Below are 43,628 nucleotides of genomic sequence, written 5' to 3'. Positions count from 1 at the left end.
TGCGTCACCGGCGGCGCCCAGCCGGTACAGCCGGCGAGCGTGCGCAACTTCGTGGACCTGAAGGCGCTGCGCGCCAAAGCGCTCTACGACGCGGATGAGAATATGCCGATGCGCAAATCCCACGAGAACCCCTCGCTGCTCAAGATCTACGAGGAATATTTTGGGGAGTTCGGTTCGCATACCGCGCACGAAGTGCTGCATACCTCCTATGTCCCGAAGGACAGATTCTAAAAAACAAAACGGCGTCCGCAAACATGCGGGCGCCGCTGTTTTTTTGTAAAAAGGGCTTTTAGTATCCAAAACGCCTGCTATAATGGAATTACGGCGCCGTAAATAAACCGGAAAGAAGGCTTTATTTATGGAAACAAAAGAACTGTATCCCATTGGCAGGGTTGTGACCCATGCGGACGGAATGGAAGTTTTGCTGGATGAAATGTATCGTCCGGCGATGGAGGGACTGGAGGGCTTCAGCCATATCCAGGTGCTCTGGTGGTTCGACCAGTGCGAAGGTCCGGACGCGCGCGCGACCCTTTTGGAACGCGCCCCATACCGGGCTGGTCCGGACCGGCTGGGCGTATTTGCCACCCGTTCCCCACGCCGGCCGAATCCGGTGGCCTTGTCCTGCGCCGCAATTACCTGTCTGGATCTGAAGGCAGGCAGGATTGGGCTGGACTATATCGATGCGCAGGATGGCAGCCCGGTGCTGGATCTGAAACCCTATACGCCCAGCATTGACCGGGTGGAATGCCCGCGCGTCCCCGCTTGGTGCGCTGACTGGCCGGTGAGCCGGGACGTTTCCGGTGATTTTGACTGGGAGCGCGTCTTTTCTGGCTGAAACGTAAAAAAGGCGGGCGGCTTCAAGCCGCCCGCCTTTTTTAATATTTTGCGATGACGTCCGCGATTTCCAAAAGAAGCTGGCGCTGGTGAGGGCCCAGCCTGTGACAGGCATTTTCGATCTCTTCGTGCAGATAGTTATCTTCCCGCAGGGAAACCCCGCTGATGAGCTCAGTGATATCACAATCCAGCGCTACGGCAATCCGCGACAGCGTTTCCAAGCTGATTTTGGTGACGCCGCGCTCCATCTGGCTGATATACCCCACTGAAACGGAAAGCTTCTCCGCAAGGTTATCCTGTGTCATTCCCGCCTGTTTGCGCTTTTGTTTCATCCGTCGGCCGATGGCGGAATAATCAACACCCATAACTATCACCCGGCTTTATTTTAAGAGCGATAACTAAATATATACAGATACTTATAGATTTATTTATAGTTATTATTGTTGATTTTTGGCGAAATATATGATACACTTTCTACAGTAGTGATGAAAATGTGAGGTGAACCGGTATGGGGCTCCTTGAGCACCTGACAAACCTGCTGGGATGCCAGTATCTGTCGGATCTTCCAATGGCGGCCATCACCCCGAAACAGGCGGATCAGATTCTGTCGCTTTCCGAAGAACAGTTTACTGTGCAGGACTTCCGGGAAGCGGCTCAGTATATCACCCGAAGCAAAGAGGACTTTTTAACAGCGGCGCTGGCCAAGGAGGCCATTGTTCGTCACCTGTTGGAAAACGCGTCGCGGGAATGAAAAAACGATATGCCGGGCAGGATGGGAAAGCATCCTGCTTTTTTTATTGCGTCAAGCCTTTGGGTCGGACTCCCGGCTGTCCGTGTTCGGAGTTTCGGGTGGTTCCTGTGCCGTTTCATCCGATTCGGAGCTGTCCGGATTTTTGGGCGGCCGGATCGAAAGGTTGATCCCGATCGCGACCAGGATTCCGATGGCGTTATCCACCGCGCGCGACAGCGAATAGAGCCAGACGCTGCCTTCTGCCGGGGAAAGCACAATCACCAGGTAGGTGACGCAGCCCATGACAATTGCCCCGCGCTTGCCGATCAGGTTCAAAAGGAAGATGAGGACGGTGACACCGGCCGAAATGGCCACAATCCGCCAAAACGGCAGTCGGGCGGCAATCTGCAGCGAAGCGAAGGCCGCGCCAAAGATTCCGCCGATAAACGTCCCGAGCAGGCGGTTGCGCCCCTGGGACCAGGATTCTTCAAGCGTTGACTGCATGGCGATGAGCGCGGCGATACATGCATAGGACGCATTGCCCGGGACAAACTGATAAAGCAGCAGGCAGACAAAAATCGCCAGCGCGGTTTTGACGTTACGCATCCCGACGCGCAGGGTGTTTTTTTCCATGTTCCTGTCCTCCAAATGTCTGAACGTAATTATGGGGCGGCCAGTCGGGCAGCCGCTTTTGCGCCGGCAGCGCGCAAAAGCCCCCTTTATAGAAAAATTATACCCGGGAATGCGGATATTTACAAATTATATTTGATATGCCTGTCTCTTTATGATAAACTCAAATTGTAAGAAGCTTGTTCATCGCGGCATTGACGGAGGTGTTTTCAATGTTGGCAATCAAAAGTTTTGTTGGCTGGGGAATGGACCGCTGGAAACGCTTCACCGTATCGGATGTGGCTGTATTCAAGATTTGCCTGCTTTCAATCGGTGCTCTGATCGGCATGTACTGGGCGAAAGCCTGCAGAAAGCTGGCGCCTTTCATCTGGGCCGCCGCCGTGGCGTCTTACGTTTATCTCATTTGGCGGATGGTTTTCTGCGATGAGGACTGAGCGCAGCGGCGCCGATCGTGACCGTGACCCCAACATCATTGATTTTCATAAGGCGCGTGACAAAGCGCGCCAGCATAGGCGCAGGACAAGACGGACCATCCTGGCGGCGGCCGCGGCAGCGCTTGTGCTGGCGGGGCTTGTGCTGTTCACCCAGTTGGGTGAGATCCTCGATCAGAAGGATTTCTGGAACAATTTTTCCTCCAGCCAGGCATGATGGCTGTAAATTTTCAGGCGGAATGGGATTAGATCCTTCATGAAGAAACAACAGTTCTATATCCTGCTGGCGCTGATCACCATCTTCTTTTGGGGAACGACCTTTGTCTCTACCAAGGTGCTTTTGGAAAGCCTGTCCCCGGTTCAGATCATGGTGCTGCGATATCTGATTGCATACGCGGGGCTTTTGCTTATCTACCCGCGTATCCATCCGTCAGAGGGCTGGCGGATGGAACTTCTTTGCTTGGGTGCGGCGCTTTGCGGGAGCACCCTCTATTTTTTAGCAGAAAATTTTGCGCTTTCCTTCACCCAGGCTTCAAACGTCAGCCTGCTTGTTTCGGCCGCGCCAATCCTCACGGCGCTGGTGGCGCATCTTTTTACCCGGGATGAAAAATTTTCCCGCAGCCAGCTTCTGGGATTTCTTTGCGCCATGTGTGGAATTTTCCTGGTGGTAGGCAATGGCCATTTCATTCTGAAGCTCTCCCCCGCCGGTGATCTGCTGGCGGTTGGGGCCGCGCTTTCCTGGGCGTTTTACACAGTGCTGCTTCGGAAGATACATACCCGGTATCCGCCGGTCCACCTCACCCGCAGGATCTTTTTTTATTCGATCCTTACGATGCTCCCCTGTCTAGCCGCCGACCCGCGGCCGTTTGAACCCACGGTGCTGCGCGAACCGGTGGTCTGGGGAAACCTGTTGTTCCTGGGACTGGTGGCGTCGTCGCTCTGCTATGTGTTGTGGTACCATGTGGTACGCGGCCTTGGAGCGGTCAGGGCCAACAATTTTGTCTATCTTAACCCGATGGTCACGATGATCGCTTCGGTCATTGTTCTGCGGGAACGGATTACCATTCTGATGCTGCTTGGCGCGGCATTGATTCTGGCGGGCGTCATGATCGCGGACGGCACTGTCCGGCCTGGGCCGCAGTTGGAAGAAAATGAACATGGACAGGAGTGAAACGAATTTGGACTCCCAGAAAATCAAGGGCTATTGCATGGTATCGGCATTCACGGTGGTGCTTTACCTGGGGCTGAGCAACCTGCACCGGCTTTCCGGCCTGCTCAGCACAGTGATCGGGCTGCTTACGCCGTTTATCATTGGGCTGGTGATTGCCTTCATTCTGGACGGCGTGGTGATGACCTTTGAAAAGCTCTTTAAGGGTTTTGCCCATCATCAAAATAAAAAGCTGCGCGGGCTTGCGCGCCCGCTTTCGATCCTCTGTACCTACCTCCTGATGGCAGCAGGCATTTCGGTGCTTGTCACCGTTGTGGTGCCGCAGCTGGCAACGAGCCTCACCCAGCTGGGCAACAGCATTCCGGGGTACCTCATTTCACTGCAGCAGATTGCGGAGCGGCTGTCGCTTGAGTTGAACCTTGACCAGGCGGTCTGGGATGAAATTTCCCAGTGGTTCAATACCCTGGTTGGCCAGATGCTGGCTTTCATTCCGCAGCTGCTCAAGATGGTCCCGCAAATGCTTGATCTGCTCGCCTCGGTGGGCGGGGGCGTCTTCAATTTCGTCATCGGGCTGATCGTTTCGATCTACCTGCTGCTCAGCAAGGAAAAGCTGCTCTCCCAGCTTTCCCGCCTGAACCGCGCCTTCCTGCCGGAAAAAGCGTCCGGTACGGTCGCGGAGACTGCTAAGATCGCTTCGCAGACCTTTTCAAATTATGTCACCGGCCAGCTGCTTGACGCGCTGATTGTCGGTGTGGTGAGCGTCATCGGCCTGACCATCTTCCGTTTTCCGTACGCAATGCTGATCGGTGTGGTCATGGGAATCACGAATGTGATCCCCTTTTTCGGGCCGTTCATCGGCGCGGTGCCCGGCGTGATCATCATCTTCATGGTCAGCCCGGTGCGGGCGCTCTGGTACATCCTGTTTGTGGTGGTTGTCCAGCAGATCGACGGGAACATTCTCGCGCCGCGGATTATTGGCAATTCGGTGGGATTGTCCCCCATCTGGGTACTGTTCGCGGTGACGGTCGGCGGCGGGCTCTTTGGGGTCCCGGGCATGGTGCTTGGCACGCCGGTCTTTGCCATCGTTTATATCCTCATTGGCCGCGCCACCCGCAAACGCGAAGCGCAGCGGGCACACGGCGAAGCCCCGTCCGCGCCGGAAGAAGGTTCATGATGTGCAGCCGGCCCGCCGATTTTTGGGCGGGCCGCTTTTTATGGGGAAAGGGGAAATCTTTCGGGAAAGTTCCCGCGGATGCCTTGACCAGGGGGCTTTGAGCCGATATAATAGGGTCTTAGGATACCTTAATGATGAGAGGATGTTTCCGATATGAATAACAGTGAAAAGACGATGGAAAAAATCGTAAATCTCTGTAAGAGCCGCGGCTTTACCTATCCCGGTTCGGAGATTTACGGCGGGCTTGCCAACGCGTGGGATTTCGGCCCGCTCGGCGTTGAGCTCAAAAACAATGTCAAAAAGGCTTGGTGGAAAAAATTTGTGCAGGAATCGCCCTACAATGTGGGCCTCGATTCCGCCATCCTGATGAATCCGCAGGTGTGGGTCGCGTCCGGCCATGTGGGCGGCTTTTCCGACCCGCTGATCGACTGTAAGGACTGCAAGACCCGCCACCGCGCGGATAAGCTTATCGAGGACGCGACCGGCGAATTGGCCGACGGCTGGACGAATGAGCAGATCATGGATTTTATTCATGAGAAGGGCATCAAATGCCCCGAGTGCGGCAGCGGAAACTTTACAGATATCCGAAAATTCAACCTGATGTTCAAGACCTTTGTGGGTGTCACCGAGGACAGCAAAAGTGAGATCTATCTGCGCCCGGAAACCGCGCAGGGCATCTTTGTAAACTTCCAGAATGTTCAGCGAACCAGCCGTAAAAAGGTTCCGTTTGGAATCGCGCAGGTCGGAAAGTCCTTCCGCAACGAGATCACCCCAAAGAACTTTATCTTCCGCGTACGTGAATTCGAACAGATGGAGCTCGAATTCTTCTGCAAGCCGGACACCGATCTTGAGTGGTTCCAGTACTGGCGCAGTTACTGCGAGAACTGGCTGCTGAATCTTGGACTGGACAAAGAGGGCATGCGCCTGCGCGACCATTCGCCCGAGGAGCTGTCCTTCTACTCCAAAGCGACCACCGACATTGAGTTCCTGTTCCCGTTCGGCTGGGGAGAACTGTGGGGCATCGCGGACCGTACCAACTATGACCTTGGCCGTCACAGCGAGGTTTCCGGCAAGACGCTCGATTACTTCGACCAGGAAGCGAACGAGCGGTACATCCCCTATGTGGTCGAGCCGTCGCTCGGGGTCGAACGCGTTACGCTGGCTTTTCTGTGCAGTGCCTATGACGAGGAGGTCGTTGGCACCGACGACAAGGGCAAGGAGGATGTGCGCGTTGTCATGCGTCTGCATCCTGCGTTGGCGCCGTTTAAAGCGTGCGTTCTGCCGCTTTCCAAAAAACTGGCTGAGGGAGCCGGAAAGATCTATGCCCAGCTTGCAAAGGATTATATGGTGGATTACGACGACGCCGGTTCGATCGGCAAGCGTTACCGCCGTCAGGATGAGATCGGTACGCCGGTCTGTATCACCTATGATTTTGACAGCGAAACCGACGGCTGTGTGACGGTTCGTGATCGTGACACCATGCAGCAAGAGCGCATCAAGATTGAAGCGCTCAGCGATTATATTAAAGCAAAACTTGAATTTTAATTCTTAGCGGAAAGCCGCCCTTATGGGCGGCTTTCCAGGTTCTGCAGGGTGGAAAAGCTTGACAGTCCCCGGGCAATATGCTATCATAAACGTTGCAGCTGCAGGGATTTCCCTTAGCTGCTGGAAATATCGAGGTGTAGCGCAGTTGGTAGCGCGCTTGGTTTGGGACCAAGATGCCGCGGGTTCGAATCCTGTCACCTCGACCATAACTGGATCCCCGTTTTGATACAATGAGTATTGACGCGGGGGTTCAGTTTTTTAAGCCCTATTTGCAAGAGCTTTCATTTCCCTTATAACGAAAACAGGCCCTACGGTACTAAAATTGGTCACCATGGAGCCTGTTTGTGTTTTGTGTGTGGCCTTTTTAATGAAAGGTTAGAGGGGGAAATTTACAATTTATACATTGACATAAGTATGAAATCATACTATAATTTCAATATGATTTCATACTGGAGGATGGACGAATATGAAATACAAAAAGCATCCAGTCTTACAAGAATTTGACCGACTGAACAATATGATTGTTGAATTCTACCACGAAATTGCTATGAAGCAAGGTTTGTCTGATAGTGCATATGCTATTTTACAGGCGCTGCTTGTGTTGGGAAATGGTTGCACACAAACGGATATCTATAAATATACACTTTTGAATAAGCAGACTGTAAATTCCTCCGTGAAAAAGTTACAGTATGATGGATTTCTTGATTTCCAGCCCGGCAGTGGGAGAGAGCTGAGGATCTATCTTACTAACAAAGGGGAGGCGATTGTGAGAGAAAAAATACTTCCTATTGAACAAGCTGAAAATGAGGTTTTTGAGGAAATGACTGCTGAGGAGCATAAACAAATCCTCCGTCTAATTTCTGGCTATCTGGAATCATTTAAGTGTAAAATCGAAAAACTGTAAGGGGCGTCATGATACATAAATTACTCAGTACTTTTGGATTAGGGGTTCTCGGGGTAGACCCATTTACGGCGGTCTACCTTTTGTTGATGGGACTACGGCGCGAGAAGAAAACAAAAATCACGCTATTCTTTTTATCTTTTGCGGGATTCTCCGTTGGCATCGGTGCATCTATAGCTGCGATTTTTGGAGCCGCTGCCGCAGATATTTTTAAAAGCATAATGCCTGGAGACGAAAGTCCATTCTGGGCTGTTTTGAATTTTGTTATTTCCATATTCATCCTGATTTGGGTGCTTCGGAAACGCTTTGCCGCACCAAAGGGAAAAGAGAAGGAAGAAAAGCAATCCATCAATGGGAGTTGGCTGAAATATATTGCTACAGGGTTTATATTTGCTCTGACGTGCTTTACTGACCCTACTTTTTATGCTGTGATTCTAATAGGCGGTGAATCCGGGAGCTTGCTTTTGGCAGCGGCGCTTTTGTCCCTGTGGTTTTTGGTTAGCCAATTTATGGCTGTGATCGTTTATGTCGCCAACGAGATGAATCTGCTCGAAAAACTGGTTCATTTTGTTGAAAAGTTCAAGCAAAGGAACGGGAAAGTTTTCGCATATTTGTTTTATGGAGTTCTTATCCTCGTTGCGGTCATGCTTTTGGTGGATAGCGGATATTACCTGTTCGCAGGGAACTATCTATTGTAAAAATATCGTTGGAATACCATCCAAAACAAAATTGCTACAGTTTACGAGGGACAATCAAAAGATGCACACCCTTTAGGCGAAAAGTCCAAGGGGTGTGCATTTTGGTATTAAAATAAATACACGCATAAAACTGCATTTGCGCAGGTTCCAGGAGCTCCGCATGGAGCGCGACACCAGTGAAGCGATCAAATGGTATGAGGAAAAATTATTTCTATCCACGCGCTCCGCATGGAGCGCGACCAGAAGGGAAAATATATACTTCTCCACTACGGTATTTCTATCCACGCGCTCCGCATGGAGCGCGACGAGCCATCGCCAGAACCGCCATCTTCATCCGGTAAAATTTCTATCCACGCGCTCCGCATGGAGCGCGACCGAGCGGCACGTCGATCAAATCAGTTGCATACTGATTTCTATCCACGCGCTCCGCATGGAGCGCGACAGACCCGCAGCCGGTCAGCGCGTTCGAGATTGTGATTTCTATCCACGCGCTCCGCATGGAGCGCGACCAGGCGTTGGTTTGTTGATTGTCTGATGCTTTTTATTTCTATCCACGCGCTCCGCATGGAGCGCGACCAATCTCTCGGGCTGCCGGGAAGTCAGGACAGACGATTTCTATCCACGCGCTCCGCATGGAGCGCGACGACAATACTTGGATGCGGGAGAACCACAAAGATTTATTTCTATCCACGCGCTCCGCATGGAGCGCGACGGGGTCTTTCGCGTAAAGACGCTCAATCATCTTGATATTTCTATCCACGCGCTCCGCATGGAGCGCGACTGGCGGAATAGGTAGACGCTAGTTTATGGGTGTAGATTTCTATCCACGCGCTCCGCATGGAGCGCGACTTCCCATAAAAACTAATATTACAAGTACGCATAATTTCTATCCACGCGCTCCGCATGGAGCGCGACGCCCGTGCCGTCCATGACGGAACTAAAAAAGGAATTTCTATCCACGCGCTCCGCATGGAGCGCGACCTGCATACAGAGGCGGAACAGCAGGTGACGGCATTGATTTCTATCCACGCGCTCCGCATGGAGCGCGACTTTAACCATGACAATCTTAGCAGAGAGTTTAAGCATTTCTATCCACGCGCTCCGCATGGAGCGCGACCAGATTGGGGGGAATCTTCCCTGCGGCTGGAACTATTTCTATCCACGCGCTCCGCATGGAGCGCGACGAAACTCGTCTATCCCACCAACGAATCCCAAGCCCTATTTCTATCCACGCGCTCCGCATGGAGCGCGACATTATACCGCAGATCCTTGTAAAAAGCATCCCGATTTCTATCCACGCGCTCCGCATGGAGCGCGACAGGAGAGGAGGCGGTAATTTTGGGCAAAGCAAGAAATTTCTATCCACGCGCTCCGCATGGAGCGCGACGTCCGCATTGTGGGGCGCGATGGACCTTTAAGTTTATTTCTATCCACGCGCTCCGCATGGAGCGCGACAGGAAGAATCCAAAACAGAGCAACAACCCGAAAAGATTTCTATCCACGCGCTCCGCATGGAGCGCGACCGGTTTCCAGGTCGTATTTGTCAGGGAGGTCACAATTTCTATCCACGCGCTCCGCATGGAGCGCGACCGTTCTTGAGCAGGTCGGCAACCAAAGAATCCGGATTTCTATCCACGCGCTCCGCATGGAGCGCGACAATCAATAATGCATATAGCATGCCAACCGCCGCGATTTCTATCCACGCGCTCCGCATGGAGCGCGACGATGAGGACCAACGAGAGAATGAAAATCAGATGATTTCTATCCACGCGCTCCGCATGGAGCGCGACGACCCGCGCGCAGTTGTTGGAGGGCCTAAAATGGGATTTCTATCCACGCGCTCCGCATGGAGCGCGACCAGCGACAGTTTATTGTTTCTTGCGTACCGTCCGTAATTTCTATCCACGCGCTCCGCATGGAGCGCGACAAATATCAATAGAGAAAGAGGTCAAAGCTATGAAATTTCTATCCACGCGCTCCGCATGGAGCGCGACCATTTCCGAATCCTGTATGGTATCATCAGGCGAAATTTCTATCCACGCGCTCCGCATGGAGCGCGACTTTTAATGCGCTGAAAGTCGGGAATAGGCATGTCCATTTCTATCCACGCGCTCCGCATGGAGCGCGACGTTTGACTGTAATGTGCGTATGGTGCACTACGTGATATTTCTATCCACGCGCTCCGCATGGAGCGCGACGCGCGCTCTATCCACGTGCGGGAGATATTTGGTTCATTTCTATCCACGCGCTCCGCATGGAGCGCGACTCGGAAGCCCGTGCCAAGATCTTTCAGTCGCGGGATTTCTATCCACGCGCTCCGCATGGAGCGCGACAATCATATGGGGCGCAAACAATTTTAAATTACCAATTTCTATCCACGCGCTCCGCATGGAGCGCGACCTGCCCGAGATATAGCCACTCAGAAGTGATTCCAGTATTTCTATCCACGCGCTCCGCATGGAGCGCGACGCGGTATTCCTATCGTTCCGACGAACTTCACAGTATTTCTATCCACGCGCTCCGCATGGAGCGCGACAAATTTCCAAACGATTTTCTCACAAGGCTTTTTGAGATTTCTATCCACGCGCTCCGCATGGAGCGCGACGCGAAGCGGTCAAGTGATGCAAACCGATACTTTTGATTTCTATCCACGCGCTCCGCATGGAGCGCGACATGAAACCAATGAGCTTATTGGCAATGGCTGAATCGATTTCTATCCACGCGCTCCGCATGGAGCGCGACTTGCGGTAGACGGTATATTCCCATCCATCGCTTTATTTCTATCCACGCGCTCCGCATGGAGCGCGACTCGAAGTCGCCCAGAAGCATTTCAAGTTTCTTGCGATTTCTATCCACGCGCTCCGCATGGAGCGCGACGACCCATGATACGAGATTCGTCATTTATAAATTTATTATTTCTATCCACGCGCTCCGCATGGAGCGCGACTTCAAGCCCTAGTTCCTCTTCCCACCTGGAAAGCATTTCTATCCACGCGCTCCGCATGGAGCGCGACTTCGGGGTTAAAGAGCATATTTCTATTTAATGAAAATTTCTATCCACGCGCTCCGCATGGAGCGCGACACTAATTTATCTGCCTGCATTTCCCGCACGTATTATTTCTATCCACGCGCTCCGCATGGAGCGCGACGTTGAAAGAGCGCGAGGATGGGGAAGTAGCGTTAATTTCTATCCACGCGCTCCGCATGGAGCGCGACAATCGAGGCTCTAAGACCGTCGTCGTCCATCCCCAATTTCTATCCACGCGCTCCGCATGGAGCGCGACAAAAACATGTTATTCTGTAAGTGCCAACCAACTATTTCTATCCACGCGCTCCGCATGGAGCGCGACAGCGCATTGGTTGCTTGCCTTTTGAGAGTGGTCGATTTCTATCCACGCGCTCCGCATGGAGCGCGACTTGATCGCTTTCGCAGTCTTGTCCTTCTTCAGCGCTATTTCTATCCACGCGCTCCGCATGGAGCGCGACGTTGCCTCAATAGCTTAGTTATATTATAGTTCGATTTCTATCCACGCGCTCCGCATGGAGCGCGACGATCAAGACGGTGGACGAATACCACGCACAGACAATTTCTATCCACGCGCTCCGCATGGAGCGCGACGTGATGAGTGCGGTGCCAGGATGGACGGAGGCAAAATTTCTATCCACGCGCTCCGCATGGAGCGCGACCCGCCTGTTTCTACTGTTGGGGTGCTGCTTGAGAGATTTCTATCCACGCGCTCCGCATGGAGCGCGACCTCTGGCGGGACAGATACCGGCTGGTGATGTCGTTATTTCTATCCACGCGCTCCGCATGGAGCGCGACGGCGATCCGGCACCTGGGGCAAGACCATCAACCGATTTCTATCCACGCGCTCCGCATGGAGCGCGACCGACGCACAGGTGAGAGCCTGTCAAGACTATGCAATTTCTATCCACGCGCTCCGCATGGAGCGCGACGCGAAACCTTATTGATCTTTTCCGTCTTCTTCCAATTTCTATCCACGCGCTCCGCATGGAGCGCGACTACCACCATCTTATTTGGAAAGCGGGTAAAAGACATTTCTATCCACGCGCTCCGCATGGAGCGCGACTGCCGAGAAAGGTCTTTACACTCCAGTTATCCCCTATTTCTATCCACGCGCTCCGCATGGAGCGCGACTTTAAAATTGCAAAGCTGTCCCCACGCGCTGAAATATTTCTATCCACGCGCTCCGCATGGAGCGCGACCACTGATCTTTTTTACAAAGTGCAAAACAAGAAAAATTTCTATCCACGCGCTCCGCATGGAGCGCGACCGTAGCAGGGAGAAAGAAAAGGACATGAAATACATTTCTATCCACGCGCTCCGCATGGAGCGCGACCCCCGATCCACGCAGCATATTGATATCGGCAGGGATTTCTATCCACGCGCTCCGCATGGAGCGCGACCCGTTATTGACAAACACGGCATAGGCAACATTATTTATTTCTATCCACGCGCTCCGCATGGAGCGCGACTTCCGACCCAGCAATCAAGCTGGTGGGCGAAGTCATATTTCTATCCACGCGCTCCGCATGGAGCGCGACATTTTGCGCCGAAGGAGGTGAGAAAACTGGAGAAAAATTTCTATCCACGCGCTCCGCATGGAGCGCGACTTACGCGGGAAAAACCAATGCGCCGCTGCTGCTATTTCTATCCACGCGCTCCGCATGGAGCGCGACGCGCTTTTTTACTCAATACGGATCCGGGCCAGAGGATTTCTATCCACGCGCTCCGCATGGAGCGCGACAGCAAAGTTGTATAAATTAAGAAAATTTTTTTGGGACATACATCTAAAAAACAAAAGAAAATCATATCCATAATCGGATACGAGACGGCAGTTATGACAAATCGACAGGGATCTGAAAGAGAAAAACGGTGCGAACCTATCGAGGGTATGGTGACAGCTTGCTATTCGCACCACTACACCATTAGCAGGCCCTCTGGTTCGTAGGTGAATTTTGAACCGAAATGTTCGATTTTGTCCTGATATTGGTTTCCCAGTTGGTAGAAACGCAGACTGTCCTTTTCCTTGTCTATGATAGCTACTAATCGGGACTGAAGTAAACGATATTGCGCGGGATCAAGCAAACATTCGAATACGGAGTTCTGCACACGCTGCCCGTAGTTGACGCATTGCTTAGCGACCTGCCGGAGCCGTTTGCGTCCGGCGGTATCGGCTGTATTGACATCATAAGTGATTAAGACCAGCATTTTATCCCCTCATTTCCATAAAAACGGCGGATAAGCATCCAGATCGCCGCGCAGACAACGGGCAAGCAGAAGCGCCTGTACATAAGGCACCAATCCCCAAACCAGCTTTTCTTTTAAATAAGGGTGGGTGAGCGGCTCTGCCAGGCGTTTCTGCCAGGCAGCCAGAAAGATTTTGCGTCCCTCGTCGGTCAACAGCACTGCACCACTCGGCTGGCACTCAAAGTGTTCAGCACGCATGACGCGATTATTAATCAGCGTGGCGACAAACCGGTCAGCGAGCAGTGGCCGCAGTTCCTCCATCAAATCGAGGGCAAGCGACGACCTGCCAGGGCGGTCGCGATGCAAAAAGCCAACATAAGCGTCTAATCCGACGCTCTCCAATGCACCCGCGCAGGCATTTGCCAACAGGCTGTATGCAAATGAAAGCATGGCATTGGTTGGGTCAAGCGGCGGACGGCGCGAACGTCCGGTAAAAGAAAAGGTTTCACGTTGATTGAGCAGCAGCGCGTCAAATGTGCCGAAATATATAGCCGCCGACTGGCCTTCCAAGCCACGCAACGCGTCAAGATTGGTTTCCTGCAGAATGGCGGGCAGGCTGTCGGCCAACAGCGCTGAAGCATGCCCAAGCGCTTCATTGTCAACACGCAGCAAGTGATCACGCAGGGTGCGCTCGATACTCCATCGTCCATTGTACACCTTGCCGAACACAAAACTGCGGGCGTAGTGGCAGCTTTGCCCTTCGTCGTCGGATAAACGGTACTGTGCCTTTCGCAGCAGCACGTTTCCGGGATTTTCTCCGCTGACACGCGCGAGGAAGCGTCCGCGTGGTGTGAGGAAAGCCAGATTTATCCCGTCGCGCACACATTTTCCCATCAGGGCGGGGCTTGCGCCTTTGTAGGAAAAGCAAAGGATGCTTTCCAGTGTGTGCAGCGGGAACTGTCCGCGTTTTTGCTCGTCCGCCACAACCAATACGGTCTCGCCCTCAAGCGCGAGATAGCTGTCCTCACTCAGGACGAACAATGTGTTGAGGAATTTTCTCATAAGCTTTCCTCCTCCCTCGGCAGGTGCATCCGCAGATAAGCGGATGCCGGGGGTGCTTTCGCGAGCCTCGGCAGGCAGACCTCTTTGAGCGAGCAGGCATTGCACCCTTTGGATGGAGTGGCTTTTGGGGTATACCCGCGTGCATACAGGGCATGCATTTCCCCAAGCATGTCTTCCACCCGCTGACGCAGCGGCGCATCCAGATTGACTCGGGTGCGCCGCCGCGGCTCGCCATAAAAGAGACTGCCCTCGGCAATACTGCATAGCAGCATCTCCTCCAGGCAGATCGCCTGTGCGCAGAGCTGCAATTCATCCGCGCCGTAAGCGTTTGGCCGGCCTTTCTTATATTCCACCGGATAAGGCTGCCAGGTCCCGTCTTGTCCGGCCAGCGTGATTCCTGCCGGGTCCTGATGAAATTCGACCACGTCGCACACTCCCTGCGCGCGCAGCCGGTGGGATACGACCCGCAGGCTGCGCGCGGTCAGCAGGTTTCCGCGGCGTTCCATCTGCTTTTCATCATGGGCGCGTTGGTGAAGGAGCTGTCCCTCAACCGTGCGCAAATTTTCCGCCCACTGCCGTTCGATATGGATTAGCGCCCACTGCCGGCGGCAGAAAGCGAAATGCTGTAGGCCGGATAGCGGGAGATAATCTTCTTCCTGCCGGCTGGTCACACCATCTGCGTGCAGGACACGCCTTCGGGCAGTGCGGCGGTATCGACCGTCACGGTATAGTCGCTGTAAGCGCGCGGACTGACCACATCTTCTTTTCGGGAAACGCTGACCGTGTCAAACAGCCGGTAGGCGGGCGTGTTTCCCAGTTCGCTGTCATGCCGGAATACAATCAGCTGGCGGACGGCCATCTTGCCGCGCGCGGCCGAATGGTCAACTTCGAACATATTGAGGATCGCCTGCCACAGAAGGGCAAGATCCTCCTCTGAAAAACCGGTGGTCTTGCGGGCAAGGTTGGCTGAAATATAACCCTCGCAGCGGTAGAGCGCATAGGGGACAATGTGCTTGCGCCCCATTTCGGTGCCTTTTTTCTCGGCGTCTGTCTCGGTGGTGATGGCAACACGGGTGATCGTGACCTCCTGCGGGACAATTGGGTCGATGGAACGGGCGAAGCCCAATTGCACCGGTCCGCGTACCTGCCCGCAGTTCAGATTGTTTTTCACGAAGGTGGTCATAACCGCTCCGAAGGTGCGGATATCGTAAAAGTTTTGGCACATGAAGTCCCGGATCTTCTCGTCGAGCTGGGGGTTCCTCTTTTTGACTTCCTTGATGGTCTTTTCATCGATTTCCCAATGTGCGAACGCTTCGGCGTCCGAACGGTTGAGCGGAACGCCGTCCTTGATGTAGATGCGGTACCCCGCGGCGTCCTCCTTTACCGTTTCGACGTAGTTGCGGATTTTGCGCTTGAGACAGACGTCGGTCACCAGCCCGTAGCCGGTCTCCGGATCGAGCCGGGGCATGTTGCCCGCGTCAGGGTCGCCGTTGGGGTTGCCGTTTTCCACATCGAACAGGATGACAAATTCATAACGGTTCTTGATGGGTTCGCTCATTTCACATTTCCTCCTTCGGTTTGCCGGCAAACTGTTTTTGTACCTGGTGGTAATAGCCCAGATGGAAGGCGCCCTGTTCGGGCAGGGACATCCGCGCGGGCAGCGTTTGGCGGATGCGGCCTTCGATATCGCAGATCTGCTTCTCATAGTGAATGCGCAGGCCGGTGCTCAATTTGCGCAGATGGCTTTGCGAGAGCTTGGTCAGCAGCGGGAAGATGGTTGCGGGGGTGGCGGACGCACTGTTGAAGTACTTGTCCTTGATGGTCGATTTGATGCCCGGATTGGCGTCCGCCTGTACCCGTTCGAGCACCGCGAACAGCCTGCCGAGCAGATAGGGCAGATAGGTGCTCTGTTCGTTCAGTTCCACGGTCAAAACCTCCTCTGGAATATGAAAGTGGGTGTTTTGCAGGAAAAAGGCTTTCAAAACAGCGGCGCGCCCATAGGTGACCGCCTGTTCGGCGCGGATGCGCAGCATGGTCTGCGCAAACAGGGAGGCCGGATAATTCCCATCGGACAGCACAGCGCGGATGGTCGCGCCCATCATCAGCGAGACCGCCTTTTTGTCACGGCTGTTGGGATTGGCGATCTCCGTTTGCAGTTTCCACATTGGCAGCGCGCCGTTTTCAAGGTAAGCGGGTTTGGCAATGCGCAGCCGTTTGTGATGCTCCTGCACATGGATGAGCAGATTCCCGAAGGTGTCCTGCAGAAAGAATCGCACCGACAGCCGCGCGGCGTTTGGCGCGAGCCCGAGCACGAAAAAATGGTTTTCCGGATGCACGGGGATGCCGTCCACATCGACCAGCCCTCCGTCCGCGAGCGCGGCCACCACGCCCCACAGATCCTCCTGTGTGATGCGATCCTCCGCGCCGCCGAACAGCGCCCCGCAGAAGATGTCCTGGTAGAGGGGTTCGGCATCTTCCGCCCAGCAGACGATTGCCGTATCACCCAGGTACTGCACATGTCTGCGGTCGCTGAGCAGCTGGTTGAGCGCGGCGCCGTAGGCGGAGGCGGCCGCCTCTGAGACCGGTGAATTGAGCCCCTGACCGGTGTTGTCCACAGTTTCGTGGCCGTAGGACTCAAACGCGGGCGCGTTGAAGGATACCAGCGACGCGCCGCTCGACTGCGCGCCCTGCACGCCCTTGACCGAAGGGTGCAGGCGGGCAACCGCGCCGGTTCTGCCGGTGACCAGGCAGCGCCCCGCAGCCGCGCCCGCTGATCGGTTCATGGAATGGGCCTGCCAGGCGGCGCGGATGGCAGGGTCCTGCTGTGGATACAGGCCGTTCACCGAGAAGACCAGATTTGCGCCCTTTATGATTTCGTCAATGCAGGATGCGAGAGCGGGATGGGAGAGGGCGGTTTCGGGCTGCCATTGGGCAAAAAAGGCAAGTACCGCGCGTGCAGCCGGACTGTCCGTCTCTGAAAGGATCTCCTCATGCAGCTTTTTTGCGGCGGCAAAGCACTGGAGCGAACGTTCCGGCTTTCCCTTGCCGTCCACGCCGAAAAAGTAAGAGCTGTTGTCGCACAAAAAGTTGGCGCACACGCCGGAAGCCCTTTTCGCCTGCGCGGGAACTTCGATCACTTGAGGAAGTTCTTTCTTGCCGTCCGAAGAGGACACCTTGAGGGGGATCACGCCGCGCAGGGCGCCCTGTTCATCAATGGAGAGTGCGAAGGAGACTTTTACGCCGCACCAGCCGGGCTGTGAAATGGCGCCGCGCGCGGCCAGCGCGTCATAATAACGGCAAAGCGCTTGCAGAATCATCGCAGCACCTCCTGTCCGGCAACCTCCAGCACGCCGTTTTCCAATCGTGCACGGAAGAACATGGGCTGGATATCGCGCGGGTTGCTGTAGTCCATATCGTAGAGCATCAGTCCCAGATCACGCGTTTCATGGATGGCTGGGATGGGGCCGCCTTCCCATGCGCGGAAGCTGGCGGGAAATTCTCGGCAGCCGAAGCAGGGCTGATGATAGCACTGCCCACGGGCCAGGCGCCTCCTGGCGATGTCGATGAACTTGCCTTCGTTGTCCGAAGGATTGGCCTTGTCGCTCATTGTGAAATGGGCGTCAATTACATAATGCACATCCGTCAGCACCATGGATGCGCGCTGCTGAATGCTCTCGCCGGTATAGATGGCCAGCGGCTTATCGGCGCCCGACATGACCGAACGCACATTGCTGGCCAGGATCTTGTCTTTGACCTCGTTGCGGCGGATGTTGGTAAAGGCAATGGGGTTCAGCACATGGATGCGGTCAATCACCCACTTCAGTCCGGGGTGCCAGGATATTGCTTCGATCAGCCCGCGCGCCGCCGAGGGGGTCATCACGTCGTAGCTGACGCGCTCCACCTTCAGTTCCGGTCGGGTGAAAAGCGCATACGGCCCCCAGACCTCCACCTGGATACCTTGACTCATAAAATTCTCACCTCGCCTGTTAAAATTTTTAAAAGGGGCGGCGGCCGATGAAACCGGCCGCCGATTTTCCATGACTCCACCACAGAATTTTCCTCCTTTCCCGTGGATTACTTAAATGATATCGCAAAGTTTTATTCTAAGATAGTATAATATAATATAAATATTAAAAGAATTATTTGATTATTCTTACAAAAATGGGTATACTGAGTACGTCATTTGCGATTTCGTAGCGGAAATCAAAAATGGGGATTGAAATTGAGAGAGTATTCTATACTGGACAAAACCGGGAGGGCGGATGCGAGGACATCCGCCCTCCCGGTTTTGCTACAGAAAGATCCCCATACCCGTATCTGCCAGCAGCGCCAGACCGGTATTTTCATCATATAATGACAGGTCGGTCAGGATGGCGGCGCTTTCGTCGGGCACCTCAAGCGCACCACGCGCAAGCAGGGCCTCAAAATGTTTCTGATAGATATTGACCGAATCCTGTCCGACTTGGCGGAACAGGTCTCGGCTGCGCTGTCCAGCGCGCAGCTGGGCGGCCAGCGCAGCTGCCTCTTTGCTGCGCGGGATGAGCACCGCGCGCGTGTCGTTTTCGATAAGGTGAAACGCATCCGCCACAGTGCGGAACGGGAAGCTGGCGGTGCGTGCGCCCGCCTCCAGCGCGGGTACGATCTCTTTCGCGTCGAGTTCGCTGCCGCTGTACCGATAAAGCGCGGTGAAATACTGCTCGATGGTTTCGGGCGCGTCCAACGCGTGCCTGCCGCGCGTAACTTCCTGCGCCAGCCGGAGCGGCCGTTGGAGGCTGTGCGGCAGATGTGCGGTATAGGCGCTGTCAGGGGTAAATAGGTAGACCATGCTTGCCTCGGCCGGCCGGCGCCCTTCGCGGTTGCAGCGGCCGGCAGCCTGAATTTCAGAGTCCAATCCGGCTTCGGCACGGTAGACCACCGGGAAATCCACGTCCACGCCTGCTTCAATCAGGCTGGTGGAAACGACCCGGCAGGGCAGGTTTTCTTTGAGCCGTGCGCGGATATTTTTCAGTACCGCGCGGCGGTGGCTGGGGGTCATCAGGGTGGAGAGATGGAAACTGCCTTCCGGCGTGAGCAGATGGAACACGGCCTGCGCCTGTTTGCGGGTGCCCACAATGCACAGCGCCTGTTCGTGTCCGTTCAGCCGCGCGGCCAGCGCGTCGTCGGACAGCTGGCCCAGATGCTGAAAGGTTACGCGATGGAAAACGGCAGGATCGAGAGGAGGCGCGATCTCGCGCGGCCGCAGCGCGGGCGAGATTGCCTCAAACAGCGGGGACAGCGCAGGCTGAGTCGCGGTGCAGAGGACACAGGACGCGCCATAGTTGGCCGTCAGTTCAGCGACGGCGCGCACGCAGGGATGCAGGTATGGGAGCGGCAGGGTCTGCGCCTCATCAAAGATGATGACGCTGTCGGTGAGGTTATGCAGCTTGCGGCAGCGCGACGGCCGGTTGGAGAACAGAGACTCAAAGAACTGCACCGCGGTGGTCACCACGATCCCCATGTCCCAGTTTTCAGCCGCCAGCTTTTTAAGCGTGCTGGCAGGGTCGTTTTCATCATCGTCGAAATCGACGTTGGAATGATGCTCAAGCACATTTTCATTGCCGAGAATCTCGCGGAACTTGCCCGCCGTCTGTTCTATGATAGAAGTGAAGGGGATCACATAAATGATGCGTGTTTTTCCGTACTTTTTGGCGTGCTCCAGCGCGAATGCCAGCGTGGCGACCGTTTTGCCGCCGCCGGTGGGGACGGTCAGAGTGAACAGGCCGGGGGCTTGGGAACGGCCCGCCTCCAGGCAGGCGCGCAGGATTTCGCAGCGCGCGCAGTTGAGCGGTGTTTTGGGTTTTTGAAATCGTTCCATGTAAGCGTTCAGCTTGTCCGCCAGCAGGTCTGCGTCCATCGGCTGGCCGCGCGGCGGCGCGCCCCCCTGCATGAACGCCTCGGTGTCGAGAAAGTCGGCGTCCACCAGGCAGGAAAAGAGCATACGCGCCCAGAAGGACACGGTGAATCCCCCCTGTCCGAGGATACGCGGCGCTGTGAATACCGGCTTTTGCAGCGTTACCTCCGCGGCAAACGCATCGTAAGGCGCGACATGCTTTTTGAGCCGGCCGGACAGGGTGGACTGGTCATTGGTATCTCCCCGGGCGCCGCCGTCCGGCAGGCCCCCGTGATGTCCGGCGGCGCAGTAGGCCGGGAGCGCGCCGCATAGGCGGTTCACCTCCTGCGCGCCCGCGGTCGCGTGGTCGGTCGTCAGGTTGGAGCCTCGGATGCGCTTTTGGAAGGCGTCCGAATACTTCCCAATATCATGCGCCATGCCAAGCAGGTAGGCCAGTCTGTCCGCGCCAAAAGGAGCGGCGAAGGCCGCGGCGCGCTCAGCTGTGCCGCGCAGATGGCTGCGGAGGGATTGTTCGCGGCCATCCTCAGTGCGGTGAGCAATGAATAACACGATTTTACCTCCAGGTATTTATTTCATTTTTATTATACAATATTTGCCAAAAAATAACAACAATTTATAAAAAATATAGGAAAAATGATATAAATGGGAGAAAGATTTAAGATTATGATAAATTATATTTTATCGTACACAGAGGGACAATGGCTCTGCGGCATTTTCTCCCCAAAAGCCGCAAAAGGCTGCCCGCTTCCCGGCTGGCGGCCTTTTTTTACGTTTTCCTGTTTTCATCTGTCGAAAGAGATGGTATAATCATTACATATAGAATGAAGAGGGTGATCGTTTGAGAATTCCGAAACATATCGGCATTATCCCGGATGGGAACCGGCGCTGGGCTTCTGGACAGGGCCGGGAAAAAGACGAGGGGTATGCCTTTGGGCTGAAGCCTGGCCTGGAGCTTCTGCGGCTTGCAAAGGAGGCCGGGGTAGAAGAGATTACCTATTATGGATTTACCACCGACAACTGCAAACGTCCGGCCAAACAATTTGCCGCGTTTTCCAAGGCCTGTGTGGACGCGGTGCAACTGATTGCGCAGGAGGGCGTTTCGCTGCTGGTCTGCGGCAACACCGAATCTCAGAACTTCCCACCCATACTGCGTAAATATACCACCCGCACCGAAATCGCCGGCGGTGGGATCAAGCTGAACTTCCTGGTGAATTATGGCTGGGAATGGGATCTTTCAGCGCTTTATGACGGGAAAAAGAACGGGAAACTCATCGAAAACCTGCATAGCAGCGACATATCCCGGATTGACCTGGTGATCCGCTGGGGCGGGATGCGCAGACTTTCGGGCTTTTTGCCGGTACAGGCGGTCTATGCGGACTTTTATGTGGTGGACAGCCTCTGGCCGGATTTCACGGCGCAGGATTTTTATGATGCGCTCAATTGGTATCAGAAGCAGGATGTAACGCTGGGCGGCTAAAGACGGCCTTCCCGGAACGCCGCCCAGCCTGCGCTGCGCGGCGTTCTCAGGAGCGCGCTGATGGCGCGGGGCCGTTCGAATGGGATTACATACCCCCTTCGCATCCCCCGTGGGGAGCCATCTGCGATGGCCCGCCGCCTTTGGCGGCGGATTTGGGATAAGGAGTGCTTCGCACGATTAAAAACAGGGGACAGGCAACCGCCTGTCCCCTGTTTTGTCGATTTTACACAAGAGAAATTTTGAAAAGAAGGCAAGTTTCACAAACATTTGATAAAAAAGAATGAAAGAATGAAAATCGGCGATTTAGGAGGATTTGCAGTATGTTTGCGAGGGGTTTATTCGGCTTAAATCTTTTATTCTTCGGAAATCTCCCGATAACTCGGCGTACGTCAATATATCTCCAATTGAAGGGGAGGCGCCCCGGGAGTATACTGACTACAGAAAGGGAAAACGACCAAGAAAGATCCGGACAGGGAAGCCCTTCCACCTTCCCTGTCCGGCACGGTGGAAGAATATGCTGAAAACACTCAAGAGTAAGGTGTCGCTCGTCTATATCAGCCTGGTGGTGATCATCGTCCTGTTGGGAATCTACTCCCTGATGAGCATGTATCAGATCAGCAAGGCGGTCGACAATCTGATTGTCACAAATTACAACAGTATCCAGCGTCTGGACCAGATGAAAGAGGCGCTCAATACGCAGAATGCCATCCTTTTAGACTATTTTTATACACAGGATCAGGCGGTGGCGCGCTCCAAATATCAGGAGCAGATGGAAATTTTTGAAACCAACTGCCAAAAGGAATACAACACAATCATCATCCCGCGTGAGATGGAGATGATCACCAACATCAAAACCACCTACGACGATTTTACCGCCATGCTTCCAGAAATGCTCAAAGCGGGCGGGCAGGAGAAAGAATACCGTTATTACACCGAAAAGGTAGTCCCCAAGATTGCGGAAGTGAAGGCCGCGATGGGCGAGCTGGTCGCTTCCAATGAGACAGCGCTCTTCGCCCGCAAACAGGAAGCAAAAGACGTCGTCCAGCATTCGACCTTCATGCTTTCGCTCATTTTCCTGCTGGCGGTGGCTATCAGCTTCTTCACTTCGCGGATGTATACCGATAAGCTCTTTAAACCGCTTTATGAGATCACCCAAAACCTGCGGGCGGTCCGGCAGGGCAATATGAACCGCAAATCGAACGTCAAGACTGAGGATGAATTAGGGGTGCTGGCCGCAGAATTCAACAACATGACCCAGCGGCTGATGGAATTTGAACAGAGCACCATGGGCGAACTGCTGGGCGAGCGCAACCGGACCTTCGCGATTGTGCGCAGCATCACCGAACCGATGGTCATCCTTGACCGCGAATCGAAAGTAACCCTGACAAACCAGTCGTTTGAGCGGCTGTTTGGCATCCCGATGGAAGACGCGGTTGGCCGCCATTTCCTGGAGGTTGTCTGGCAGAGCCGGCTCAACGAATTTTCCAAAGTGGATTACAGATCCCATACATATTCTGAGCAGGTCGTCCGGTTGGGAAACGGCGAAAATGCCAAATTTTTCAACGTCATGGTGACTCCGCTCGATTATGACGGGAAGGTGGGTCCCGATGCGGCGATCATCGTGCTTTATGATATTACGGCGCTCAAAGCCCTTGACCGCAAACGCAGCGACTTTATCGCCACCATTTCCCACGAGTTCAAAACCCCGCTCACATCGATCGTCATGGGGATCGATCTTCTGGAGAGCGATGCGGTCGGGAAACTGACCGGCGACCAGCAGGAGATCGTCGGGACTCTGCGGGAGGACAGCGAACGGCTCTGCAACCTGGTCAGCGACCTGCTGGAGCTCTCGCGAATCGAATCCTCCAGTACGATTTACCACTATGAACCCTGTAGGATTGAAGAGATCATACAGGAACCTCTTCGGCAATTCGGGCCGCTCGCCAAAAATGGCGGCGTGGCCCTTGCAAGTGAATTGGAGCAGGGACTGCCAGCCATTTCGGCGGATCCCGCGAAAATCACATGGGTTATCAACAACCTGCTTTCCAACGCGGTGAAATACACCAAGGAAGGCGATTCCATCACGGTGCGCGCCTATGCGGACGCGGACCATATCACAGTGGAGGTGGAAGATACCGGCGTCGGCATCCCAAAGGAATACCTGGAGCGCATCTTTGACAAATATGTCCAGGTCACCAGCTATGATCTGGAGATGCGCGGAAGCGGACTCGGCCTTGCGGTCGCACGCAGCATCATTGCCGCACACGGCGGCAGAATCTGGTGCGAAAGCGAAATGGATCACGGCAGCAAATTCATCTTCACGCTGCCGGTTTCACCGAAAGGAGGACGGGACGATGAAAAAGGTACTGGTCGTGGACGACACGAAGAATATCCGGCTGATGCTGACGAAATGCTTAGAGATTGACGGCTATCAGGTGCAGACAGCGGCGAATGGCCGCGAGGGTTATGAAGCGATCTGCACAGGAAAGTTCGATCTGATTTTCCTCGATATCAAGCTGCCCGAGCTCAGTGGAACCGAGGTGCTGCGCAAAATCCGCGCACGCGGTATTGGGACCCCGGTCATCATCATCACGGCTTATCCGACCGTGAAAAACGCAGTGGAATGCACTCAGCTGGGCACAATGGCCTATCTGCAAAAACCGTTTACCGCCGACCGGCTGCGGTCGGTGCTTGAAGGGCTTTCGCTGGACGCACAGCGCAGAAGCGGGCTGCGGGAAGAGGTCGGCCGGTTGCTGAAGGACGGCGACGGGCAGACAGCGCTCGGCAAGCTCAAGGCGGCGCTGGCGCAGTCGCCGGCGGACCCGCAGATCTATCAGCTGCTGGCGGATGCTTATGAACAGCTTGGCGACCCCCAGACGGCGGAAAAATTCCGTCGGGCGGCAGAAGTATTTGATACCTAAGGCGATTTTGCCAATCGCGCTTCTTCCCTAGCGGCAGAAGAGGCGGCAGGCATGAGCATAGGGTGACTTCCCGGATCCGGAACGGGAAAACGCCCGGAAATCTATCCGAAAACCAAACACACAGAGCGATTGCACCAAAATTGAGAAAGGGAGAGCATTATGAATCAGATTTTGAAAGAAAGACTTCGCGAAAACGAGCAGGTTGTCTGGCAGGGAAAACCGGAAGACATCAAGCTTTTTGAAAAACCGTTCCCCGGAAGGATCTTCACCATGTGGGCAGTCAGCGTGCTGCTTCTGGTATTCACCGGCTGGTACAGCTTCAGCTACGGCCCGGCCAAAGAACTCGAGCCAACCCTGCTGCGCAATGTGGGCATCTTCTGCACTGTGCTTGCCGCCTACATCGCGGTTTCCCCGTTCCTGGCCATCCGCAAGATGCATAACAAAGTTGCATACTGCATCACCACCGAACGTTTCATTGCCTATACCCCGAACAGCAAAAGCCCCCGCTTCCAGTTCCGTGAGTTCGACGATTTCACCGAAGTGACCGTTGAGAAGCTCAGCACCGGCAAGTACAACATGTACATTGGACCGATCTCCAAGGGACTGCGTGGGCGCAGCCGCGATGGCGTCATCAACTACAACGACACCATGAAAATGGATCCGCTGGTATTCACCAGCATCTCCGACCCGCAGGGCGCGTGCGCTTGCCTGCCGGATCACATCACCATCCACGGCGATGATGTTAAAATGCTTTCTTCGAATGCCGCATAAATGTTCCAACAGGGAACGAGAGCAAAGCAGCAGGAGCGACCGAAAGGTCGCTCCTGCTGCTTTGCTCCTTTCGCGTCCAAGCGCGCGGCCGCCGGATTTTACAGCATCGGGTTTGGCGCAAACAGATGCCATCCGGACAGGGCGCCACGATCAGGATGCAGATGAACGGGAGAACTGAAAGCGGCCTTGGGATTTTATGGCTGCGGACCGGAGACGGATCACAGCCGCGGTCAATCATGTTTGATTGCCTCCAGCGCCGGGATGCGAACCGCTTTGTTAGCGGGGTAATAGCCGGATCCCAACCCGATGAGAGCGGAAAACAGCAGTGCAAACAGCGCCAGCCAAGGCGGTATCACCGACATGCGCGTCCCCTGTTCGTTCAGGATGGCCATCGCAGCGGACAGGGAAGTTACAGCGGCCCGGTTGGCCAAGAGGTTCATGGCGGCCGAGATGAGCAGGCTCAGGATCACACCGATCACCCCGCCCGAAAACCCGATAAGGCCCGCCTCCAAAAGAAAAACGGAGCGCACATCCCGGACAAAGCATCCCAGCGACTTCATGACGCCGATTTCGCGGGTGCGTTCGGTGATGGACATGATCATCGTGTTGGTGATGCCGAGCGCCGCGACCAATAATGAGATGGCGCCCAGCCCCCCCAGCATCATCTGTTTCTGACGGGCCTCCTTTTCCATCGGTTTGCGGATGCTCTCCATCGAGCTGGTGCGGAAGCCCATCTCCTTGATGGCTTTTTCCACCGGTTCCACATCCTGAATAGAGCGCACCTTTACCAGCACCGTCTGGAAGCCTTTTTTTGTATCCGCTTTCTTTCCGGCGGCCCTGCGGGCCTGATCCAGCAGCTGCTCCAGATCCTGAATGCGCATGACCACGCCCTGAGAAGTCTCAAAGCCCTTTCCGTAATCCTCCTTCATCCGGCCGGAAAAGGTGAGCTTCTGGTTGGATTTCTTCTCATCGCCGGTTTCCAGCTCGAGCGGCGTCTTTTCCGCACTGAAAAAAGGGGTGGGCTTTTGCGGATCTTCCACGGCACCGGATGGATCTTCTGAAAAAAACATACCGCCATAGAGATCCACCGTGTTGCGGCCTTCCGGCCGCTTTGTATCCGCAAAGCCGTATTCAAAATCCTGCCCCACCAGGACGGCGAACGCCTGTTTGCCGAGGTATTCCCCCTCGGTGAGCTGGTAGCCGAGCGCTTCCAGCGCCTCCGGGGCAAGGCCGACCACTTCCAGCCAGGTGCTGATATACCGGCGGTTTTGGCCTGCATAGAGCTGGAGGGTTACATTTTCCGCCGTCAGCTTGGGCGAGGCCACCTCAACCTGAGAAATCTGCTTGATTTTTTGTACCGCGCGGCTGTCAAGCCGCGGGCTGCTTTTCCCTTTCCCGGCAGGGGTTACGGTGATGATGGTAAGATCCCCCATCTCCGAGAGCATTTTTTCCTGGGATTCCTTCATCCCCACACCGATGGAGATCATGATGACAATTGCGCAGCAGCCCACCACCACGCCCAGGATGGTCAGCATGGTACGCGCCCGGTGCCGGAAGAGATTTTTCACGCACATGCGGATGAGGTCACTGCGTTTCATCTTTGCCATCCCTTTCCCCAGCTGTGAGCTGCGTGTCGTCCTCCGGCTCCCATGTGAAGCTTTCCAGCTGCGCTTCCGCCCGTCGTTTTTTCTGATGCGCGCGCCGGATCAGCAGCCCGGCTGAGAGCAAAACGCCGAACCCGCCCAGCGTCCAAAAGATCCAGCCGGCTGGCGGTCCCGCCGGAATATCCTCCGGCTGTTCGGTCATATCCTCCTGCGGCAAAGCCTCCGAAACTTGCAGGGCCAGCGGGAAGGTGAGCTTCTGCACCTTCATGTTGGCGTCCTCATAGCTGACAGTGATCTTCCCGGTTACTTCGCCGGGTTCCTGTGGGGTTATGATAAAATCAATCGTTCCGCTCTTGCCCGCTTCAAAGTTTCCCAAGTTCTGGTGAGCTTCGAGCAGGCTCATGTTTGTGCCTTCCATCTCGGCCTCCACATTATAAACTTGGCCTTTTCCTTTGTTGACATAGGGAAGCGAGACGGTTGCTTCCTCACCCTGGACCACGGCTTCCGGAAGGGACGGCTGAGCCACCTGGAAACGGTCGGGCTGAACGACCGGGATGGCAATTTTTTCGCTGGCCGTGGCAGGGACCCGTTTGGCCCCATCCAGATATTCGTATTTAAATGCGAGGTCGATCTTGGGGGATTCCTGCTTTTCCTGCGGGATGGCTTGGACGTGGACGGTCTGGGAAAGGGTCCCGCCTGCCGCAAGCGCCGGGAAGTAAAAGGTGTTTGAGCCGTCCGAGATCGAAAGGCCGTCACTGGTGTCAAGCGACAGGACAATGTTCTCAACCGGCGTATCCGGGCTGGTGTTGCGAAATTCCAGCGCCAGGTCGAAGGAATCGCCCACCGCCACCTTTTTTCCGTAGTCATAGCGGCTGACAATCAGGTTTGGGGTTGGCATGCCGCTTTTTCCGGTCACGGATTCATCAAATGGGATCGGCAGCCTTTCCGCTGCTGTGGAAGACGCCCGCTCATCGTTTTCCACATAGTCGTATTTGAGCGATACGCCCAGCTGTTGGGATGGGCTTTGGAGTTCCTTATTTGCGCGCAGCCGCACGGTCAGCTCCTCGGTTTTTCGCGGACGCAGGGTACGCAGATACTGGGAGGCCCCGCTTTCCAGCAGCGTGAGCCCCTCCGAGGGTTCAAATGTCGCGATGAGATTCGCCGCGGAAAGCTGGGTGCTGGTGTTCTGTAAGCGGACGGTCAGTTGAAAGGTTTCGCCAGGCTGCACAGGGCGGTCAAATTCCTGTCGGGTGATGAGAATGACCGGTGCGCCGTAGTGGGTGGTCTTTTTGGGCTTGCCGTCCTCGTCCTTGCCGTTATTTTCTTTCTGGGGCTTTTGGTACTCCACGCATTCAAAGATGCGGACGGTCCCGTAATCCGGTTGTGTGGAGCCGCTGTAGCTCAGCTTAAACCGCAGCGTGTCGCCGGTGCCCTTGTAGATGATGTCAGAGAACAGAAGCTTCAGGGCAAGGGGTTCCTGCCCGTTAGAGGTCACCTCGGCGGAAACTTTGCTGTCCTTGCCGATGCGGAAACTTTCCGATGACGCCGAGACTCGGATTTTCCCGGCCTGGTCCGTGGTGAGTTGCGACTGCTTCACGGTTGCTTCCACGGTGATGCGGTCGTCTTTTTTGACCCGCTCCATCGGTTTGCCGGTGGCTGACTTATAAAAGGAATAACCGGTTACGGTCAGATAGTCGCTGTTCGGCCGGCTGTCCGCCGCGCACACGGGAAAGCCCGCGAAGAGGACACAGGCTGCCGCAAGAAACGCGGCGGCGTATCGTTTGAGGTTCATGTGTTTCGTTCTCCTTTCGTGTCGCTGACGATTCTTCCGTCAATCAGGGTGACAATGCGGTCGGCATACCGCGCCATTTCGGGATCGTGGGTGACCAGCACGATTGTCTGCCGGTAACGCTTGGCAAACGCGGTCATCATTCCCATGATCTCGGCCGTGGTTTTGGTGTCCAGATTCCCAGTCGGTTCATCCGCAAAGACGATCTTGGGCTTTGCCACGAAGGCGCGGGCGATTCCCGCCCGCTGCTGCTGCCCGCCGGACATCTGGGCAGGATAATGGTCCAGCCGGTGGGCGAGCCCCACTTTTTTGAGGATGCTCACGGCAGCCTGCTCGCGTATCCGCTGGTCCACGCCGCGGAATACCAGGGGCAGCGCGACGTTTTCAGCGGCGGTCAGGGTGGGCAGCAGGTTATAGGACTGGAAGATAAAACCAATATTTCGTTGGCGAAACGCAGCCAGCAGGTCTTCATCCAGTGCGGAAATCGAGACGCCGCCGATTTTTACGCCGCCGCGGGTGGGTTTTTCCATGCCCGCCAATTGATTCAGCAGGGTACTTTTGCCGGAGCCGGAGGTGCCGAAGATACAGCAGATTTCCCCCCGCAGGATTCGCAGGTCGATGCGGTGCAGCGCCACAACAACCTCGTCCCCCACATGATATTCCTTGCGAAGGCCACGCACCTCGATGGCCACATCATCCGTCATGGGATCGCCTCCTTTGTCATGCCTTTCATCCTACCGTGTGATTCCTAAGAAATGCCTATGGAAAATCTTAAGAATTCTGAAATCCGGGCCCGCCCGCTGGCAAACCGAGGAAAGGCATGCTATGATGAATTTGGAAAATCCGGCGCAGAGCCGGTTCACAAGCGTAAAACAGGAGGTGGCGGTATGGACAGGCAGAAGATCCTGTTCGCGGACGACGATCCGGAAATCCGTGAAGTGGTGCGCATTCTTCTGGAAAGCGAGGGCTTTCTGGTGGAGGAGGCCGCGGACGGAGATGAAGCGGTGGAAAAGATGGATGCGTCGGTCGACCTTGTGATTCTTGACGTGATGATGCCGCAGCGGTCAGGGATCTCTGCCTGTGCGGAGATCCGCAAGAAATTCACCGCGCCCATCCTGTTTCTGACGGCCAAGGGGAAGGACTCGGATAAGACGGTGGGCTTTTCGGCCGGCGGGGATGATTATCTGGTCAAGCCGTTTTCCTATGCGGAATTGACCGCCCGTGTCAAGGCGATGCTGCGGCGCTACTGCGTCTATCGCGGTAAGGAGACGGTATCCGGCGGAAAGGTGATCGAATTGCCCGGCCTTCTGATCCGCACCGACTATAATGAAGTCATCAAGAACGGCACGGAAATCCAGCTTACCGATTTGGAGTATCGCATTCTGCTGCTGCTCGCGGGCAACCGCCGTAAGATCTTTACCGCTCAGAACCTCTATGAAAGCGTCTGGGAAGAGCCTTATTTTTATACCTGCAGCAACACGGTCATGGTGCATATCCGCAATCTGCGCAAAAAGCTGGAGGATGATCCGCAAAATCCCCGTTATATCAAAAACGTCTGGGGAAAGGGGTACCGCATTGAATAAGCCAGTCTGGAAAAGCCGTCTGGGATGGGAACTGTTGGCAGGCGTGCTGATTTCCCTTGCCGTGGCTGTTGGGGCCTTTTTTGGATGCCGCTGGGTTGCTGAACGGGCAATTGAAACCTTTATCCTGTCGGAAACCTTCCAGGAGCGGCAGGAAGAAGCCTGCATCACCCGGTTGCAGTCGTTCGTTTCCAGCGGGGAGATTTCGCTTGGTGACCGGGAGAGCCTTGACAAATGGGCCGGCCGGGAACGCTATGTGAACCTGATTCTCACGCAAAACGGACGGCTTGTTTATGATTCCACCGTTCCCGTGGAGATGGAGTCCGACGCGTACGGCTGGGATGTCGCTTATTATCCATGGTACAATTACCACACAATCTTCTTTGCGGATGGCGCCGCGCAGGCGCAGGTTATCTGCTTTTTTGAGCTGCGGTATTATAACCTGGCTGCGGTCGGTTCGGGGCTTTTGGCATTTTTGGCATTTATCCTGCTGATGGCGGTGCTGATTGGCCGAAAGACAGCCTATATTGGGCTGCTGGCGCGGGAACTCAAAATCCTTGAAGGCGGGGATCTCGGCTACGAGGTGACCGAATGCGGCGGGGATGAACTGCGCGAGCTGGCCTGTGGGATCAATGATATGCGCCGTGCTGTGATCGAGCGGCGGGAGAGTGAGGAAGCCGCCCGACGGGCAAATCACGAGCTGGTTACCGCCATGTCGCACGACCTGCGCACACCGCTCACCGCATTGATTGGGTATCTGGAGATATTGGAGCATGGAAAATATACAGACGAAAAGGAATGCCGCCGGTTCCTTTCCGGCAGCCGTCAGAAGGCCCTCCAGATCAAAGAACTTTCCGATAAGCTGTTCGAATACTTCCTGGTCTATGGAAAAACGCCCGAATCGCTGGAACTTGAGCAGGCGGATGCGGTCGAACTTTTGCAGCAGACGGTCGGGGAGGGGCTGTTTGAATTGGAAAGTCAGGGATTCACCCCGCAGTGGGAGCTGCCAAAAGAAAACTGCACGCTTCTGGTCAATGTCGATCAGTTCCGGCGGGTGATTGACAATCTGCTCTCCAACATCCGGAAATATGCGGACCCATCCCGTCCGGTGAAAATCCGCTGCAGGATACAGGATGGGGGACTGCTGCTCCTTCTGGAGAATGCCGCGCGTAAAACTGCGGGCCGCGCGCAAAGCACCGGACTGGGGCTGCGAACCTGTGAAAAAATTGTCCGGGACCATGGCGGATGGTTTCAAAGTGAGAATGCGGATGGGATTTTCTCCATACGGCTTTATTTTCCCGGCAGATAAGGCAGTCTCCTGGCGCGGTTTTCTGGCGAATCAGACATTGTCCGTTTTCCGCCGGGTATCCGGTTCCATGCCGCTGTGCCTGCGGGACCTTTACGCTGCGGCCCGCCCGGGACGGTTGCCTTCGCGCTTGACAGATCCGGGCCGGGATGCTAAAATGAAAAAAATATTTGAAAGAAGTGTCTTGATGTCTGTCCTGTCTGTTTTCGTGATGTTCAACTGAATATCGTTGAAAAGGCGCCGCCAAAGGGGGATTGCCCCTTTGTTTCTGTTGCCTTTTTTGGAACACGCCTGACAGACTGCTTCAATTTGTAAAATCCGGCTGCGCAGGAAGTTTTTCCTGCGCGTTTTTATTTGGATTTTCTGCCTGTGGGAAGGATTCTGCACGTTTCGGGGTGCGGCGTGTTTTCCACGGGCTTTTTGTATATTGAGAGGAGTATTATTTTCATGAAATCTTATTTTGTTAACTGTAATTCGGTCGTTTGCGCATAGCAAAGGCTATCGCATGTGTCTGAAAACGGAAAATTCGATAGCCTTTGCTCATTCCTGAATCTCAAAATTCGGAGGAGCATTATGCGCTATGTTAAAGCAGCCGACGTGCTGCCAAAAGAGCTGCTCGACAAGATCCAAAGCTATGTCGACGGCGGATATCTCTATGTCCCAAGGAAAGAGGAAAACCGCAAGCCCTGGGGCGAAAGGACAAAAAGCCGGGAACTGACCCGTTCCAGAAACCGGGAAATATACGGATGCTACCGCGCCGGGATGTCGGTCGCGGAGCTTTCAGAGGCCTACTACCTGTCGCCCAAGAGCATCCAGCGGATTCTTGCAAGCCAGAAAACCGGTCAATAACCATGCGCCATGCGGCAGCCGCCGCATGGCGCATTCTTTTTACAGAACTGTTTTCGAGGTTGCCCGCGGCGGGAAACCGGCCTTATAATGGGGATGAAAACAGGCGGGTGAAACCCTTGAAAGATTCCGGGAGGAACCAAACATTGAAAAAGAAGCAAACAACCATTCAACCGATAGAGGCCGTTGCCGCGGCCATCCAACATAAACAGGCGCAGATCCTGCTGGACGGGCGGCAGGTTTCCTGTCAGCTTCCCGGCATACTGGCGGCGGATCGAAACGCGCTGGCCGTGGGCGACCGTGTGGCGCTGGAGCCGGTGGAAGGCGGCCAATATAGGCTGACGCAGGTTCTGGCGCGGCAGGGCGCGGTGTTCCGCGGAGACCGGCGCGCGCAGGGAAAGGAAATCCTGATGGCGGCAAATGTACAGCTGTTGCTGGCTGTGATTCCAGCGGACTGCCTGCTCAAACAGGCCGGATTCCCAGAGGCCGCCGCCATTGCCGCCGGGCGGGCCGGCGTGCGGTTCGGGCTTTATGTCAGCAAGTGGGACTGTATTGGAGAAAGCGCGCAGGCTCTCTTGCAGGAACGGCTGGAGCCTTACCGGGCCGCAGCGGATTTTGTCTGCGCGGGTCCGTTTGCGAATGAACGGAATACTCTGCTGCGGGCGGTGCGCGGCAAAACCGTCCTTCTTGCCGGCGGCCCTGGCAGTGGGAAAACCACCCTTGTCAGGCTGCTTTTGTCCGCCCTGAGCGGACAAGAGCCTCCCTCCGCGGCGCCTGCGGGAACCAGTACAAGCGTTCTGATTCCGGGCTTGGACGGGACGCGGCTTATTGATACGCCCGGCTTTCGGGATTTCGCGCTTACGGGGGTCGCCGGGCGGGAACTGGATACCGTGTTCCCGGAGATTGCCGGTCTGCTTTCGGACTGTGCTTTTGGGAACTGTACGCACACCCATGAGGACGGATGCGCGGTGCGCGCGGCGGTTCGCGAAAAACGTGTTTGCCGAGAACGGTATGAAGCCTGGCGGAAGCTGGGGGGCAATGCGTCCCGTCCGGCGGCGGGGCCGGACTACCGCAAGGCCGCATGTACCGAAAGTTTCCCCTGCAAGGTCTGTGGGGAGCTTATCACCCCGGAGGGCGCGGGAAGCAGGTACCGCAACCATTGCCCGCACTGCCTTTCGAGCATCCACGTTGACGACGAGCCGGGAGACCGCTCGTCGCTGTGCGGCGGAATCATGGACCCTGTGAGCGTTTGGGTGCGAAAGGATGGGGAATGGGCGGTTATTCACCGGTGCCGCCTTTGCGGCGCGCTGCACTCGAACCGGATCGCGGCGGACGATAACCCCGCTCTGCTCATGTCAATCGCGGTGCGGCCGCTGGCCCGCACCCCTTTCCCGCTCAACCGCTTTGGGGAGATCTTCTCCGGGCAGAGGCAGTAAACGCAAAACCGGCGTGCAGGCGGGAATTCGCTTGCATGCCGGTTTCGATTGTGCTATGCTTTTTTTAAAGGCTGGACGGTCGGTTTGCGCCGTCCAATGCAGAGGCGGAGGGATGGAAAATGGCGATTACCGTTCGGGAAGCGCTGCAGTTGGAGCGGATGAGGGAATGCCGGCTGGTAGCGGGCGAAAAGGGGCTGTGCCGGGAGATTGCCTGTGTGGACTCAATGGAGATTCCGGACATCTCCACCTGGCTCAAAAAAAAGGAGCTGCTGCTGACCACCGGGTATGTGCTCCGGCAGGACACCGGCGCGCTGCTCAAACTGATTGAAGCTCTCCACAACGCGCAGTCGGCGGGGATTGCGATCAAAACGCGGTTTTTCGGCGCGCTTCCGGAGGAGGCGCTCGCGCTGGCTGACCGGTATGGACTGCCGCTCATCGAAGTGCCGGACGCGATGCCGTTCGTGGAGCTGATGATGCCGCTGATGCGCGCGATTATGGACGCGCAGAACGTGCGGTTGGAATTTTCAAAGACGATCCACGATCAGTTTACCGAGCTGGAGCTGAGCGGCGGCGGGCTGGACGCGGTGGCGGATATGCTCCACCGGCTGCTTTCAATGCCGGTGGTCATCACCGACCGGGATTTGAAAATATCCGCGGCTGCCCCGGAAGGCGCCGCGCTCCGGGGTGATTTCCATCAGATTCTGCCGGAAATCCTCGCCTGGGCTGAGTGTACGGATTTCAGCGAGGATGTTGTGGAAAAGCCTTTGGGCGAAGGGCGCCTCGTCGCGCGCAAGGCCCGGTTCAAAAATAATGTCTGCAGTTATATTTTTATCTTTTGCCCAAAGAACACTTTCGATGAGATGCATATGGTGGTACTGGATCACGCGGTCACGGTCACCGCGCTGGAATTTTCCAAGCTGGAAGCGCTCAATCAGCGCATGAGCCTGATGGATAACAACTGCTTTATCGACATCATCATGCGCAACGTGAAAAGCGAGGAAGAAGTCCGCTGTCGCGCCCGGTATCTCGGCTGGCCGAACCCGCCGTTTTCCCTGGCGGTCTTTGATATCAACGGATTTGAAAAATTGGCCCAGGACCGGACCGAGCTGGACATCCTGCTTCTCAAACAGCAGGTGGTGGATGAAATCCAGGCTGTGATGAACGTGTCAGGGGCCCCCTGCATGGTGATTTCCAAAAGCGACAGTTTCTCTTGTCTGTGCGCGGGGGCGCAGGCGGTCCAACTGATCGAGGCAGCAAAACTGACCGTGCAACAGGTGCAGATGAAGCTCGGTATCGAAACGACCGCCGGGATTTCGACGCAGGTGTCCTGCTATATGGACCTCTGGGCCGCGTATGAGGAGGCAACCGATGCGATCCGGATCGGCCGCAGAGGCGGGTTGCGGACCGTGTATATCGAGCATGCGCGGCTTGAACAGGCACTGATGCACTGCGCGGATAAGAACTATTTTGAGAAGTTCGTGGGAAACACCGCCCAGAAGCTGGTGGCGTACGATCGGGCGAACGGAACCGAGCTGGTCCGGACACTGGAAGCTTTGGTCCGCAATATGGGGGTGCGAACCCAGACGGCGCAGGAGCTGTTTTTGCATCGCAATACGCTGCTCGCGCGCATCCGGCGGATAGAAGCGGTGACTGGATATGACCTGTCCCGCAGCGAACAGCTGATGGACTTGGGGCTGGCGCTGCGGATGCGTCCGTATTTATAGGGTTTATCAAATGTTCAAGAGGCCGAAGCGGGTGTGCTTGTTGCACACCCGCTTCGGCCTCTTTCTGTTCGTCCTGAACATGGACAGGAATTTTGGAAAATGATATAATAAATCCAAACAATATGGTATCAAGGAAAACGCGGCTGCCCAAATCGGAAGTGAGTTAATGGAAAACTCTTGATTTTAGGCGATTTTCCTGCAATTTGGTTTTGCCCACAGACGTATTTTTGTCCTTTTTGAAAGATGAGAATCCATGGCAAAGACGGTTGCTTTCTAGGAAACGGAAAACCATGCGCGGTATGGTTTTTTTGGAGAAGATTATGCATGCTGCATGATTTTTCGCATGACGGCCTGGGCGTTTTGATACTGGAAGCAGTAATGACGCTGCAGGGAAATTCCCTGGCAGCGCCATTATTTTTTCAGGCGGGATTTTCCGCCTACTCCACAAAGGCGAGGAGATAGAGACTATGGGTAACGAACTGATACGCTTTGACCATGTGTCCTACACCTATCCGGGGGTGGACACGCCGGCGGTGAGGGACGTGTCCCTTTCGATCAATGAAGGGGAAATCGTGCTGATCACCGGCCCGTCCGGGGCGGGGAAAACCACCCTTTGCTCGATGCTCAACCGTATGATCCCCGAATCCTATGGCGGCGAGGTGAAAGGGACGGTGAGCATCAAAGGGGCAGACCTTTCGGAATATTCAGTTGGGCAGATGGCCTTCATTTCCGGCATGCTCTTTCAGGACCCGAGCGGGCAGCTCACCTGCCCCACGGTGGGCGATGAGATCGCTTTCGGCCCGGAAAACCGGGGCCTTCCGGTGGAGGAGATCAACGCCCTGATCGACCGGTATATCGGATACGTCAACATGAGGCACCTGATCGACCGGCCGCCCCAGGCGCTTTCCGGAGGGCAGCAGCAGTCGGTCGCATACGCGGCTGTGCTGGCGATGGAGCCGGAGATTTACATACTGGATGAACCGACTTCAAACCTCGACCCGCTCGGCAGTGACCTGGTGTTCAGCCTGATCAAGAAGGTGGCTGGTGATAAAAACAAGACCGCCATCATCGTGGAGCACAAGCTTGAAAAGATTATCGACATGGTCGACCGGCTGGTCGTCATGGATAAAGGGCGGATCGTCTTTGACGGTAAACCGGAACAGGTGCTGACCCATTACCGGGAATTGATGGAAATCGGAGTGGCGGCTCCGCAGATCATCCAGGTCTTTAACCGGCTCAAAGACGCCGGGAAGGCGGATCTGGCGCTTACGACCAACCTTGCAAAAGCGGTTGCGGAGCTTTCCGGAGCGCTTCCAGGAAAGCTTCCGCAGGAGCGGCTTGACACGGTGGGCGAGGGCTTTCCCGAGCCAGCCCGGTATGAAAAGCCGGTCATTGAGGTGCGCGGCCTGCGCTTCGGCTACAATTCCGAGGTGGAGGTGCTGCACGGCATTGATATGGACATTTATGAAGGGGAGTTTTTGTCGATCGTAGGGCAGAACGGCTCCGGCAAGACCACCATTGTCAAGCATTTCAACGGACTGCTCAAACCGACGGGCGGAAGCGTGAAGGTTTTCGGCACCGAAACGCGCGACACCACGGTGGCGGGGCTGTCCCAGAAGGTGGGTTACTGCTTCCAGAACCCGGACCACCAGATCTTCTCGTCGGTGGTGCGCGATGAGATCTGTTACGGGCCAAAGAACCTCGGCTGGCCGCAGGAAAAGATTGACAAGACGGTGGGCGAGGTCGGGAAAATGCTGCACATTGACGACCTGTTTGACCAGAACCCCTACAACCTGAGCAAGGGCCAGCGTCAGCAGATCGCGGTGGCGGCGATCCTCGCGATGGAGCCGGACGTTCTGATAGTCGACGAGCCGACGACCGGGCAGGACCCGCGCCAGAGCCATGAGATGATGGACATGGTGAAATGGCTCAACAAGGAACTGCACAAGACCATCGTAGTCATCACCCACGATATGAGCATCGCCGCGGAATACTCCGACCGGATCATCGTGATGCATAACGGCACCGTTATTGCGCAGGGATCCCCGCGCGATGTGTTTGCACAGGAAAAGCTGCTCAATTCGTCCAATCTGGAATCCCCGCAGGTGACCCGCCTTTTGCAGCAGGCCGGGATCACAAGCCCGACGGCGATCAATGTGGAGGAAGCGATGCAGCTGCTCTCAGAACTTACATTTGAAACGGCGGGGGTGCATGCGTAATGAATAAAGCGGTGGAAAAGTCCTTTTTATACAGCCTGGACCCGCGGACCAAGATGCTCCTGCTATTGATCCTGATTTTTGTCGGGGTTATGGTGATGGACCCGTTTTTGACCATCGTTATGATGGCGGGCGCCTATGCCATGTACCGGGTTTCCGGCATCAGCCACAAGGAGGTCAAACGGATCACAAAGCCGCTCCTGCTGGCGTTTATCCTCTTTTTCCTTTTAAACTTCCCGTTTGCGACGCCGCTCCCGAATGAACAGGTCTTTTTCTACCTGCTCCCAAATCAGACGATCCCGATCACCATGACCGGCATCCTGACCGGCTTTGGAAACGGGCTGCGGTTCATCCTGTTCATCTGGATCGCGGACCTGATCACAACAGTGACCCCTACCGGAGATATCGTGCTCGCGCTCAACAAGGCGCGCATCCCGCCGGAGGCGTCGATCGCGATCGGGATTGCGTTTTCCTATATCCCGGTGCTGAAAAAAGAAATCAGCACGGTCATCGAGGCGCAGAAATCCCGCGGCGCGAATTTTGAAAGCAAAAACCCCTACAAAAAGGTGAAGGCGTATATCCCGGTCATCGTCCCGGGACTGTTCATTTCCATTATGAAGGGGCGTGAAATCGCCCGCGCGATCGAAGCGCGCGGATTTACCTATGACCCGGTGAACCGCACCTACCGCAATGAAATCCGGTTTAAAGGCCGCGATTTCGCGGTGATCGCGATTATGCTAGCGGCGTTTGCAGTGGTCGCCTATTTCAGTATTGGTAAGGGCTGGTTTGGCACAAGGTTTGTCTACGACCTGTTGGCCTGATTGCCCTTAAAGACATTGAATCTTAAAGTGAGGTGTAAAGCATGGACAAAAAGGCAAAGTTGGGTTTGGTAGGACTTGCGGCATTATTTGTGTTCTTTGTCGCGTTCAGGCAGTTTTACCAGAAAGGCGCGAAACTTCTGGCAGACCTGTTCCCGTGGAACTGGATTGCGCTGGTGGTGATCCTCGTGCTGCTCGGATGGTACGCTTATCGGGTGACCCATAAGAAGGACGGTAAAAAAGAGGAAATTGAGGAGAAACCCGGCGAATAATCCTTTCCAAACGGAAATCCAAGGCCCAATAGTTTAAGCTGTGGCGGGCCGGAAACGGCAGAGCCGGCACAGCGCTGAAAGGATGGTAGTATATGGCAGAGAACAAATTGGATGTAAAGACCAGGAAACCCTTTTTAACCTCGAACCAAATCGGCCTTGCGGCGGCCTTTGGTGGCGCGGCGTTCGCATTCCGCGCGCTGGGGATCGCGGTTCCCCTGGTGCCCCCGCTGGTCATGGATCCGGGCGCGCTGATGCCCTGCCTGGCAGGCATGGCAGGCGGGCCGGTCGTGGGCGCGATTGTAGGCATCGCGCGTGGCATCCCTTCCGGTACGCCGATTGTAGACCTCTGGGCGCAGCCGATCAAGGGTATTTACTGGGCGTTTATCTGGACGCATGTCATTTTGAAAATTGAGGACACCAAGAAACGCTGGATTGTTTTCGGCATCCTGACCTTCCTGCTCCAGTTCTTTGTGGAACAGGTCATGTTCACCTGGGGCAACGCGACGCTGCTCAAGCTGTATCCATTCTATCCGACCTGGCCGTTCACCCTGGCCTGGTACGCGGTCCTCTATTCGATCTTCCAGTTTATCATCTTCGCGGCGCTGATCAAGGCGTTCCCGGGGCTCTTCAACTGGAAAACCAACAAGACAAAATAGCGGGTAATCAATCCCGCGCATCCCTAAATGGAAAACCTGCCTCTGCGGGCCGGAAAGCGTTTCGGCCCGCAGGGCAAAAATTTTAGCTGCCCTTGCGAAAGGAATGGTGCTTGCGGTATGGAGAAAAAACAGTTGCGGGAACTTGTGGAGAGCAAGAAAGATCAACTTCTGGAGCTTTGCCAGCAGCTGATCCGGATTCCGAGCGTGAACCCGCCCGGGGAGATGGAAGCGGTCACCGCATTCATCTGCGACTACCTGAAGGCGCATGGGATCGCTTGTGAAATTCTGCGTCCAACGCCTCAAACGCCCAATATTGTGGCGCGCATGGGACGACCGGGCGGAAGGCGCCTGCTGCTGAACGGACACTCGGATGTGGTGCCGGTGGGCAATCTGGAAAAATGGGACTTTGATCCCTTCTGCGGCGAAATCCGCGACGGCAAAATTCTGGGCCGGGGCACTTCCGACATGAAGTGCGGCCTGGCGGGGCTTTTGTTTGTCATGGGGCTGCTCGCGGAAGAAAAGGCCGACCTTGGCGGCGAACTGCTGCTCACCGTCGTCCCGGATGAGGAGGTCAGCGGCGCGTGGGGAACCAAATGGCTGGTGGAAAGCGGGGCAGTCACCGGGGACGCCTGCCTGATCGCGGAGCCGACCGGTTACTTCAACTGCGAGATTGGGCAGAAAGGAAGCTGCTGGATTCAGCTTTCGGTTTCGGGCACGCCCGCGCATGGGAGCCTTTCCCCCTTTGTCGGGGATAATGCGATTGTGAAGCTGATGCGGATTTTAAACCGCATTGAACAGATCCGGGAGATCGTCCCGCGCTACGACGACGAGGTCGCGCGGGTGATGGAGGAGTCCCGCGCAATGGCCAAGCGGCTGCTCACCGCGCCCGGCGCGCAGCATGTGCTCAACCACTGCTCGGTCAACATCGGAAAGATCAGCGGCGGCACCAAAGTGAACATGGTGCCGGATTCTGCATACGCCGAGGTGGATGTGCGCATCCCGCTCGGTGTCACCAGTGAAATGGTGGAGGAAAAGCTGCTGCTTATCATAAAGGAAGCGGGTGTGGACGGGGTCGAATACAGCTTTGGCTGGAAGAGCGAGCCAAACTGCACCGACCAGAAGGCGGAGATTGTCGAGGCAGTTGCGCAGAACGTGCAGGAGGTTTGGGGAGAACCGCTCAACCGCACCTATCAGTGGGCCAGCAGCGACGCGCGCTTCTTCCGCTACGCGGGCATCCCGACCCTGCAGTACGGCCCCGCCAATCTGGAAGGCGTGCACGCCTATAACGAAACGGTTGACGTGCAGGACGTGATCAACGCGGCGAAGGTGTATATCGGCGCGATCACCGACTACCTCGGCTGAGGGAGGCCTGTATGGAGAAAAAATGGAGAGTTGGGGTCATCCGCGTGGTGACCCAGCATGACCCTGTGTTGATGAAGCTGCACGGGGAGCTGATCGAACGGTACTTTCCCATGCTGGAGACCGAGTCCCGCTGTATCCCGGATCAGCCGATGGGTATCCATGATCCCGAAAGCAAGGCGGTGGCCATCCCCAAGATCCTTGAGACCGCGAAGCTGTTTTCCGGGATCGATGTGCTGGTGGTGAGCTGTGCCGATGACCCGGGCGTCACCGAGCTGCGCGCGGAGATGGATATCCCAGTGGTGGGCGCGGGCTCTTCGGTGGCGGCAATCGCGCGGCGCTGCGGTGGACGCGCGGGGATTTTGGGGATCACCGACTACGTGCCGGACCCGTATGTGGAGATTTTAGGAGAAGGGCTTTTGAATCTCGGCAGGCCCGTGGGCGTCAGCTCGACCCTTGATCTGATGACGCCAGACGGCGAGGCAAGCGTCTTTGCACATGCTGTGAAATTGCGGGAAGCGGGCGCCGGATCGATCGCGCTGGCCTGTACCGGGCTGAGCACCATCGGTGCGTCAGCCCGGCTGGAACGGCACTGCGGCATCCCTGTGATAGACCCTGTGATGGCGGAAGGGTTGTTTGCCTTTTATGAATGCCGGCGGCGGCATCCGATAAAATGAACATCCGCACGCGGCCCGGTGGATAACCGGCGCCGCCCGCGGGCGGAAAGGGAGGAACCCCATGCTAACCAGGCAAGTGATAGAAGTATTTGACCTGCTGGACCGGGCGGACGCGTCGGGCGAAGGTGCGAAAGCGTATCTGGAAAGGCTGGGCGCACAGCAGGTTGTGGTCAAGCGGATGGCGCATGAAGACCATGCGACCGATTTTGTCCGGGTGTGCATCCCCGGCAGCAATGGGAGGGTGAAGGGCGGCCCCGCGCCAACCATCGGAATTCTGGGCCGGCTCGGCGGACTGGGCGCGCGTCCGGAGATGACCGGCTTTGTTTCGGACGGAGACGGCGCGCTGGCAGCGCTTTCCGTTGCATCGAAACTTCTCGATATGCAGAACAAGGGCGACTTTCTCGAAGGGGATGTCGTCGTCTGCACGCATATCTGTCCGGACGCGCCCACCCAGCCGCATGAGCCGGTCCCGTTTATGGGTTCCCCGGTGGACATGGCGGATATGAACGCCATGGAGGTGGAGGATGGGATGGATGCGATCCTCTCGATCGACACCACCAAGGGCAACCGGATCATCAACCATAATGGATTTGCGATTTCCCCGACCGTGAAGGACGGCTATATCCTGCGGGTGAGCGAGCCGCTGCTCGATGTGATGCAAACGGTCACCGGCAGGCCGCCGCAGGTGTTTGCAATCACCCAGCAGGATATCACCCCCTATGGGAATGGCCTTTATCATCTTAACAGCGTGATGCAGCCCTGCACCGCGACCAGCGCGCCGGTGGTGGGAGTTGCGATTACGACCCAGACGATGGTGCCAGGCTGCGCCACCGGAGCGACCCATTGCGCCGATGTGGAAGCGGCGGCGCGTTTCGCGCTGGAGGTGGCAAAGGCCTTTGGCCGCGGAAAATGCGCGTTCTATGACGAGGCGGAATATGCCCGGATCGTCAGAAAATATGGCCCAATGTCCCATTTCAGGACGCAGGGGGAAGTGTGAGACACCTATGCGGAAATTGATCGGGGTGATTACCATTGGCCAGTCCCCGCGTGACGATGTGGTGCCGGAAATGGAAGCGCTGCTGGACGGTGTGACCTTTTTGCAGACGGGGGTGCTGGATGGCCTGACAAAGGACGAAATCGCGGCGCTCGCTCCGTCGGCTGGAGAGGAGCTGCTGGTTTCCCGCCTGCGGGACGGGGGCTGGGTCCGGATGGGGGAAGGAAAAATTCTCCCCATCGTACAGCACAGGATTGACGCGCTGCAAAAGCAGGGCGTGGAGCTCATTGTGCTGCTCTGTACCGGGAAGTTTCCAGACGTCTTTTGTTCACAGATGCCGCTCATCTTCCCGCAGAGGCTGCTTTACGGCGTGGCGCCGCATCTGGCGGAGCATATCGGGGTGGTGAATCCCGACGCGGGGCAGCTCGCACAGTGCCGGGAAAACTGGGGCGCGGTCGCCAAAAAGGTGACCGCGGTCAGCGCAAACCCGTATGAAGGGGCCGCCGGGTTGGAGGATGCCGCCGCGCGGCTTGTGGAGGCGGGTGCGCAGATCTGTGTGCTCGACTGCATTGGCTACAGCCGGGAGATGAAGGAGCGGCTGCGCGCGTTGACCGGGCTGCCGGTGATTCTGCCGCGCACGCTGCTCGCGCGGGTGCTTGCTGAGATGACAGACTGAAAAAGCCGGGGCGGGGAATTGACCCGTTCCGGCTTTCTCTGGAAAGGAAGGAAAACGTGGATCTATTTGATGCTGCAAAAAAGGTGTTGGAAAATAACATGGGGGTAAAGCCCGGGGAACCGGTGCTGATCGTCACCGACGACGAGAAACTCCCAATTGGGCAGGCGCTCTACCGGGCGGCGTGCGCGCTGGGCGCCGAGGCCGCGCTTGCTGTAACGCCGCCCGCGCCCG

Annotated in this window: 38 protein-coding genes, 1 tRNA gene, 1 pseudogene and 1 CRISPR repeat array; of the genes and pseudogenes, 28 read left to right on the top strand and 12 right to left on the bottom strand. The window is 55.9% G+C overall.

The features are described 5' to 3' along the window. Positions 1–231: pseudogene (locus tag DWV16_RS19555) on the top strand (iron hydrogenase small subunit); the annotation flags it as partial. Positions 232–358: 127 nt separating this feature from the next. Further along, positions 359–835: an SAM-dependent methyltransferase gene (locus tag DWV16_RS07575; protein ID WP_066455970.1), complete on the top strand. Its 477-nt coding sequence runs from the start codon at positions 359–361 to the stop codon at positions 833–835. Positions 836–875: 40 nt separating this feature from the next. Here DWV16_RS07575 and DWV16_RS07570 read toward each other — a convergent pair whose 3' ends face one another. Continuing rightward, on the bottom strand, positions 876–1,199 hold the full coding sequence (locus tag DWV16_RS07570) for a helix-turn-helix domain-containing protein (RefSeq protein WP_066455973.1): 324 nt from the start codon (positions 1,197–1,199) through the stop codon (positions 876–878). A 143-nt stretch (positions 1,200–1,342) separates the two neighbouring features. Between DWV16_RS07570 and DWV16_RS07565 the strand changes: the two genes are divergently transcribed. Continuing rightward, positions 1,343–1,585 carry a hypothetical protein gene (locus DWV16_RS07565; RefSeq protein ID WP_066455976.1) on the top strand — a complete coding sequence of 81 codons (243 nt, stop codon included), beginning with the start codon at positions 1,343–1,345 and terminating at the stop codon, positions 1,583–1,585. Positions 1,586–1,636: 51 nt separating this feature from the next. Here the strand turns inward: DWV16_RS07565 and DWV16_RS07560 are convergent, their stop codons facing one another. After that, positions 1,637–2,197, bottom strand: coding sequence for an aromatic acid exporter family protein (locus tag DWV16_RS07560; RefSeq protein ID WP_118478541.1), 561 nt, complete (start codon positions 2,195–2,197; stop codon positions 1,637–1,639). Between the two features lie 209 nt (positions 2,198–2,406). Here DWV16_RS07560 and DWV16_RS07555 point away from each other — a divergent pair, with 209 nt between their 5' ends. From DWV16_RS07555 to DWV16_RS07520, 8 genes are all read left to right on the top strand, one after another. Continuing rightward, positions 2,407–2,628: a hypothetical protein gene (locus tag DWV16_RS07555; RefSeq protein WP_066455985.1), complete on the top strand. Its 222-nt coding sequence runs from the start codon at positions 2,407–2,409 to the stop codon at positions 2,626–2,628. Next, positions 2,618–2,842 carry a hypothetical protein gene (locus tag DWV16_RS07550; RefSeq protein WP_066455988.1) on the top strand — a complete coding sequence of 75 codons (225 nt, stop codon included), beginning with the start codon at positions 2,618–2,620 and terminating at the stop codon, positions 2,840–2,842. Before DWV16_RS07555 ends, DWV16_RS07550 begins: the two co-directional genes overlap by 11 nt. A 39-nt stretch (positions 2,843–2,881) precedes the next feature. Next, the gene (locus DWV16_RS07545) at positions 2,882–3,796 is read left to right on the top strand and encodes a DMT family transporter (RefSeq protein WP_066455991.1); all 915 of its coding nucleotides are present in this window, start codon (positions 2,882–2,884) and stop codon (positions 3,794–3,796) included. Next, positions 3,783–4,967 carry an AI-2E family transporter gene (locus tag DWV16_RS07540; RefSeq protein ID WP_161940188.1) on the top strand — a complete coding sequence of 395 codons (1,185 nt, stop codon included), beginning with the start codon at positions 3,783–3,785 and terminating at the stop codon, positions 4,965–4,967. The genes DWV16_RS07545 and DWV16_RS07540 overlap by 14 nt, the downstream gene beginning before the upstream one ends. Before the next feature lie 153 nt (positions 4,968–5,120). Beyond that, positions 5,121–6,512: a glycine--tRNA ligase gene (locus DWV16_RS07535; protein WP_066455999.1), complete on the top strand. Its 1,392-nt coding sequence runs from the start codon at positions 5,121–5,123 to the stop codon at positions 6,510–6,512. 130 nt (positions 6,513–6,642) lie between these two features. Then, a tRNA-Pro gene (locus tag DWV16_RS07530) sits at positions 6,643–6,718 on the top strand. Between the two features lie 260 nt (positions 6,719–6,978). Beyond that, a complete protein-coding gene (locus DWV16_RS07525) occupies positions 6,979–7,416 on the top strand; it encodes a MarR family winged helix-turn-helix transcriptional regulator (RefSeq protein WP_066456002.1) in 438 nt (145 codons plus the stop codon). 8 nt (positions 7,417–7,424) lie between these two features. Further along, entirely contained in the window at positions 7,425–8,111 is a 687-nt protein-coding gene (locus DWV16_RS07520; RefSeq protein ID WP_118478539.1) for a hypothetical protein, read from the top strand. A 139-nt stretch (positions 8,112–8,250) separates the two neighbouring features. Further along, a CRISPR array of direct repeats spans positions 8,251–12,880; the repeat unit is 33 nt; unit sequence ATTTCTATCCACGCGCTCCGCATGGAGCGCGAC. A 173-nt stretch (positions 12,881–13,053) separates the two neighbouring features. Here the strand turns inward: DWV16_RS07520 and cas2 are convergent. The 7 genes from cas2 to cas3 all read right to left on the bottom strand — a co-directional run bounded on the left by cas2 (position 13,054) and on the right by cas3 (position 20,824). Beyond that, positions 13,054–13,344, bottom strand: coding sequence for a CRISPR-associated endonuclease Cas2 (cas2, locus tag DWV16_RS07515; protein WP_066456005.1), 291 nt, complete (start codon positions 13,342–13,344; stop codon positions 13,054–13,056). A 9-nt stretch (positions 13,345–13,353) separates the two neighbouring features. Then, complete coding sequence (gene cas1c, locus DWV16_RS07510) at positions 13,354–14,385, bottom strand: type I-C CRISPR-associated endonuclease Cas1c (RefSeq protein ID WP_118478537.1); 1,032 nt, start codon at positions 14,383–14,385, stop codon at positions 13,354–13,356. After that, the gene (gene cas4, locus DWV16_RS07505; RefSeq protein ID WP_066456010.1) at positions 14,382–15,056 is read right to left on the bottom strand and encodes a CRISPR-associated protein Cas4; all 675 of its coding nucleotides are present in this window, start codon (positions 15,054–15,056) and stop codon (positions 14,382–14,384) included. Before cas4 ends, cas1c begins: the two co-directional genes overlap by 4 nt. Beyond that, positions 15,053–15,943 carry a type I-C CRISPR-associated protein Cas7/Csd2 gene (gene cas7c, locus DWV16_RS07500; protein ID WP_066456012.1) on the bottom strand — a complete coding sequence of 297 codons (891 nt, stop codon included), beginning with the start codon at positions 15,941–15,943 and terminating at the stop codon, positions 15,053–15,055. Before cas7c ends, cas4 begins: the two co-directional genes overlap by 4 nt. A gap of 1 nt (position 15,944) precedes the next feature. Continuing rightward, positions 15,945–17,702 (bottom strand): type I-C CRISPR-associated protein Cas8c/Csd1, encoded by a 1,758-nt coding sequence (cas8c, locus tag DWV16_RS07495; protein WP_118478535.1) that lies wholly within the window; start codon positions 17,700–17,702, stop codon positions 15,945–15,947. Further along, on the bottom strand, positions 17,699–18,352 hold the full coding sequence (gene cas5c, locus DWV16_RS07490) for a type I-C CRISPR-associated protein Cas5c (RefSeq protein WP_118478637.1): 654 nt from the start codon (positions 18,350–18,352) through the stop codon (positions 17,699–17,701). The genes cas8c and cas5c overlap by 4 nt, the downstream gene beginning before the upstream one ends. 324 nt (positions 18,353–18,676) lie before the next feature. After that, positions 18,677–20,824, bottom strand: a complete 2,148-nt coding sequence (gene cas3 / locus DWV16_RS07485; protein ID WP_118478533.1) for a CRISPR-associated helicase Cas3' — start codon at positions 20,822–20,824, stop codon at positions 18,677–18,679. Positions 20,825–21,113: 289 nt separating this feature from the next. Here cas3 and uppS point away from each other — a divergent pair, with 289 nt between their 5' ends. From uppS to DWV16_RS07465, 4 genes are all read left to right on the top strand, one after another. Then, on the top strand, positions 21,114–21,752 hold the full coding sequence (gene uppS / locus DWV16_RS07480; protein ID WP_066456021.1) for a polyprenyl diphosphate synthase: 639 nt from the start codon (positions 21,114–21,116) through the stop codon (positions 21,750–21,752). 514 nt (positions 21,753–22,266) lie between these two features. Beyond that, complete coding sequence (locus DWV16_RS07475; protein ID WP_066456023.1) at positions 22,267–24,177, top strand: HAMP domain-containing histidine kinase; 1,911 nt, start codon at positions 22,267–22,269, stop codon at positions 24,175–24,177. After that, positions 24,107–24,673 (top strand): response regulator, encoded by a 567-nt coding sequence (locus DWV16_RS07470; RefSeq protein WP_066456025.1) that lies wholly within the window; start codon positions 24,107–24,109, stop codon positions 24,671–24,673. Before DWV16_RS07475 ends, DWV16_RS07470 begins: the two co-directional genes overlap by 71 nt. A 159-nt stretch (positions 24,674–24,832) precedes the next feature. Next, positions 24,833–25,444 carry a hypothetical protein gene (locus DWV16_RS07465; protein ID WP_066456026.1) on the top strand — a complete coding sequence of 204 codons (612 nt, stop codon included), beginning with the start codon at positions 24,833–24,835 and terminating at the stop codon, positions 25,442–25,444. Between the two features lie 230 nt (positions 25,445–25,674). On the opposite strand, the gene DWV16_RS07460 is transcribed toward DWV16_RS07465, so the two are convergent. Genes DWV16_RS07460 through DWV16_RS07450 form a run of 3 tightly spaced genes read right to left on the bottom strand, consistent with a single transcriptional unit; the run spans position 25,675 to position 29,541 of the window. Next, positions 25,675–27,042 carry an ABC transporter permease gene (locus DWV16_RS07460; protein ID WP_118478531.1) on the bottom strand — a complete coding sequence of 456 codons (1,368 nt, stop codon included), beginning with the start codon at positions 27,040–27,042 and terminating at the stop codon, positions 25,675–25,677. Further along, positions 27,029–28,840 (bottom strand): COG1361 S-layer family protein, encoded by a 1,812-nt coding sequence (locus DWV16_RS07455; RefSeq protein WP_118478529.1) that lies wholly within the window; start codon positions 28,838–28,840, stop codon positions 27,029–27,031. Before DWV16_RS07455 ends, DWV16_RS07460 begins: the two co-directional genes overlap by 14 nt. Beyond that, positions 28,837–29,541, bottom strand: a complete 705-nt coding sequence (locus DWV16_RS07450) for an ABC transporter ATP-binding protein (protein WP_118478527.1) — start codon at positions 29,539–29,541, stop codon at positions 28,837–28,839. Before DWV16_RS07450 ends, DWV16_RS07455 begins: the two co-directional genes overlap by 4 nt. Positions 29,542–29,724: 183 nt before the next feature. Between DWV16_RS07450 and DWV16_RS07445 the strand changes: the two genes are divergently transcribed. The 13 genes from DWV16_RS07445 (at position 29,725) to DWV16_RS07385 (ending at position 43,397) form a co-directional block, all read left to right on the top strand. Then, positions 29,725–30,420 carry a response regulator transcription factor gene (locus tag DWV16_RS07445; RefSeq protein WP_118478635.1) on the top strand — a complete coding sequence of 232 codons (696 nt, stop codon included), beginning with the start codon at positions 29,725–29,727 and terminating at the stop codon, positions 30,418–30,420. Next, positions 30,413–31,726 carry a HAMP domain-containing sensor histidine kinase gene (locus DWV16_RS07440; protein WP_158572814.1) on the top strand — a complete coding sequence of 438 codons (1,314 nt, stop codon included), beginning with the start codon at positions 30,413–30,415 and terminating at the stop codon, positions 31,724–31,726. Before DWV16_RS07445 ends, DWV16_RS07440 begins: the two co-directional genes overlap by 8 nt. A gap of 570 nt (positions 31,727–32,296) precedes the next feature. Next, a complete protein-coding gene (locus DWV16_RS07435; RefSeq protein ID WP_066456033.1) occupies positions 32,297–32,572 on the top strand; it encodes a CD3324 family protein in 276 nt (91 codons plus the stop codon). Between the two features lie 143 nt (positions 32,573–32,715). Then, positions 32,716–34,005, top strand: coding sequence for an RNHCP domain-containing protein (locus DWV16_RS07430; protein ID WP_243007287.1), 1,290 nt, complete (start codon positions 32,716–32,718; stop codon positions 34,003–34,005). Between the two features lie 119 nt (positions 34,006–34,124). After that, positions 34,125–35,729: a PucR family transcriptional regulator gene (locus DWV16_RS07425; RefSeq protein WP_118478521.1), complete on the top strand. Its 1,605-nt coding sequence runs from the start codon at positions 34,125–34,127 to the stop codon at positions 35,727–35,729. A gap of 467 nt (positions 35,730–36,196) precedes the next feature. Then, entirely contained in the window at positions 36,197–37,948 is a 1,752-nt protein-coding gene (locus tag DWV16_RS07420; protein ID WP_118478519.1) for an ABC transporter ATP-binding protein, read from the top strand. After that, a complete protein-coding gene (locus DWV16_RS07415; RefSeq protein WP_066456039.1) occupies positions 37,948–38,766 on the top strand; it encodes an energy-coupling factor transporter transmembrane protein EcfT in 819 nt (272 codons plus the stop codon). The genes DWV16_RS07420 and DWV16_RS07415 overlap by 1 nt, the downstream gene beginning before the upstream one ends. 41 nt (positions 38,767–38,807) lie before the next feature. Beyond that, a complete protein-coding gene (locus DWV16_RS07410; protein ID WP_066456041.1) occupies positions 38,808–39,035 on the top strand; it encodes a hypothetical protein in 228 nt (75 codons plus the stop codon). 92 nt (positions 39,036–39,127) lie between these two features. Then, on the top strand, positions 39,128–39,691 hold the full coding sequence (locus tag DWV16_RS07405) for a hypothetical protein (RefSeq protein WP_066456043.1): 564 nt from the start codon (positions 39,128–39,130) through the stop codon (positions 39,689–39,691). A 117-nt stretch (positions 39,692–39,808) separates the two neighbouring features. Next, positions 39,809–41,053 (top strand): M20 family metallopeptidase, encoded by a 1,245-nt coding sequence (locus DWV16_RS07400; RefSeq protein WP_066456046.1) that lies wholly within the window; start codon positions 39,809–39,811, stop codon positions 41,051–41,053. An 11-nt stretch (positions 41,054–41,064) separates the two neighbouring features. After that, positions 41,065–41,727, top strand: coding sequence for an aspartate/glutamate racemase family protein (locus DWV16_RS07395; RefSeq protein WP_118478517.1), 663 nt, complete (start codon positions 41,065–41,067; stop codon positions 41,725–41,727). 61 nt (positions 41,728–41,788) lie between these two features. Continuing rightward, complete coding sequence (locus DWV16_RS07390) at positions 41,789–42,724, top strand: DUF1177 domain-containing protein (RefSeq protein ID WP_118478515.1); 936 nt, start codon at positions 41,789–41,791, stop codon at positions 42,722–42,724. A gap of 7 nt (positions 42,725–42,731) precedes the next feature. Next, positions 42,732–43,397 carry an AroM family protein gene (locus DWV16_RS07385; RefSeq protein ID WP_158572813.1) on the top strand — a complete coding sequence of 222 codons (666 nt, stop codon included), beginning with the start codon at positions 42,732–42,734 and terminating at the stop codon, positions 43,395–43,397. Positions 43,398–43,628 lie beyond the last annotated feature (231 nt).

The organism is Anaerotruncus sp. AF02-27 (assembly GCF_003465835.1).
Lineage (GTDB): Bacteria > Bacillota > Clostridia > Oscillospirales > Ruminococcaceae > Anaerotruncus > Anaerotruncus rubiinfantis.
The sequence above is the reverse complement of the archived record's forward strand: the minus strand, read 5'-3'. Positions and strand labels throughout refer to the sequence as shown.

What these genes read in the sequence shown, in the direction of transcription:
- DWV16_RS07575 (WP_066455970.1), top strand. Translation starts at nt 359, where the DNA reads ATGGAAACAAAAGAACTGTATCCCATTGGCAGGGTTGTGACCCATGCG.
- DWV16_RS07570 (WP_066455973.1), bottom strand. Translation starts at nt 1,199, where the DNA reads ATGGGTGTTGATTATTCCGCCATCGGCCGACGGATGAAACAAAAGCGC.
- DWV16_RS07565 (WP_066455976.1), top strand. Translation starts at nt 1,343, where the DNA reads ATGGGGCTCCTTGAGCACCTGACAAACCTGCTGGGATGCCAGTATCTG.
- DWV16_RS07560 (WP_118478541.1), bottom strand. Translation starts at nt 2,197, where the DNA reads ATGGAAAAAAACACCCTGCGCGTCGGGATGCGTAACGTCAAAACCGCG.
- DWV16_RS07555 (WP_066455985.1), top strand. Translation starts at nt 2,407, where the DNA reads ATGTTGGCAATCAAAAGTTTTGTTGGCTGGGGAATGGACCGCTGGAAA.
- DWV16_RS07550 (WP_066455988.1), top strand. Translation starts at nt 2,618, where the DNA reads ATGAGGACTGAGCGCAGCGGCGCCGATCGTGACCGTGACCCCAACATC.
- DWV16_RS07545 (WP_066455991.1), top strand. Translation starts at nt 2,882, where the DNA reads ATGAAGAAACAACAGTTCTATATCCTGCTGGCGCTGATCACCATCTTC.
- DWV16_RS07540 (WP_161940188.1), top strand. Translation starts at nt 3,783, where the DNA reads ATGGACAGGAGTGAAACGAATTTGGACTCCCAGAAAATCAAGGGCTAT.
- DWV16_RS07535 (WP_066455999.1), top strand. Translation starts at nt 5,121, where the DNA reads ATGAATAACAGTGAAAAGACGATGGAAAAAATCGTAAATCTCTGTAAG.
- DWV16_RS07525 (WP_066456002.1), top strand. Translation starts at nt 6,979, where the DNA reads ATGAAATACAAAAAGCATCCAGTCTTACAAGAATTTGACCGACTGAAC.
- DWV16_RS07520 (WP_118478539.1), top strand. Translation starts at nt 7,425, where the DNA reads ATGATACATAAATTACTCAGTACTTTTGGATTAGGGGTTCTCGGGGTA.
- cas2 (WP_066456005.1), bottom strand. Translation starts at nt 13,344, where the DNA reads ATGCTGGTCTTAATCACTTATGATGTCAATACAGCCGATACCGCCGGA.
- cas1c (WP_118478537.1), bottom strand. Translation starts at nt 14,385, where the DNA reads ATGAGAAAATTCCTCAACACATTGTTCGTCCTGAGTGAGGACAGCTAT.
- cas7c (WP_066456012.1), bottom strand. Translation starts at nt 15,943, where the DNA reads ATGAGCGAACCCATCAAGAACCGTTATGAATTTGTCATCCTGTTCGAT.
- cas8c (WP_118478535.1), bottom strand. Translation starts at nt 17,702, where the DNA reads ATGATTCTGCAAGCGCTTTGCCGTTATTATGACGCGCTGGCCGCGCGC.
- cas5c (WP_118478637.1), bottom strand. Translation starts at nt 18,352, where the DNA reads ATGAGTCAAGGTATCCAGGTGGAGGTCTGGGGGCCGTATGCGCTTTTC.
- DWV16_RS07475 (WP_066456023.1), top strand. Translation starts at nt 22,267, where the DNA reads ATGCTGAAAACACTCAAGAGTAAGGTGTCGCTCGTCTATATCAGCCTG.
- DWV16_RS07470 (WP_066456025.1), top strand. Translation starts at nt 24,107, where the DNA reads ATGAAAAAGGTACTGGTCGTGGACGACACGAAGAATATCCGGCTGATG.
- DWV16_RS07465 (WP_066456026.1), top strand. Translation starts at nt 24,833, where the DNA reads ATGAATCAGATTTTGAAAGAAAGACTTCGCGAAAACGAGCAGGTTGTC.
- DWV16_RS07460 (WP_118478531.1), bottom strand. Translation starts at nt 27,042, where the DNA reads ATGAAACGCAGTGACCTCATCCGCATGTGCGTGAAAAATCTCTTCCGG.
- DWV16_RS07455 (WP_118478529.1), bottom strand. Translation starts at nt 28,840, where the DNA reads ATGAACCTCAAACGATACGCCGCCGCGTTTCTTGCGGCAGCCTGTGTC.
- DWV16_RS07450 (WP_118478527.1), bottom strand. Translation starts at nt 29,541, where the DNA reads ATGACGGATGATGTGGCCATCGAGGTGCGTGGCCTTCGCAAGGAATAT.
- DWV16_RS07445 (WP_118478635.1), top strand. Translation starts at nt 29,725, where the DNA reads ATGGACAGGCAGAAGATCCTGTTCGCGGACGACGATCCGGAAATCCGT.
- DWV16_RS07435 (WP_066456033.1), top strand. Translation starts at nt 32,297, where the DNA reads ATGCGCTATGTTAAAGCAGCCGACGTGCTGCCAAAAGAGCTGCTCGAC.
- DWV16_RS07425 (WP_118478521.1), top strand. Translation starts at nt 34,125, where the DNA reads ATGGCGATTACCGTTCGGGAAGCGCTGCAGTTGGAGCGGATGAGGGAA.
- DWV16_RS07420 (WP_118478519.1), top strand. Translation starts at nt 36,197, where the DNA reads ATGGGTAACGAACTGATACGCTTTGACCATGTGTCCTACACCTATCCG.
- DWV16_RS07415 (WP_066456039.1), top strand. Translation starts at nt 37,948, where the DNA reads ATGAATAAAGCGGTGGAAAAGTCCTTTTTATACAGCCTGGACCCGCGG.
- DWV16_RS07410 (WP_066456041.1), top strand. Translation starts at nt 38,808, where the DNA reads ATGGACAAAAAGGCAAAGTTGGGTTTGGTAGGACTTGCGGCATTATTT.
- DWV16_RS07405 (WP_066456043.1), top strand. Translation starts at nt 39,128, where the DNA reads ATGGCAGAGAACAAATTGGATGTAAAGACCAGGAAACCCTTTTTAACC.
- DWV16_RS07400 (WP_066456046.1), top strand. Translation starts at nt 39,809, where the DNA reads ATGGAGAAAAAACAGTTGCGGGAACTTGTGGAGAGCAAGAAAGATCAA.
- DWV16_RS07395 (WP_118478517.1), top strand. Translation starts at nt 41,065, where the DNA reads ATGGAGAAAAAATGGAGAGTTGGGGTCATCCGCGTGGTGACCCAGCAT.
- DWV16_RS07390 (WP_118478515.1), top strand. Translation starts at nt 41,789, where the DNA reads ATGCTAACCAGGCAAGTGATAGAAGTATTTGACCTGCTGGACCGGGCG.
- DWV16_RS07385 (WP_158572813.1), top strand. Translation starts at nt 42,732, where the DNA reads ATGCGGAAATTGATCGGGGTGATTACCATTGGCCAGTCCCCGCGTGAC.